Raw genomic sequence first — 57,671 nt, 5'->3', positions numbered from 1 at the left:
GGCGGAGCGCCTCCGCACGTGTACCCGAGGAGGCACTCGCGCACCAGCGGGCACTCCCGGCGGTCGAGACGGCGGTCGGCAGTGCCGTCCCGGTCCGCCGCCTGTCTATCCTTGTTGCCATGACCTCCCAGCCTTCGGAACCCTCTCCGCGCCCCGCCCCCACAGGAGGGCTTCGCGCCTCCCACGACGACCGGGAAGCGGTGGTGGAACAGCTGCGCGACGCGGCGGCCGAGGGCCGCATCGACCTCGACGAGCTGGATTCGCGCCTGGAGCAGGCGCTGAACTCCAAGACCCACGACGAGCTCGCCGCCCTGACCGCCGACCTGCCGAGGCCGGAGTCCGCCGTGGACCTGCCGCCGCTGGAGCTCAACGGCGGCGTGCACGGCGCGTCCCGGGGCCCGGAGCGCTGGGAGGTCCCCGGGCACGTGATCGCGCGCGGAGGCCTGGGAGGCGTGAAGATCGACTTCTCCCGGGCCGAGTGCCGCCTCCGGGAGGTCGTGGTGGAGGCGTACGGGGACGCGGCCGGTGTCACGATCGTGATCCCCGACGGCTGGGTCGCGGAGACCGGCGGAATGAACCCCGGCCTCGGTGGCCTGAAGGACAAGACCACCCCCGACCGGCTTCCGGGAACCCCCCTGATCCGCCTCACCGGGTCCGGCGGCATGGCGGGCGTGGTCGTCCGCCACCCCAACCGCTGGGAACGGCGCAAGCTGCAGGGCTGACCGGGGCCCGTGCCGGGCGACCGGCGCGGGCCCCGGGCCCGCCGGCGGCTCTCGCGCCCGCGTGCCGCCGCCCGGCCCCCTGCCGCCCGCCCTCCCGCCGCGCGGGACCCGGCGGCCCCGGAGGGGCCGGGACCGTTCGACCGCCGCGCGCGGGCGGCCCCCGGCAGGTCCCGGGCCCGCCGACCGGCTGGTATCGTGCCGAACCCGCTGATCCCCCCGGAACCGGGCACGCGATCGGGACGTGCGCGGCGCGGCGGACCACCGAACCACCGGACCGGTGCGGCGGCGGCCCCACCGGGTCGCGCCCCGGCCGTTCCGGTGCGAGAGACGAGGGACGGGGCCGACATGGCGGGCAGCGCGGAGGACCGGGTCGCCCCGGTTCCCGGAGGACACCCGGACCCGGAGGGGGACAGGGCCCCGGGCCTGCTGGGGCAGGCGCTGGCGACCACCGTCCGCCTCCGGCGCCCCCTGTACGGCTCCGCCCTGGCCGTGACGGCCCTGGCCGCCTGCGGCGTGGCCGCGATCGCGGTCCTGGGCTTCGCCCTGACCTGGGACGCCTTCGAGCTCCTGCGGGAGCGCGTGCGGTCCAACCAGGAGGCGGAGGTCCCCCCGTTCTCCGCCACGGGCGACATCGACGTCGCGTTCACGATGAACGGGATGCTCGTGGTGTTCCTGCTGCTCCTGCTCGCGGCCGTGGTCCTCACCCTGTCGTTCACCGCGCACGCCGTGGCCGTGCGGGACGCCCCGCCCGACCGCGCCGCCCCTCCCGCCGGCGGCCTGTGGCGGCGCGCCCGTCCGTACATGCTCCGCGTCCTGGCGGCGCAGCTGGCCGCCGGGCTGGGCGTCGTCGTCTCCGCCTCGGCGGGGGCCTTCCTGTTCGACTCCCTGGCGAGCGGCCTGATCCCCGGCGTCGAGCGGCCGGGCGCCCCCTTCACCGGCTTCGGCGCGGCGGACTGGGCGGTGGGCCTGGGCCTGCCCCTCGCCGCCGGGTGCGTGGGCCCCTACCTGGTGGTCCGCCTCTCCCTGGCCCCCTCCGCCGTGGTGTTCGAGGACGTACGGACCACGGGGGCGCTGCGCCGCTCGTGGCGGCTGACCGGCGGTGCGCAGGCGGGGGCCCTCGGGCTCTGGCTGCTGATCACGGCGGCCGTCGCGATCGTGTTCGTGCTCCTCCTCGTCGCGGCCTCGCCCCTCGCCGCCCCGGCGGGGGAGGCCGTGATGCGGCTCAGCGACGGGAACAGGTTCACCACCGCGACCCTGGTCCACTACCTCCCGGCCGCGATCGCGCTTGTCCTGCTCCCCGTGGCGGCCGTGCCGCCGGTGGGGGCCGCCCTCCCCGTGCTCTACGCGCGACTGCGCGCCCGCGAGGAGGGGCGGCGAGCACCCGGGTCAGGGGTGTGAGGCCGCCCGCGAGGAGGGCCGGGCCCCGGGCCCGGTCCCGCCGCCACCGTCCCGAGGCCCCGGAAGGGGCGTCCGCGACGGCGGCGGGTCCGCCGGATCGCCGGCCGGGGCCGCCGCCGCCTCCGGCCGGGCGCCGGGTCAGCGGAGCGCGGCCGCCCCGGCGGCGAGCCGGGTGACGCGCTCCCAGTCCCCGTCCCGGACCGCGTCCGGCGGGGTGAGCCAGCTCCCGCCCACGCACGCCGCGTTGGGCGCCGCCAGGTAGTCGGCGGCGCTGTCGGCCGTGATCCCGCCCGTCGGGCAGAACACGACGTCGGGGACCGGCCCGGCCACCGCCCGGAGGAACCCCGGGCCCAGGACCGAGGCGGGGAAGGCCTTCTGCGCCAGGAACCCCTCCTCCCTGGCCGCCAGGACCTCGCTCACGGTCGCCACCCCGGGCAGGGCGGCGACCCCGCTCCGGGCGAGGTGCCGCAGCAGTCCCGGCGTGGTGCCCGGGGTGACGAGGAAGTCGGCCCCGGCCTCGACGGCGGCGTCCGCCTGCCGGGGCGTGAGCACCGTCCCGACCCCCACGAGCATGTCGGGCACCCCGCGGGCGACCGCGCGGACGGCGGCGAGGGCCCCGGGGGTGCGCAGGGTGAGTTCGACGATTCCCACACCGCCCGCCAGGAGCGCCTCCGCCAGGGGGACGGCCCGACCGGGGTCCTCGACCGTGACCACGGGGATGACCGGTGAGCGGTCCAGGACGGCGTCCGTTCGCGTCACAGCGCGATCTCCTCGGCCAGCGCGCGGGCGTCCGCGGCGTCGATGATTCCGTACCAGTGGGCCACGAGCCCGGTGAAGAGCCCGTCGGTGACGAGCTCCCCGGGGAAGATCCCCGCCTCCATCAGCCGGGGGACCACGTCCGCCGCACGCCTGCGGTCGGGCAGCAGTCCGGCCAGGACGGCGGCCAGGGGGTCCTCCACGCGGGGGCCGGCCGCGGCGACGTGGTGCATCCAGGCCGCCACCGCCAGGGCGCTCCAGCGGGGCTCCCCTCCCCGGTCCAGCACCGCCCGGACCGTGGGGAGCAGGCGCGGACCGATCTTCTGGGAGCCGTCGGCCGCGACCTTGGCGGTCGTGTGGCCCAGGGCGGGGTTGGCGAACCGGGCCAGGACCGACTCCGCGTAGGCGGGGCCGTCGAGCCCGTCCGGCAGGCGCAGCGAGGGCAGGGCCTCCTCGTGGACGAGCCGGTGCACGGCCTGCGCCGCTGCGGGGTCCGCGGCGCACGCGGCGACGGTGCGGTGCCCGAGGGCGAGCCCCAGGTAGGCGAGCAGCGAGTGGCCGGCGTTGAGGACGCGGAGCTTGGCCTCCTCCCAGGGGCGGACGTCGCCGGTCAGGAGCGCCCCGGCGCGCTCCCACGGGGGCCGGGCCGCCGCGAAGCGGTCCTCGACCACCCACTGGCGGAAGGGCTCGGCGATCACGGCGGCCTCGTCGCGCAGGCCCAGGGCCCCCTCGACCAGGCCGAGGTCCTCCGCCGTGGTCGCCGGGACCATCCGGTCGACCATCGTGTCGGGGAAGGAGACCGACCCCGCCGCCCAGGCGCGCAGCCGCTCCCCCTCGGCCCCGGGCAGGGCGTCGGCGAAGTCCGCGACCAGCGACCCCAGGCGGCCCCCGTTCCCGGACAGGTTGTCGCAGGAGACCACGGAGACGGGGCCCGCGTCGCGGAGCATGCGCAGCTGGAGGCCCCGCGCGATCCGGCCGACCGCGGTGAGCGGGGGAGCGCCCTCCAGGTCCGCGCGCACCGCCGGGTCCCGCACGTCCAGGCGCCCGGTCAGGGGGTCGGCCCGGTAGCCCTTCTCGGTGACGGTGAGGGTCACGACCCGGGTGTCCGGGGCCGCGACGCGCTCCACCACGGCCAGGGGGTCGCGCGGCCCGGCGAGCGTCTCGGTGACGGCGCAGACCACGCGGGCGGCCCCGCTCCCGGGGCCGCGCTCCGTGACGGTGAACAGCCCGTCCTGGGGGGCCATCTGCTCCCACACGCGCGCCGAGCGCCCGGTCACCGCGCTGATCCCCCAGGAGGTGTCCCCGGAGGCCAGCATGGCGTCCTCGGTGTAGACGGCCGTGTGGGCGCGGAAGAAGGCCCCCGCGCCGAGGTGGACCACCCCGGTGCGCAGGGCCCCGCGGTCCAGGGACGGGGAGCGCCCGGAGCGGACGAGCGAGTCCAGGGTCAGTCTGCTCATCGCCGTGCCCCCGTCCGCCCGGCGTGGGCGCGCGCCTGCTCCAGGGTGGGCAGCAGCCCCGTCCCGCCTCGTCCGCCCACGTTGAGGCTGGCGACGGCGGCGGCGAGCCGGGCGGCGTCCGCGAAGCCGTCGCCCAGGACCATGCGTGCGGCCAGGGTCCCCAGGAACGCGTCCCCGGCGCCGGTCTGGTCCAGGACCACGGGCGCCGGGACCGCGTCGACCCAGGTCTCGCCCTCCGCGGTGGCCAGGTGCACGCCGCGCGAGCCGCACGTCACCGCGACGTGCCGGGTCCCCGCCTCCAGGAGGAGCCGGGCGGCCTCCGCGGGGGAGGCGCTCCCCAGCAGGGACGAGGTCTCCCCCGGATGGGAGGGGGTGACGAGGTGGGCGAGGGGCGCGAACTCGGCCAGGACCGCGGCAGCGGCCTCCCGCGTGGTCAGCGCCGGCCGGTGGTTGGGGTCGAACACGAACCTGCGGGCCAGGCGCGCCGCGGCCCGGACGGCCTCGTGCGCGCTCCCGGAGACGGCGCAGGCGATGCCCGAGGCCACGACCGCCCCGGCGGCGGACAGGGCCCGTTCGTCCAGGTCGGCGGGGCACAGCGTCGAGCCGACGCTTCCGCCGCGGGCGTAGGAGAACGCCCGCTCCCCCTCGGGGTCGCTGTGGACCAGGTAGACGCCCTGCTGTCCGGGGCGGAAGCGCAGCAGCGCCGTGGAGACCCCCAGTTCGGCGACGCGGTCGGCGATCGACCGGCCCAGGGGGTCGTCGGTCAGGACCGCGGCCAGGCCGGTCCGGGCCCCGGCCCGGGCGGCCGCCGCGGCGACGTTGAGGGCGTCGCCGGACACCCCGAGGCGGGCGGGGACCCCGTGGGCCACCGGTTCGTCGGTGGCCACCTCCAGGAGGATCTCCCCCAGGACGACGACGTCGAGTCCGTGGGCGCTCACCAGTCGTGCACCGTTCCGTCCAGACGCCGGTTGACCGGCAGGTACCGGGGGTCGTAGGGGTGGCGGGAGGCCGCCTCCTCGTCGAACTCCACGCCGAGGCCCGGCGCCTCGCCCGGGTGCATGTACCCGTCGGAGAAGGTGTAACCGGTGCGGAACACCTCCTCGAAGGGGCCCGTGTGGCCCATGTACTCCTGGATGCCGAAGTTGGGGATGCTCAGGTCGACGTGCAGCGCCGCCGCCATGGCGATCGGCGACAGGTCCCCGGCGCCGTGGGACCCCGACCGCACCCCGTACAGGTCCGCGAGCGAGAACACGCGGCGCAGGTGGGTGATGCCCCCGGTGTGGGAGACCGAGGTGCGGATGTAGTCGATGAGCCGTTCGGTGATCAGCTGCTGGCAGTCCCAGACCGAGTTGAAGACCTCGCCGACCGCGACGGGGGTGGTGGTGTGCTGCCGGATCAGCCGGAAGGCCGACTGGTCCTCCGCGGGCGTCGGGTCCTCCATCCAGAACGGCCGGTAGGGTTCGAGCGCCGCGCCCAGGCGGCCCGCCTCGATCGGGCTGAGCCGGTGGTGGACGTCGTGGAGCACGTGCACGCCGTAGCCGAACTCCTCGCGGACGCGCCGGAGCATCTCCGGTGCGAAGTCGAGGTAGAGCGAGGTCTCCCAGGAGTCCTCCTGGGGCCGGTTGGCGTTGGCGGGCTCGTACACCCGGCCGCCGGCCCCCGCGATGCCGTAGGTCTTGTCCAGGCCGGGCACCGCCGCCTGGACGCGGATCGCCTTGTACCCCAGGTCGAGGTGGCGCTGGAAGTCCTGGGACAGGTCGTCGAGCGAGGAGCCGCTGGCGTGGCCGTAGACCATGACGCCGTCGCGGGCGGCGCCGCCGAGCAGCTGGTAGACGGGCATGCCGGCGGCCTTGCCCTTGATGTCCCACAGGGCCACGTCCACGGCCGCGATCGCGGTCATCGTGACCGGGCCGCGCCGCCAGTAGGCGCCCTTGTAGAGGTACTGCCAGGTGTCCTCGATGCGGCGCGCGTCGCGGCCGACGAGGAGCGGGCACAGGTGGTCGCGCAGGTAGGAGGCGACCGACAGCTCGCGTCCGTTCAGGGTGGCGTCGCCGACGCCGGTCACGCCGTCCTCGGTCTCGATGACCAGGGTGACGTAGTTGCGGCCGGGGGAGGAGACGACGACGCGCGCGTCCGTGATCTTCACAGGTGGTCCTTCCGGGGGTGTGCGGGGTCGGTGGGGGCGGGGTCCGGGCCGAAGCGCAGCATGACCTTGCTGCTTCCCGAGGCGGGGTCGGCGGCGACCCGCATCGCCTCCTCGGCGCGGTCCAGGGGGAAAGTGTGGGTCATCAGCGGGCGGACGTCGAGGCCCCCGGCCATCGCGGTGAGGGCGTCGTCGATCTCGTGGGAGAAGCGGTAGGAGCCCTTCCACGTGATCTCCCTGGTGACGAGGTCGCCCAGGACCGCGGCGGCCTCCATGCCGGGGAGGTTGCCCACCTGGACGACCGTCCCGCCCCGGGCGGTCGAGCGCAGCACGGGGCCGAGCGCCCCCGGCGCCCCGGAGGCCTCGACGACGATTTCGGCGTCCTCGGGGAGCGGCTCGCCCAGCGAGACGTCGCACAGCCCGTCCGCGCCCATGGCCCGGGCGACCGCCAGAGAGGCGGGACTGATGTCGGCCACGGTGACCCGTCCGGCCCCGGCGTGCTTGAGGGCCGCGACCACGAGGCAGCCGATGGGCCCGGCCCCGTTCACGGTGACGTCCCTGCCGGCGACGTCGCCGGCGCGGGACACGGCGTGCAGGGCCACGGCCAGGGGCTCGGCCAGGGCCCCCTCGCGGGTGCCGACCCCCGCGGGGAGGGGGCGCAGCCGGTCGGCGCGCACGGCCCGGAACTCGCTGAAGCCGCCGTCGGTGTGCGGGTGGAACGCGGCCGATCCGAAGTACCGCACCCGCGGGTACAGGTTGGTGCGCCCGGCCAGCCTCTCGGGCATGCGCCCGTCGCCGACGGGTTCGGCCGGGTGCACGGTGACGGGCAGGCCCTCCTCGACGCCGCTCACGCCCGGGCCGACCCGGGCGACGCGTCCGGCGATCTCGTGTCCCAGGACCAGGGGGTCGCGCAGGACGGCGGTGCCGGAGCGCCCGTGGCGCCAGTAGGCGAGGTCGGACCCGCAGATCCCGCCCCATTCGACGGCGACGACCACGTGCCCCTCCGGGGCGACGGGGTCGGGGCGCTCGTCGACCCGCAGGTCTCCGGCCCCGTGGACGGTCACGGCCCTCATACGGCGTCCTCCAGTCGGACCAGGTCGCGTCCGCGCACCTCGGGCATGAGGTACGTCGAGACGAGCGTGATCAGCGAGTAGGCGATGATCATGGCGGCCAGGGGCCACCAGGACCCTGTCACGGCGGTGAGCGTCGCGGCGAGCACCGGGCCGATGGCCGTGGCGAGGACGCCCCCGATCTCCTTGGCCAGGGCCAGCTGGGTGAAGCGGGTGCGCGCCCCGAACAGCTCGGCCATGGTGACGCTCTCCACGGAGAACAGGCCGAGGACCGAGAGGTTGAGCCCGACGACCATCGCGACGGTCACGAGGACGACGTCCCCGGAGTCGATCATCAGCATCATGGGCACGGCGAAGAGCATGCTCGCGACGGTGAGGCAGAAGTAGAGGGGTCGGCGGCCGAAGCGGTCGCCCAGCACGCCGACCAGGGGGACGGTGACGAACCCGAGCAGGGAGCCGTACACGATGGCGGAGGTGCCGACCGAGCCGTCCATCAGCAGGGTGGCGCTGAGGTAGCCGACCAGGAACGTCTGCACGATGCCGGAGTTGCCCGCCTGGCCGAAGCGCAGGCCCAGGGCGATCAGGAAGGCGCGGCCCTTGCGCTGGTGGAGCGCGGCCTCCAGGGTGCCCTTGTCCTTCTGGACGGCGGTGGCCGCGAGTTCCTCGCGGGACATGGCCACGCCGTCGACAATGTCCTCGCGCTGCTCGAAGACGGGGCTCTCCTTGACGGAGTGGCGGATCCACAGGGCCAGGAGCAGGAGGAGGGAGCTGGCCAGGAACGGGATGCGCCAGCCCCAGGCCAGCAGTTCGGCCTCGGAGAGGGCGAACACCAGGACGGCCCAGATCGCCGAGGCTGCCAGGGTGCCGGAGTTGGTCCCCAGGCACACCAGGGAGGCGATGAACCCCCGCCGCCGCGCGGGCGCGTACTCCGCGAGCATCACCGTGGCGCCCGCGATCTCGGCGCCCGCGCCGAAGCCCTGCGCCAGCCGCAGGCACACGAGCATGATCGGGGCCAGGAGCCCCACCTGCTGGTAGGTCGGCAGGGCGCCGATCAGCGTGGTGGAGACGCCCATGAGCGCGACGGTGATGAACAGGACCTTCTTCGGCCCGAGGCGGTCGCCCATCCGGCCGAAGTAGACCGCTCCGGCGAGGCGGGCGACGTACCCGACGCCGTAGGTTCCCATCGCCGCGATCAGGCCGATCGCCGGGTTGAGGTCGGGGAAGAAGATCTGGTTGAAGACCAGGGCGGCGGCCAGGGAGTAGAGCTGGAAGTCCATGAACTCCATGGCTGTTCCGAGCCATCCGGAGACCGAGGCCTTCGTGAGGTCCCGTGTGCTGCGTTCGCCCCGTCCCACGGGGGTGGGAGGCGCCTGTTCGGTCATGGGAGGTTCCTTCGTCGGGCGGCTTCGATCTGCGGTGACATCGCCGGGAAACCGGGTGTGAACGTCGTGGCAACTGGCATACAAGCACTGGTATACCAGTGGCGTCAATGGCGGTAGACTTCCGGACATGGCTGACGACACCCGATCCGGGGGACCCCTGCTGTCCGCGCGGGACCGCACCTTGGACACCCTCCGTCGCGCGGTCATCACCCTGGAGCTCAAGCCCGGGGCACCGCTGTCGGAGAACGAGCTCGCCGCCGAGCTCGCGGTGAGCCGCACGCCCGTGCGCGAGAGCCTCATCCTCCTGCGGGAGGAGGGGCTGGTGGAGGTGTACCCGCAGGTCGGGAGCTTCGTCTCGCTCGTGGACCCCGAACGCGTCGCCCAGGCGCAGTTCATCCGGGAGGCGGTCGAGTGCACCTCCCTCGCCCAGGCACGGCCCCCCTTCTCGCCCGAGCACGTCGACGACCTGAGGGCCAACCTCCGGGCGCAGCACGACGCGGAGGCCGCCGGGGACCACGACCGGTTCTTCGAGCTGGACGAGGAGTTCCACCGGGCCCTCCTGGCCCTGGCCGGGCACGAGAGCGCCTGGGGGACGGTGAACGCGGCCAAGGCCCACCTGGACCGCGCGCGCAGGCTGAGCCTGATCGACACCCGGCCGATGGGGCAGCTCGCCGAGCAGCACACGCAGGTGGTGGACGCGATCGAGGCGGGCGACCTCGACGACGCGGTCCGGGCGCTCCGCTCGCACCTGCGCGCCGTCTTCGAGGACGTCGAGCGCATCCGGGCGGTCTCGCCCGAGTACTTCTCGGACGGGCGCCCCCGGCGCCCGGTCCGGCGGACCGTGTCCTCGCTGAGGTAGGGGCGCTCCCGCGCCGGTCGGGGCACGGGTCCGGACGGCTCTCCCGCGCCGGGGTGGGACGCGGGGCCCCGCACCGGGAGGCCCGCGGGCCCGGGCCGCGCTCCCGCGCCGGTCGGTGGACGCGAACCGTCCCCGGGCCGCGCGACCGCACGGCACCCCGTCCGGCACGGAACGGACCGTGCCCGCGCACCGGTCCGCAGGGGTCCCGGGCCCCGGGAACGGGTACGCGGAAGGGGCGGGCACCGGAGCCGGTGACCGGTCGCGGGCCCGGCGGACGCGGGCAGTAGGTTGGCGGTGACGAGGCGGGGCCGCGTGTGAGCGGCGGTCGACGGGAGCGGTCCATGGAACTGGCGAGGGTGCACCCCGAACTGCGGCAGGCGGTGAAGCGGGTACCCGTCCTGCCCCTGCACCGGCCCCGGCTGCGCAACCTGCTCAGGGCGGCCCAGCGAGGTCTGGGCCGCGACGCGGTCGTCGACGGCGTCCGGTTCCGGGACCTGTCCGAGGACGGCGTCGACGTGCGGGTCTACGAGCCGGAGGCCGGCGCGTCCGGCGCCGGGCTGCTGTGGATCCACGGCGGGGGGCTGGTCATCGGCCGGCCCTCGCAGGACGACCGGTTCTGCTCCACCGCCGCGCGCGACACGGGCGTCGTCGTGGTCTCGGTCGACTACCGGCTCGCGCCGGAGCACCCCTTCCCGGCCGCGGCCGACGACTGCGTCGCCGCCTGGGACTGGTTCCAGCGCTCGTGCGAACGGTTCGGGGTGGACGCGGACCGGATCGTCGTCGGCGGGCAGAGCGCGGGCGGCGGGCTCGCCGCGTGCCTGGTGCAGAGGCTCCACGACCGCGGCGGGGCGCAGCCCCGCGCGCAGCTGCTCGGCTGCCCGATGCTCGACGACCGGACCGCGGCCCGGACCGAGCTGGACGGCGAGCGGCACTGGGTCTGGAACAACCGCCTGAACCGGTTCGGCTGGCGCGCCTACCTGGGCGGGGAGCCCGGGGGCGAGACCGAGCCCTACGCCGTGGCCGCCCGGCGCGACGACCTCCGGGGCCTGCCCCCGGCGTGGATCGGCGTGGGCGACATCGACCTGTTCTTCGAGGAGGCCACCGGCTACGCGCGGCGGCTGCGCGAGGCGGGGGTGGACTGCGAGTTCGAGGTCGCCCCCGGCGCGCCCCACGGCTTCGAGGCCTGGGCCCCCGACGCCCCTGTGTCCGAGGACTTCTCCCGCCGGAGCAGGGGGTGGCTCGCCCGGGTGGTCTCGGCCGGGGAGGCGTAGCGCTCTCCGGCGGCGCGGGCCCGGAGCGCGGGACCCGCGGTCGGCGGCGCCGGAGCCGCCGACGGGCGGTCCGGGCCTCCTGCCGGTCCCCGTCGAAGCCGGGGACCCCGGGGCCGCCGGACCGATCCGGCGGCCTCCCGTGTTGCGGACGGATTCCGTCCGCGACCCCTCGTAGCGTGCGAGGCGGACCGCGACCCCGCGGTGCACGAGCACGAGGAGACACCTGATGCGCATCGCCGTGACCACCCCCACCGGCACCGTGGGCCGCCACGTCGTCAACGGCCTCGTCCGGGCCGGGGCGCGCCCGCTGCTGCTCATGCGCGACCCGGCCCGCCTCGACCCGGCCCTCGCCGGCCTGGTGGACCCGGTCGCCGTGGACCAGGGCGACGAGGCCGCGGTCGTGGCCGCGACCGCGGGCGTCGACACCCTGTTCTGGGTCGATCCGCCCACGCACACGGACGACCCGGTCGCCGCGTACGCCCGCTTCGGCTCCCACGCCGCGCGCGCCGTCAAGGCCAACGGGATCCGCCGCGTCGTCTTCCTGAGCAGTGTGGGCGCGGAGCGCCGCTCGGGCGCGGGGGAGATCGACGGGCTGGCCCGCACCGAGCAGCTGCTGGACGGGACCGACGCGGACGTGACGCACCTGAGGTGCGGATTCTTCTTCAGCAACCTGCTGATGGAGCTGGACTCCATCCGCTCCGGCGCCATCCGGGTCGTGCTGCCGGTGGACCACCCGATGCCGTGGGTCGCGCCGCGCGACATCGCCGAGGTGGCCGTGGGCCGCCTCCTCAACCCCGGGTGGACCGGCCGGGTCGTCCAGGCCGTGCACGGCCCCGCCGACCTGTCCTGGGAGCAGGCCGCGGCGGTCGTCACCGACGTCACCGGCCGTCCCGTGCGGGCGGAGCGCATCGCCGACGAGCGGATGCGCGACACCCTCGCGGGGGCGGGCCTGGGCCCCGGCCTGGTCGAGGCGGTGATGGGCATGTCCACCGGGCTGCGCGACGGCTTCAGGCCGGAGCAGTCGCGCACCGCGGCGACCACGACGCCGACCACCCTGGCCGCGTGGTGCCAGGACGAGCTGCGACCCCTTCTCTGAGGGGCCGTCTCCCGGGCGCTCCCCGGAGGACGCGTGGCCGCCCCCCGTGCCGGGGCCGCGACGGGGCCGCCCGGAGGACGGCGGGGGCGCGCCCGGGGGCGGCGCGTGCCCGCCCGCCCCGCCCCGGGCCGCCCGCCGACGCGGGCGGTCCGGGACGGGCGGACGCTACCCCTGCGTGGTGCCGCACCAGTCGGCGATGAACAGGGCGATGCTCTTGGTGATCCGCCGGACGGACTCCACCTCCACGCGCTCGTCGAACCCGTGGATGGCCTCGGAGACGGGGCCGTAGACGAGGGTGGGGATGTCGCCGTAGAGCGTGAAGACGCGGCCGTCCAGGTAGCCGGGGGTCGTGAAGCTCCGGAGCTCGGACCCGAACACCCGCTCGTGGGACCGGGCGAGCACGGCCTCGGCCTCACCGCCCTCCTCCAGGACGTAGCCCTCGGCGTAGAACCCGGTCCGGGTGGCCACGGCGGAGACCGGGTGGCCCTGGGCGTCGGACGTGACGGACTCCAGCGCGCCGGTCAGCTCCTCCCACGCCTGGTCGGCGGTGACGCCCGGGTAGAGGGCGGCCCGCACCTCGATCTCGCACCAGGCGGGCACGCTGGACGGCCAGTCGCCGCCCCTGATCGTGCCCAGGTTGAAGTTGATCGGGTGGTCGAGGTCCTCGAAGTGGCGGTGGGAGCCCCGTTCGGCGTTCCACCGCTCCTCCACACGGCGCAGCTCGCCCATCACGTGGTGGGCGGCGTCGATGGCGTTGAAACCGGAGCTCATCTCGCGCGGGTGCGTGGGGACGCCCGCCACGCGGACCGTGAACCAGATGACCCCCGTGTTCGCGCGGACGAGCATGTCCTCCTCGGGCTCGGGGATGACGACGGCGTCCGCCGTGTACCCGCGCATGAGCGCGGACAGCGACCCGTTGCCCGTGCACTCCTCCTCGACCACCGACTGGAAGTGGATGGGAGCGGCGGGGGAGAGGCCCGCGGCGCGGACCGCGTCGAACGCGAACAGGTTGGCGACCAGGCCCGCCTTCATGTCCCCGCTGCCCCGGCCGTGGAGCCAGCCGTCGATGACGGGTGCGTCCCACGGGGAGCGCGACCACGCCTCCTCCGGGCCCTCGGGGACGACGTCCACGTGCCCGTTGAGGATGAGGGACCGCCCCGTGTGCTCGGTCGGCCGGTAGGTGCCGACCACGTTCGTCACGCCCTCGTAGGAGACCGTGCTCGGCCCGTAGCCCACGTGCTCGGAGAGCTGTGCGGCGTCCAGCTCCCACCGGTCCATCGTGAGGCCGCGCCGCTCCATCTCGGCGTACAGCAGGTCCTGGGCGGAGCCCTCGCGGGTGCGCAGGGACGGGTGGCGGACCAGTTCGGCCGTCAGCTCCAGCTGGGCGTCGAAGGCCGCGTCGACCGCGTCGCAGATCCTGCGGGCATCGTCGGCGTGCATGGGGTGGTTCCTCTCGTTCGGGGCGGTGCGGTTCAGGAGACGATGGACTTGTCGGTGATGCGCAGGCGCTCCCCGTAGGCGCCGCCGACCGCCGAGAGGAGCGCGATCACGACGAGGATGAGCGCGGCGGACCAGGAGGCGTTTCCGGAGGCGGCGAGGAAGGCGGTGGCGATCAGGGGCAGGAACCCGGTCAGCGCCCCCGCGAGGTTGTAGCCCAGGGAGACCCCGCTGTAGCGCAGGTGCGGCGGGAACAGGTCGGTGAGCAGGGCGCCGGTGACGGCGTAGGCGATGGTCACCAGGGCGATGCCGGCCGTGACCGCGAGGACGATGGCCAGGGGGTCCCGTGTGTCGATGAGCCAGAACAGAGGGAAGGCCGCGGCGGCGGTCGCCAGCGAGCCCGCCACGGTCATGCGGCCCGGCCCGAAGCGCTCGGCCAGGCGCCCGGCGAACACGGTGACGACGATCTGGAGGACGGCGGCGACCAGGGTGGCGTTGACCATGACGCTCCGGTCGACGCCCAGGGTGTTGGTGCCGTAGCTGACCACGAACGTGGTGATCATGTAGAACCCGCCGACGCCCAGCAGGGCCGCGGCGACGGCGACCAGCAGACGGCCGCCCGCCTGGCGGAAGACGTCCAGGGCGGGGATCCTGGAGCGCTCCTCCTGCTCGACGAGGTCCTGGAAGATGGGCGACTCCTCGACCTTGAGGCGGATGTACAGGGCGATGCCCAGGAGCGGGAACGCGGCGAGGAACGGCAGGCGCCACCCCCAGGCGTCGAAGGACTCGCCGGGCAGCATCAGGACGAGGGCGAACGCGCCGGAGGAGACGAGCGTGCCCACGGGGGAGCCGACCTGCACCAGGGCGGCGAACCGGCCGCGGGTCTCGATCGGGGCGTGCTCGACGGCGATGGTCACGGCGCCGCCCCACTCCCCGCCGACGGCCAGCCCCTGGAGGAGCCGCAGCACGGTGAGCATGACGGGCGCCGCCAGGCCGATGGAGCCGAAGTCGGGCAGCAGGCCGATCAGCCCGGTGGCGCAGCCGATCATGACGATCGTCGTGAGCAGGGCCGGCCGCCTGCCGAAGCGGTCGCCCATGTACCCGAAGAGCAGGGCGCCCAGGGGGCGTGCGGCGAACCCGACCCCGAAGGTGGCGAACGCGGCGAGCGTGGCCGCCGTGCTGTCCAGCTCCGTGAAGAAGAGCCGGTTGAACACCAGGGCGGCGGCGGTGCCGAAGAGGAAGTAGTCGTACCACTCCAGCGCGGTGCCGACGAACGCCGCCCAGGCGATGCGTGAGGCGTCCGCTCCGGAGACGGTCCCGGTTCCGCCGGGGGGCTGTGCTGGGGAGTCCATTGGGGGCCTTTCGTTCGGCGGTGCTCTGCTCGGCACCCCTCGTCGGTTCACCGGATGTGCCGTCTCCCAACGGGAGCGGGCGCATGGGGAGCGGGGGCGGCGTGGCGCCGCCCCCGCTGGTAGTCCATGATCAGGGGGATCGGGTGACCTGGACAATGGTCATCCCCAACCGCCTCGCGCGTTCGACTGTGTGAACACACAACGAGGAGGATCCCCGTGTCCTGGTCCGAAGAAGGCTCCCCCGGGGCCGTGGCCCTGCGCGCGTGCCTGCGCGAGGTCGACGCCCTCGCCCGCGCCTACCTCCTGGAGGTGCGCGGGGTGACCGGGTACCCGGAGGCGGCGATCGCCGACGAGGAGCTGCTGGCCACCGCGCGCGAGTCCCTGGAGTACCTCCTGCGGCTGGTGGCCGGGCTGCCCGTGACCTCGGACCGGCGCTCCCTGTCCCGGGAGGTGGGCCGGCGCCGCGCCCGCCAGGGCATCCCGCTGGAGTCCCTGCTGCGCGCGGTGCGGATGGACTTCCGGTTCATCTGGAACGCGTTGCGCGAGCACGTGTCCGACGAGGACCTGGTGGCGTTCGGCGACGGGGTGCTCCCGATCTGGGACGCGGTGGAGCTCCACCTCACCGACGTCCACTCCGGGTACCTCGCGGAGCTGACCGCGATGCGCAGGCAGGCCGAGCATGAGAGGGTCTTCCTGCTGCGCAGCCTGTTCGAGGCGGAGCGGCAGGACCCCCACCTGGTCCGGCAGGTCGCACGGGCCCTGGACGCGGACGCCCGCGACCTGTTCGCCGTCGCGGTCGCCGCGCCCGGCCGCGAGGCCGAGCTGAGGGCCGCCGCCGCCCGCGCGGGGGCGGACGACATGCTCGTGGACCTGGACAGCGAGGTCCTGGCCCTCCTGCGGTGCCCCGACCCGGGCGGCGCGCCCCCCGAGTGGCTGCTCGGCCTGCCCGTGGGGCTCGCGCCCACCGCCCGCGGCGTCGCCGAGATCCCCCGGATGCGCCGCGTCGCCGCCAGGCTCGCCAGGGCGGTGCGACCGGGCGACGGGCGCGCCCTGCTGGTGCGCTCCGACTGGCCCGCCGTCGTCGTCCGCGAGCTCGGCGACGTGGCGGAGGTCCTGGCGGAGGAGGTCCTCGCCCCGCTCGACGGGCTCGCGGAGAGGGAGCGGGCGGCCCTGGTCGAGACGGCCCTGGCGGTGCTGGAGCGGGGGTCGGTCAGCGAGGCGGCGCACGCGCTGTACTGCCACCGCAACACGGTCCTGAACCGCCTGCGCCGGTTCGAGGAGCTGACCGGCAGGAACCCCGCGCGTCCGGGCGACGGCGCGCTCGTCCTGCTGTCCCTGGAGGCGGCGCGCGGACGCGGGGCCGCCGCGGACCCGCCCCCCTGAGACCCGGCACGGGGCCGGCCGGCCCCGTCAGGGCCGGACGGGCAGGTGCTCCGGTGCGAACAGGACCAGGGCGCGCGCCGCCTCGCGGGGGACCGTGAGGTCCAGTCCCGTCACCTCGCGGAAGGCCTGGAGCCTGTTCACCACCGTGTTGCGGTGGCAGTACAGCGACGCCGCGGTGTCCTTGACCGAGCCCGTGGCCGTGTAGTGGGAGAGCGTCTCCATGAGCCTGGCCCTGGGCTCGGGCGCCAGCCGGGCCAGGCGCGCCGCGGCGCCGCCCCCGAACCCCGGCAGCACGCGGCGCACCTGGTCGCCCGCCACCGCGAACCACACGTCGTCCTCCCGGACCAGGCCGTCGCGCTCACCGGCGTAGCGGGACAGGACCCTGGCCGCCCCGACGGCGGCGGGGACCGCGGCCAGCCCGGCCGCGTCGGCGACCAGGCCGCCCGCCACCCCCTCCAGGGAGGCCGCCCACCCGGGTCCGCCGACCTCCCGCACCAGTGCGATCCCGTCGTCGAACTCCCAGCTCAGATGGCGTACCCGCTCGCGCTCCCGGGTGATGCGGCCCTGCGCCCCGCCCCGGACGGCGGAGGGCGCGGCCACGAAGGCGACCTCGAACCGGCCGTGCTCGGGCAGGCCGAGCACGGCCGCCACCTCCGAGGCGACCTCCGCCGACCGCTCCCCGGAGTTGAGCAGGCGGGAGAAGGCCTGCGCGGTCACGGCGCGCGAGTCCCGCTCCAGGACGGCCCGCTCCTCCAGGAAGGCGGCCTGCACGTCGCTGATGTACTCCTCCACCGTCGTCAGGATCTCCTCGGCGTGCAGCACCAGGACCTCCGACGACCCGGGGCCGCCCGCCCGCACCAGCCCCGCCCAGATCACGCGGAAGTCGAGCCGGACCGCCTCCAGCAGCTTCTCCCTGGGGACCCCCTGGCGTGCCCGGCGCACGCCGAGCCGCTCCGGCAGGCCGCGCAGGCGGGCGGGCAGCGGGGCGCCCGCGATCCGGCGGATCAGCATGTCGAGGGTGTCGGAGGCGGTCCTGCGCAGGTCGTCCTCGGGGACCGCGCCGCCGGTGTAGCCGCCGAGGTCCCCCAGACGCCGCAGGAAGTCGTCCACGAGGTTCTCGCGGTCCCCGGCGAGGAGTTCGAGCATCCGCGCCCATGTCGGGGGGCCGGGCGCGGGACCGGGTTCGGTGGTCATCGGGGCCCTTCCGAAAACGTCATCTGGGCGATACATGGGAGAAACGCCAGGGGTCGGCGCCGGAGGGGGCGTGCCGGGAGTTCGCAAACCCACCTCCACCTGGTCCTATTCTGCTCAGTCGGCGGATTTTCCCGCAAGCGGACCGTGATCCCCTGTGCATTCGCACAGTCTGGCGGGGAAATCGTGTGTGAATGCCGATTGAGCTCCGACCTGCGGCGCACCGAGTATGAGCCGAGACACACCGCGCTGTTTCCCCAGCTCAACCGGAGACCTCCATGACCCCAGCCCCCACACCCCCCGTCGGCGCCGACCCCGCGGCGGCGGGCCGGGACCGCCTCGCCCCCGCGAAGATGAAGAGGATCGCGACCGCCAGCGTCATCGGCACCACCGTCGAGTGGTACGACCTCTTCCTGTTCGGCACCGCCTCCGCCCTCGTCTTCAACCAGGTCTTCTTCCCCGACCTCGACGGCGCGGTCGGCACCATCCTCGCCTTCCTGACCTTCGCGTCCGCCTACGTGGCGCGCACGGTCGGCGCGGTCCTCTTCGGCCACTTCGGCGACCGCCTCGGCCGCAAGTCGATGCTGCTCGTCTCCCTCATCACGATGGGCGCCGCCACCGTCGCGATCGGCCTGGTCCCCGACTACCGGGCCATCGGCGTCGCCGCCCCGCTGCTCCTGCTCACCCTCCGCCTCGTCCAGGGACTGGCGCTGGGCGGCGAGTGGGGCGGCGCGGTCCTGATGACGGTGGAGCACGCGCCCCCGCACAAGCGGGGCTGGTTCGGCTCGCTCGTACAGGTCGGCGTCCCGGCGGGAACCCTCGTCGCCAACCTCGCCTTCCTCGGCGTCCTGGCCGCCGTCGACCACGACGCCCTGCTGACGTGGGGCTGGCGCGTGCCGTTCCTGCTGTCCGCCCTCCTCGTCGGCGTCGGCATCTACATCCGGCTCAACATCGAGGAGACCCCCAGCTTCCAGCAGGTCAAGGACCAGGGGGCCAAGGCCAGGCTCCCGTTCGCCCACCTGATGCGCCACTACTGGAGGCAGGTCCTCCTGGGCGGCGTGGCCACCCTGTCCACCGGCTCGACCTTCACGCTCCTGGTCACCTCCGGCGTCAACTACGGCACCGCCGAACTGGGGCACTCCGAGGACCTCATGCTGTGGGCGGTCCTGGCGGCCTGCACCCTGGCCTTCGTGGCCATCCCCGCCTTCGGCCGGCTCTCCGACCGCGTGGGGCGCAAGCCCGTGATCCTGGCCGGCGTGGCGGCCGAGGCCCTGCTGGCGTTCCCGTTCTTCTGGATGCTCGACACCGGCTCGACCGCGCTCGTCTTCGCCGCCTACGCCCTGATGATGGTCGCCTTCTCCGCCAACTACGGCCCGATCGCCACCTTCCTCGCGGAGCAGTTCGGCTCCCGGATCCGCTACTCCGGCCTGTCCGTGGCGTACATGCTCTCCGGCCTCCTCGGCTCCGCGATCACGCCCGCCGTCACCGTCGGGTTGCTCTCGCTCACCGGGCAGAGCTCGTCGATCGCCTGGTACATCCTCGGCGCCTCCCTGCTCTCCCTCGTGGCGCTCCTGCTCCTGAGGTCCGTCGCCGGCGGGGACTTCGACGCCGCCGACGCCACCGGGTCGGACGGGGCCGCGGAGACGGAGGCGCGGGCGTGACCCCCCGCAGACTCGGCGCGGTCGACGGACTCGCCGCACCCGTGGGCGCGTTCTCCCACGCGGTCGTCGCCAACGGCTTCGTGTACACCTCCGGGCAGCTGCCCGCCGACGAGCACGGCACGACCCCGGACACGTTCGAGGAGCAGCTCACGCGCACCCTCGACAACCTCCGCACCGTCCTGGAGGCGGCCGGCAGCTCCCTCGGACACGTCGTCAAGGTCAACGGCTACCTCACCGACCCCGGCCACCTGGAGACCTACAACCGGGTCTACCGGGCGGCGTTCGGCGACGCGCTCCCCGCGCGCACGACCGTGTGCGTGTCCCTGTGGGGCGTCGCGCTGGAGATCGACTGCGTCGCGGTCCTCGCCGACCGCCCCGGCGGGGGGACCGGTGCCGCCGATGCCTGACACCGGACCCGGCGCCGCCGCACTCCTCCGGGAGCTGGCCGGCGTGGAGCTGCCCACCCTCGGCCACGTCCTGGAGGAGGGGTTCTGCGACCCCGCCGTGCGCACCCTCACCCCGGGCGCCCCGCGCATGGGCGGTGAGGCGCTCACCGTCCACCTCGCCGAACCCGACGCCCTCGCGGTCAACCGCGCCCTCGTCCGGCTGCCCAGGGGCGGCGTCCTCGTCGTCGGGGTCGACGGCGGGGCGCACGCGCCCATCGGCGCCGTCACCGCCGCCGCGGTCGCCGCCCGAGGCGGCGCGGGGATCGTCGTGGACGGCCCCGTCACCGACCTCGCGGCGCTCAGGGACAGCGGCCTCCCCGTCTACGCGCGGGGCTCCACCTGCCGCACCACCAAGCGCCTGGGCACCGCCGCCGAAGCGGTGGGCGCCCCCGTCACCGTCGGCGGGGTGCGCGTGCGGACCGGCGACCTCGTCCTGGGCGACGAGAACGGGCTCCTCGTCCTCGACCCGCGCACCTTCGACAGGTCCCTGGTCGCGGACGCCCTGCGCTCCGACCGGGCCGAGCCCGGCCTCGTCGCCCGCATCCGCGCGGGGGAACCCCTCACCGGCCTCCTCGCGCTCTGACCCGACCCACCGGGGGCCGACGGCCTCCCCGCGCCCCGACCCGCCCCACCAGGAAGAAGGCACCGCCCATCATGTCCACCACCGACCCCGCACCGCCCGCCCGCCCGCGCTCGGCGGGCCACCTCGTCGTCGCCCAGCTCGAACGCGAGGGCGTGCGGCGCGTGTACGGGGTGCCGGGGGAGTCCTACCTCGACGTGCTCGACGGCCTGCACGACTCCTCCATCACCACCGTGGTCACCCGCCACGAGGGCGGCGCCGGGTTCATGGCCCTGGCCGAGGGCCGGCTCACCGGCCTCCCGGGCGTCGCCATGGTCACCCGCGGGCCGGGCGCGGCGAACGCGTTCATCGCCGTGCACACCGCCCACCAGGACGCCACGCCGCTCGTGCTGTTCGTCGGGCTGATCCCCGTCGCCGACCGGGGGCGGGAGGCGTTCCAGGAGTTCGACCCCGCCGCGTGGTTCGGCAGCACCGCCAAGGCCGTGGTCACCCTGGACGACCCGGCCGCGGCGGCCCGGGTGGTCTCCGACGCCGTGCGCCTCGCGCGGTCGGGCCGCCCCGGGCCGGTCGTGGTCGGCCTGCCCGAGGACGTGATCCGGCTCCCCGCCGGGGCGGCGGACACGGTGGAGCCCCGCGCGCTGCCGTCCGGCCGTCCGGACGCCGACGCGCTCGCCCGGGCCCTCGCCCGCGTCGACCGGGCCGAGCGGCCCGTCGTCGTCGTGGGCGGCGAGAACTGGACCGACGCGGACGGCGCGGCGCTGGCCGCCTGGGCCGCCGCCCGCGACATCCCGGTGCTCGCCGACTTCCGCGCCTACGACGCCGTGCCCCACCGGCTGGACGGCGCCGACAGCCCCTACGCGGGCTCGCTCGGCTACGGCCGGTCCGACGCCGCGGCCGCACTCCTCGACGACGCCGACCTCGCCCTCTTCGTCGGCGCCTGCCGCACCGACGTGCTCAGCGACGGCTACACCCGGGGCGGCCGGGCCGAGACCGTCGTCGTCCTCCCCGGCGAGCCCCTCGGACACAGCGGGCGCCTGGACCAGCACCTCGTCGCGGACCCCGCCGGGTTCGTCGCCGCCCTGGCCGAGGCCGGGGGCGCACCGGTCCGGCACGACCCCGGGCGCCTGGCCGGGGCCCGGGACGCCCACACCGCCTTCTCCACCCCGGTGGCGGCGGCCGACGACGGGGGCTTCGTGGACCTCACCGCCGCCATGGGCGTGCTGCGCGAGGAGCTCGACGACGACGCCGTCATCACCTACGGCGCGGGCAACCACGCGGTCTGGCCCGCCCGGTACCTGGAGCACCGGTCCGCCCGCTCCCTCCTGGCGCCCCGCAACGGCGCGATGGGGATGGGCGTCCCGGCCGCCGTCGCCGCCTCCCTCGTGCGGCCCGGACGCCAGGTGGTCTCCGTCGCCGGGGACGGGTGCTTCCTCATGAACGGCCAGGAGATCGCCACCGCGATCGGCTACGGAGCGGTGTTCACGGCGATCGTCGTCGACAACGGCGTCTTCGCGACCATCCGCGAGCACCAGGAGCGGCACTACCCGGGACGGCCCTCCGGCACCCACCTCACCAACCCCGACTTCGCCGCACTGGCACGCTCCTACGGCGGGTACGGGGAGACCGTGACCGCCACCGCCGACTTCCGGGGCGCCCTGCGCCGGGCGCTGGAGAGCGGACTCCCCGCGGTCCTGCACGTCAGACAGGACCCCGCGGTCCGCGCCCCCGGCGCCTCCTGACCCGGGGCCGGCGCCCCGGCCCGACACCACCCACCCGTGCCCGACGAGCAGAGGAACGAGGCCATGACCTCCAACCCGCCCCGACCGCCGCGCGACCCCGCGGCCGACGACGCCCGCTTCCTGCGGGACTTCGAGACCATGAGCTCCTTCGGCGCCACCCCCTCGGGCGGCGTCGACCGCCAGGCGGCGAGCGAGGCCGACAACGCCCAGCGCCGCTGGTTCGCGGGCCTGCTGGAGGAGAACGGGCTGCGCGTGGTCTACGACCGCGTCGGCAACCAGTTCGGCCTCCTGGAGCGCGTGCCCGGGGCGCCCTACGTCGTGGTCGGGTCCCACATGGACTCGCAGCCCACCGCCGGGCGCTACGACGGCGCCTACGGGGTCCTGGCCGCGGCACACGCCGTCTTCCGGATCGCCGCCGAGGACGGCGCGGAAGCGCCCCCCGTCCACAACCTGGCCGTGGTGAACTGGTTCAACGAGGAGGGCTCCCGGTTCACGCCGTCCATGATGGGCAGCGCCGTCTACACCGGCAAGCTGCCGCTGGAGACCGCCCTCGCCGCGAGCGACAGCTCGGGCACCACGGTCGCCGAGGCCCTGGCCCCCACCGGGTTCCTCGGTGACGGCGACGGGCCGGAGGCCGTCCTGTGCGCCGAGATCCACATCGAGCAGGGGCGCCTCCTGGAGAACTCCGGCACCACCATCGGCCTGGTCGGCGCCAGCTGGGCGGCGAGCAAGTACGAGATCACCGTCCACGGCGAACAGGCCCACTCCGGAGCCACCGCCATGGAGGACCGCCGTGACGCGCTCGTGGGCGCGTCCATGCTCGTCGTCGCCGCGCGCGAGCTCGCCGACCGGTTCCCCGGCGTCCTGCACACCGCCGTCGGCCGCCTCGACGTGTACCCCAACTCCCCGGTCGTGGTGCCCTCCCGCGCCACGCTCCTGCTCGACCTGCGCTCACCCGACGAGGCCGTCCTCGCCGAGGCCGACGAGCTCCTGCTCGCCGAGGTCGCCCGCGTGGAGGAGGCCGCGAACGTCACCGTCGAGCGCACGCTCTCGCACTCCTGGGGGGTCAACCCCTACCAGCCCGAGGGCGTCGAACTGGCCCGTGCCAGCGCCGAACGGCTCGGCCTGAGCAGCGGTGAGATCATGACCGTCGCCGGGCACGACTCGATCAACATGAAGGAGCGCGTGCCCACCGTGATGCTCTTCGTGCCCTCGGCGGGCGGGGTCTCCCACAACGAGGGCGAGTACACCGAGGACGCCGACCTCCTCGCCGGACTGGAGGTGCTCACCGACGTGACCCGCCGCCTGGGCGCCGGAGAGCTGGAGAACGCCGCACCCCACGTTCCCGGAAGGAACCGAGCATGACCGAGTACGCCGTCACCGACCCCGCCACGGGACGCCTCGTCAGGAGGTTCCCGACCGCCACGGACGCGGAGGTCGACGCCGCCGTCGAAGCCGCGGGGACGGCCTTTCGCACCTGGCGCCTCCGCCCCGTCGCGGAGCGCGCCGCCCACCTGGCCGCGGCGGCGGAGCGCTACCGGGCCGACCGCGAGCGCCTCGCCGGGATCATCACCCGGGAGATGGGCAAGACCACGGCGGAGGCGCTCGGGGAGGTCGACCTGTGCGCCCGGATCTACGACTACTACGCGCGCAACGCCGCCGCGTTCACCGCCGACCGGGTCCTGGACGTGTCCCACGGGACCGCGACCGTGCGCACCGAGCCCATCGGCGCGCTCCTCGGGATCATGCCGTGGAACTACCCCCACTACCAGGTGGCGAGGTTCGCGGCGCCCAACATCGCGCTCGGCAACACCGTCCTGCTCAAGCACGCGCCCAGCTGCCCGGAGTCGGCCGGGGCCGTCGCCGGACTGCTCGCCGACGCGGGCCTCCCCGAGGGCGTCTACACCAACCTGTACGCGACCGAGGCGCAGTGCGTCCGGATCATCGAGCACCCGGCGGTCCAGGGGGTCTCGCTCACCGGCTCGGAGCGGGCGGGACGCGCCGTCGGCGAGGTCGCCGGGCGCGCGATGAAGAAGACCGTGCTGGAGCTGGGGGGATCCGACCCGTTCATCGTCCTGCCCGACGCCGACCTGGGGCGCGCGGTCCGCGCCGCCGTGGCCGGGCGGATGGGCAACGCGGGCCAGGCGTGCACGGCGTCCAAGCGGTTCATCGTGCTGGACGAGGTGTACGACGCGTTCGTGGAGGGGTTCGTGGACGCGGTCGCGCGCCTGCGGGTCGGCGACCCCACCGAGGAGGGGGTGGACCTGGGGCCGCTGTCCTCGGAGGCCGCGGCCGTGCACGTCGCCGGCCAGGTGGCGGACGCGGTCGCCCACGGCGCCACCGTCCTCACCGGCGGGGGGCGGCCCGACCGCCCGGGCGCGTTCGTCGAGCCCACGGTGCTCACCGGGGTCGCCCCCGGCACCCGCGCCTACCGGGAGGAGATCTTCGGCCCGGTGGCCGTGGTCCACCGGGTCGCCACCGTCGACGAGGCCGTGGAGCTGGCCAACGACACACCCTACGGCCTGGGCAGCGTCGTGTTCGGGGAGGACGAGGAGGCGGCCCTGGCCGTGGCCGACCGGCTCGACGTGGGCATGGTGTCGGTCAACGCGCCGTCGCGGACCCAGGCCGACCTGCCGTTCGGCGGGGTGAAGGCGTCCGGGGTGGGGCGGGAGCTGGGCGAGTACGGCATGGCCGAGTTCGTCAACCGCAAGCTCCTCCGCACGCGCTGAGCGCGCCGGGCCCGCCCGGGGCCGGTCGCCCGTCCCGTGCGCCCCTCCGCGTGCGGCCCTGTGCGGGTCCGCCGGGGGGACGCGGGGTCGCGGCTCCTCAGCCCCCGGACTCCCACCGCACCTCGCCGTCGGCGTCCCGGCCCGGGGCCGGGGCCATGCCCAGCCGTAGCGCCACCCCGGCCGAGGCTCCGTGGCGGGGGTGGACCGACGCCCCGAACCGGCGGACTCCGCGGGCGGACAGCCAGTCGCGCATCCCGAGGGCCGCCTCGGCGGCCAGGCCCCGCCCCTGGTGGGGGACGCCGACCGCCCACGCCAGGTCCGCGGCCGGGCCCGGCGCCCCGAGCACCACGGTGGCCTGCACGAACCCTGCGGGGCCGCTCCCGTCGCGGGGGCACAGGACCCAGTTGAACCACGACTCCTCCCCGTCGGGGGACCGCCCGGCCGACTGGAGCTCGTAGCGGCGACGGAGGCCGTCCGCGGTCGGCGGTTCCCCGCCGGTGAACGCGTACAGCGCCGGATCGGCCAGCACGGGGAGCATCGGGCCCGCGTGGCCCGGCGTGAGGGGTTCCAGCACCATCCGCGCGGTCGTGATGTCCTCCGGCGCGGGCGGGGCCCACGGTGCGGGGGCGCGCCCTCCGGAGCCGGGCCCCTCCGACGGGCGGGGCGGGTCCTCCGCCGGTCGCGCGTCCGCCATGTCCGACCTCCTGTCCGCGGCCCCTCCGGGGCGGCCGGCGGGCCCCGGCCGTGACGGAGCCTCCCCCGCCGGGGCCGTCCGCGTCAACCGGGTTCCGTGGCCGTCGGGGGCGGCCACGGCCGGATAAAAGAAATCTACGACGTAAACCTCCGGCTCGTGTCGGACGCCAACCGAGGGGAAGAACGGGGGAGGACCGGGGGCGGAACGTGCCGGGCGGGAACCGGCCCCGGGCGCCCCGGAACCCACGGCCCCGGACGGAACCGTGAAGCGAGGGGCGGGCGGGCCTCAGGGGACGGGAGCGGTCAGGGAGGTCGGGGGTCGTGGTGGTGCGGCTCCGGGCGGGCCTCAGGGGACGGGACGGCCGCCCGCCCCTCACGGGCTCAGGCCGCCCAGGACGGCGCGGGCGATCGCGTCGTTCTGCCGGAAGAACCCGGCGTTGGTCCGTGGACGGGAGAACCCGCCCGTCCCCACACCGCCGGCGACCAGCGCGCCCGCGCCGAACCGGGCCGGGTGCGGCGTCCCGTCGGCGCCGCGCAGCCGCTGGTCGGCCGGGTCGGCGTCGACGAGCCCGGTGCCGGGCCGCTCACGGATCTCCCCGCGCTCGATCAGGGCCAGCAGCAGCGGGTCGGTCGTCCGGGTCAGCGAGGGTTCGGGCAGTCTGGCCTCCAGGAGCGCGGAGGCCCCGACCGTCGCGTCCGTGCTGGAGGACCTGGCCAGGAAACGGCCCTCGGGGGTGTCCACCTCCATGTCGGCGCCGACGAACCGCAGGACCCCGGCCCGGGCCAGCGCCAGGAGCTCCTCCAGGCGGGGGCCGGGCGGCCCGCTGGCCAGGTAGCTGAAGAACCCGGTGAACCGGGGCAGGTCCCGCGCCGCGGACTCCTGGGAGATCCGTCCGGAGCCGATCGCCTCGGAGACCACCGTGAACACCGACAGCAGGGCGAAGAAGACCGCCAGGTCCATGCTGTACCCCTGGTCGCGCCGCCGTTGGAGGTCGGCGCCGATGTAGCCGTCCAGCCACGCGCCGAGCGCGTCGTGGTCGGCGAACCGGAGTCCCGCCAGCGGCCGGTCGATCCGCCCGACGTCGAACCGGTCCCCGTCCTCGCGCACCGCCTCGGCGACCAGTTCCTTGAGCTGGGCCCCCGACCAGTCCAGGGAGTCCAGCCGCCGGACGAACTCCGCCGCGTCGACGTCCAGCCGCTCGGGGTGCGACAGCGCCAGCTCCCGGTAGTGGGCGTGGGTTAGCTCCCGCACGACGAGCGGCCACACGTCCTCCCGGAGGTCGAGGGGGCCGGGGCCGAGCGCGTCCAGAGCCCGCGCGCTCACGTGCCTCGGCAGTGCGGGGCGTGCCCCGGGCAGGTGGTAGTGGATCTTGGAGTGGTAGGGCACCCCGCGCCGCGATCCGGCGTGGAGGACGGGCTCGGAGCCGGAGGGGGAGTAGCGCAGGGTCCCGTCCGGGTCCCTGCGGAAGACGCCGCCCCTCCCGGAGGTCAGCAGCACGACGGTGTCCACGAACGCCAGCCCCATGCCGCGCACCAGAGCGGGCTCGCCGGGCGGGACCGCGTCGAGGGAGATGTCGGCGGTCGAGGCGGTCGGTATGTGGACGAGGCCGTGCGCGGCGGCGTGCCGGGCGAGCTTGCGCTCCTCCTCGGTGGGGCCGGTGCCGGAGGAGCCCTGGGCCAGGACGACGGCGTCCGCGTCCAGGGTGTTCCCGGGGACCGGCGGGAGGCCCGTGCCGGCGGTGCGGTCCGGGGCCGGACGCGGCGGGCGGTCGAGGAACAGGCGCTGGCGCCCGTCGGGCAGGTCGCGCAGGTCCACCGCCCGTGCGGCCACGGAGCGGACGGCCACACGTCCCTGGGCCCGCTCGGCCACGTGGTGGAAGACCCAGGACAGGTACCGGCTCTGGAACCTGCGGGTGGCGAACCAGCCGGGATGGACCCGGCGGGCCTCGGCGAGGTCGGCCGCGTCGGCCGTGAACCCGGGCGGCCGGTGCAGGCGTCCCGAGGCGAGGTCCCCGGCCCACTCGGTCAGGGTGGGTCCGGGGACGACGGGCCCGGAGCACGCCACCGACGCGTCGGTGAACATCGTGCAGTCGTTCGCCGTGGTGTTCATCCACAGCCAGGGCGACTGCGCGCGCCGCCAGATCCGGCCGCCGCCGGGCGGGTGGGGATCCACGAGGTACACCTCGAGTGCTCTGTCGGGGAGGAGTTCGCGGACGTTGGCGGTGATCCGTTCGAGGAGGGAGGTGGCCCTGGGGCCCGCGCCGACGAGCGCGATGCGGAGCGGACGCCGGGGGAGCGCTGTGGTGGTCACCCCCCGAGGCTAATGCATACTAAATAGGTAGTAAATATCGGAAATCTGGGGATCGCTCGCGGCCCGGGAGCGGAACCGCGAAGCGAGGGGCGGGTGGGGCTCAGGGGACGGGAGCGCTCGGGGAGGTCGGGGGTCGTGGCGGTGCGGCTCCGGGCGGGCGGGCCTCAGGGGGCGGACGCCGCCTCGACCCGGCGCAGCGCCTCCCGCCAGGGCGCGGGCACCGCTCCCGAGCAGACCACCTCGCGCGCCCCCAGGAACCCGGCCAGGCCCGCGACCGCGCCCGCGACACCCTCCGCGGCGTCCGCGACCTCCTCGGCGGAGGCCGCGTCCGGGGACGGAGCGGCCCCGGCGTCCGGGCCCCCCGCCCGGACCCCGGCCGCGCCCGGCTCGGCGTACACGTTCTCCAGGTCCAGGACGCCGCGCCGCCGGTCGAACCTCGGCGCGATCCTGCCCACCAGCCGGTCGCCGTGCAGGACCGGCAGGACGTAGTAGCCGAACTCCCTGCGCGCCTTGGGCACGTACATCTCGGTGCGGAAGCGGAAGCCCCACAGCAGCTCGGTCCGCTCGCGGTCGCAGAGCAGGTTGTCGAACGGGGACAGCAGCACGGTCCTGGGGCCCCACGCCTGCCCGCCCACGGTCTCCAGCAGCGGAAGGACGTCCGCGTGCACGAACCACGGCTCGTCCGGGTCGGTGCCCTCGACCCGGGCCCGCACCGCCCGGCCGTCCGCCGCCAGCCGTTCGAGCGCGTCCGGCAGCGCGTCGTACCGGTCGCGGACGAAGTGGTTCGCGACGTCCCTCGCGCGTCCGGCGCCCAGGGCCCGCAGGGCGTGCTCGGCCGAGAGCGACACGATCTCCGCGTCCGGCAGCTCGGTCCGGTCGGTGCGCTCGGGCAGGCACCGTTCGGCCAGGTCCCACAGGCGCTTGCCGCCCTCCCGGCCCGCCACCATCACCCGTCCCTGGGTCCACAGCAGGTCGAGCATGCGCTCGACGTTGCGCCCCTTCGTCCATCCGCCCGACTCCCAGGGCAGGGCGGAGCGGTCCTCGAACCCGCCGACGGGCAGGGGTCCCTTGTCCTCCAGCCGCCGGAGGACGTGCTCGCGCAGTTCCGCGTTGGCCTCGACCCAGGCTGCCAGCCGCCGTCCGTAGGCGGAGACGCCCCTCGGGTAGCGGCGCATCAGCCCCTGGTGCAGCGCGTAGTCCTCGGTCAGCACGATCGACGCCGCGTGGGCCCAGTACTCGAACAGCCAGCGCTCGTCCCACAGGAGGGCGTCGAGGTCGGCCCCGTCGAACCGGCCCACCCTGCTCCACAGGACCAGCAGGTGGCTCCGGGCGACCACCGCGACGGGGTCCAGCTGGAGGCAGCGCAGCGCGCGCAGGACCTCGCGCAGCCCGTCGGCGTCGGCGGAGGGCCGGGGGCCGGCCAGTCTCTGGCGGGTGATCGCGAGGCGGCGGACGGTGCGGCGGTCCAGGTCGAGGGGGCGCACGGGGACTCCTGGGGACAGGGGGCGGAGGGCGGGACGGGCGCCTCGTGAGGCGTCGCGTCCCCGCCAGTGAAGCGCGCGCCGACGACGTTCCGCGGTGCGGGAGGACGGGGCCGGCGCGCAGCACGGGCTCCGGCAGGCGGAGGGCGCGGTTCCCGCCGCACCGGTCCGGGCGACCGCGTCAGAGCCGGGTGGGGAGCGGCCCGCCGTTCCACTCGACGGCGTCGGACAGCGCCGTCGTGAGGTCCATGGCGGTGCCGGTGAGGTCGGCGTGGGCGCGGTGCAGGTTCAAGGCGATGCGCTCGGCGTCGTCCCAGTCGCGGAACTCGCCCAGGTCGCAGGCGAGGGCGGTCTCCAGAGGGGTGCTCCCCCGGGCCACCCCGGCGCGGGCGGTCTCCAGCACGAACCGGTAGTAGCGCTCGTGGGCGCCCAGCACCGCGTCGAGCTCGGCGGCGCCGAACAGCGGCCCGTGCCCGGGGACCACGTGGTCGGGCGCGAAGGCGTGCAGCCACTCCAGGGAGCGCAGCGCGCCCTCCACCGAGCCCATGAACACGAGAGGGGTGAGGCCGTGGAACACCAGGTCGCCGGTGTACAGCACCCGCTCCTCCGGCAGCCAGGCCACGACGTCGCCGGGGGTGTGCGCGGTGTACCCGGGGTGGAGCAGGTCCACGCGCCGCCGACCGGTGTACACGGTCAGCTCCCGGTCCAGCACGACCGACGGGGCGCGTCGGCTGACCCCGCCCCAGTCGGGGGCGGGGGACCAGAACGGCGGGCAGGCGTCGAAGATCGGGTCGTGGAGCAGGGCCTCGCGCATGGCGGCCTGTCCGATGAGCGCGGTGGAGTCGGGCAGCAGGCTGTTGCCGTAGGTGTGGTCCCCGTGCTGGTGGGTGTTGACCGCCCACCGCACGGGGGCGTCGCCGGCGGCCCGCGCTAGGGCGCCGAGGAAGCGGCGGGTGCGGGCCTCGGTGGCGCAGGTGTCGACCACCAGGAGGCCGTCCTCGCCGGCGACCGCGCCCGCGTTGTTCACCCACCAGGTGCCGTCGGGCTGGACCCACGCGTACACGCCCTCGACGATCTCGGTCAGGGTCGCGGCCTCGGGGCCGGCCGGTGCGTTCGAGCCCATGGCGGCGGTCTCCTCACGGATCGTGCGTGCGGTCGGGGAGCAGGTTACCGCCGGCGGGTGAGGGGCCGGTGACGGGGAGTCCGGTCCCGGACGCGGCCGGTTCCGGGGCGCACGGCGGGCCCGCCTCCGACGATCTCGTACCTATGGTGGGGTCGGGCGCCGAAACCGTCTGTGGGTACGAGGTCACCGGGGAAGGGAGGGGCCTCACGTCCTAGCCCGGCCCCGGCCCGGGATGGGGCCGCACCACGTGCCCGGCGGCCTCCAGGCCCGCCGTCGCGGCGGCCACGAAGACCGCCACGCTCGCGTGGCGCCGCCGGGGCGGCCACACCACCGACGTGCGCCAGGCCAGCGGGTCCCCCTCCAGGGGCGACCACACCAGGCCCTCGGGGAGCCCGCCCAACGGCTTCTCGTTGAAGTGCACGCCCCTCCCGGCCATGACCAGGCCGTTGACGAACAGCGGGTTGCGGGCGTGCCGGATCGCCCCGGGGCGGAACCCCTCGGAGCTGCACGCGGACATGATCTGGTCGTAGAGCATCGGCGCCATCGCCCGGGGGAAGACCACCAGCGGCATCCCGTTGAGGTCGCGCAGCCGCACCGGCCCGCCCCCCGCCAGCGGGTGCTCGGCGGGCAGCAGGACCCCCAGGGGCCGGTGGGCCACCGGCCCCGACTCCAGGCCCGTGGTGTCGGAGGGGTGGCGCACCACCCCGACGTCCAGGTCGCCCTCGCGCAGCGCCCGCAGCTGCTCGTCCGTGGTGAGCTCGTGCAGGTCCACCAGCACGTCGGGGGCGTGGCGGGCCAGCTCCGCGACCAGGGTGCGCAGCGTGGCGGGCATGGTGTCCGGCGGGATCCCCGCACGCAGGATCCCGCTCTCCCCGGGGCGGATGCGGCGCATCGCCTCCAGGGCCGACTCGGTGCTCTCCAGCACCGGACGGGCGTGTTCCAGCAGCAGGGCCCCGGCCTCGGTCAGCCGGACCTGGTTGCGGCCGCGGTCGAACAGCCGCACGCCCAGTTCGCGCTCCAGGTCGCGGATGCGCTGGGACAGCGGCGGCTGGGCCATGTGCAGCCGGGCGGCGGCCCGGCCGAAGTGCAGCTCCTCGGCGAGCACCGTGAAGTAGCGCAGGTGGCGCAGTTCCATGCGGGGACCCTACCGGTCATATCACTGCGATATCGCGGGAGGTCCCAACTGGTGTTGGACGCCGGCGGCGGTGAGCTGTTGTGATGTCGTTCATAGGGCGGAGGGCCCGGGTTCGCCCGGGGGACACCGGGGAGAGCCGGCTCCGCCCGATCCTCCGGCGTGCGCGAGCCCGTCCGCCGCACCCCTGCTTGTGAACTCGTGAAAGGCATCGCCATGTCACCGAACGACGACCTCGTCCTGGCGCACCGCGAACCCCTCGCCGAGGGCCACGCCACCGTCATCACCCTCAACCGCCCCGACAAGCTCAACGCGTGGACCGGCGCCATGCGCGCCCGCCTGGTCGGGCTGTTCGAGGAGGCGGGCGCCGACGCCGACTGCCGCGCCGTCGTGCTGACCGGATCCGGCAACGCCTTCTGCGCGGGCCAGGACCTGGCCGAGACCCGGGACATCGACCCGGCCGACCACGCCGCCGCCGAGGCCTGGATCGACGACTTCGACCTGCTCTACAGGGCCCTGCGCGGCATCGACAAGCCCACCATCGCGGCGGTCAACGGCGTCGCCGCCGGCTCCGGGTTCCAGTTCGCGCTCCTCGCGGACCTGCGCGTCGGCCACCCCGGGGTGCGCATGGGCCAGCCCGAGGTCCGCTCCGGCATCCCCAGCGTCACCGGCATCTGGGCCATGTGGGACATCCTCGGCAAGGCCCGCACCATCGAGTTCACCCTCACCGGCGACCTGGTCGACGGGGACGAGGCCCACCGTCTCGGCCTGCTCACCCGGCTCGTCCCCGGCCGGGACGAGGTGCTTCCCGCGGCCCTCGCCCTCGCGGACTCCCTCGCGTCCCTGCCCCCCGGCGCCGTCGCCCTCACCAAGGCCCGCCTGCGCGAGATCGACGACGAGGCGCTGACCGACTCCATCACCGCGGCCAAGAGGGTCCACGCCCAGGCCTACGCCAGCGGCGAGCCCCAGCGGGAGATGGAGCGGTTCCTGGCCAAGCGCCGCTGAACCGCAGCTCCACCACCGACGCCACCGCAGGAAACAGGGGAGACCACCCGATGACCACCACCGGAACCGAGGACGGCACGCACTCCGGAGCCGGGGCCGCCGCCCCGGACCCCGCCGCCCCGGACCCCGCCGCCCCGGACCCCGCCCGGCAACCTGCCGCGGCCGCGCCCACCCCGGAGGCGCTCGCGGAGGGGGACCGCCTCTACCGGCTCCTGTGCGAGGAGCAGGGCTGGGAGGTGCCCGAGCGCTACAACATGGCGGTCGACGTCGCCGACCACCACCCCGGCGACCGCGTCGCCCTCGTCTTCGAGGACCACACCGGCCACCGGGAGGAGGTCACCTGGGACCGGGTCCGCGACCGGGCGGCCCGCGTCGCCGCCCACCTGCACGCCCTGGGCGTGCGCAAGGGCGACCGGGTGGCCGTGCTGCTGCCCCAGCGGCCCGACACCCCCGCCACCTACCTGGGCGTCCTGCGCACCGGGGCGGTCCTGGTCACCATGTCCCCGCTGTGGGCGGACGACCCCATCGCCTACCGGCTCGCCGACTCCGGCAGCACCGTCCTCGTCACCGAGAACGCCTCCCTGGGGCGGGCGGCCGACGCGGTCGCGGCGATCGCCTCCCTCGGCGGCGAGGTGGCCGGCGACGCCCGGCCCCCGGCCGACGTGCGGATCGTCGACGTGGACGACCCCGCGATCGCCGCGTGCGAGCCCCGGTACGAGGCGGCCGACACCGCCGCAGACGACCCCGCCCTCATCTTCTACACCTCCGGTACCACGGGCCCCGCCAAGGGCATCGTGCACGCCCACCGCACCCTCCTCGGGCACAACGAGTTCCGGTACTGCCACGACCTGCGCCCCGGCGACGTGTTCTACGGCGCGGGCGACTGGGCGTGGTCCATGGCCAAGCTCATGGGTCCGCTGCGGGCCGGGGCCACCCACCTGGTCCACCGCCCCCGGGCGGGCTTCGACCCCGAGGGCCTTCTCGCCGCCATGTCCCGCAACCGGGTCACCACCGCCCTGGTCAACCCCACCCTGCTGCGCAAACTCCGCGCCGAGGTCCCCGACGCCGGGCGGCGCCACCCCCAGGCCCTGCGCGTGGTGTGCTGCTCCAACGAGCCCCTCACCACCGACCTCATCGCCTGGTTCCGCGAGCAGTTCGGGGTGACCCCGCTCGACTACTACGGCTCCACCGAGTCCTACCCGCTGCTGGGCAACCTGCCCGGCGTGCCGGTCAAGCCCGGTTCGGTGGGGCGCCCGCTCCCCGGGTGGGAGGTCGCGCTGCTGGACGCCGACGGCAACGAGGTGCCCGAGGGCGAGCCGGGGGAGATCTGCCTCCGCGCGCGCAGCAACCCCCAGTTCCCCCTCGGCTACTGGAGGAGGCCCGACGCCTCCGCCGAGAGCTTCGGCGGCGACTGGTACCGCACCAAGGACCAGGCCACCCGCGACGCCGACGGCTACTACTGGTTCCTGGGCCGCACCGACGACGTCATCAAGACCTCCGGGTACCGCGTGGGCCCCTACGAGGTCGAGGCCGCCCTGCGCGAGCACCCGGCGGTCGCCGACGCGGGCGTGGTCGGCCTGCCCGACCCGCTGCGCGGACAGGTCGTCAAGGCGTGGATCGAGCTCGCCGACGGGTACCGCCCCGGCGACGACCTCGCCGACGAGGTCCGCGCCTTCGCCCGCGAACACTACTCGCGCTTCGCCTACCCGCGCCTGATCGCCTTCACGGAACGCCTTCCCCGTTCCGCGACCGGCAAGGTCCAGCGCGCCGAGCTGCGACGACGCGACACGGTCTGAGAGACCGGTGCGGCGGCGCCCCCGCCGCCGCACCCGGCCGCGCCAGGCCACCCCGGCGGGCCGCCCCGTCTCTTGTCCCCCCTAACATCGATCCCGGGCCAGGCCCGGGCAGTGAGAAAGAGGAGTTCGGGTACGGTGCTGAACGATCAGGAAGCCCCCGCGACGCCACCCCGAGACATGGGCCGCGTCCGCCGCCGCGTCACCGTGGCCACCGCCATCGGCAACTTCGTGGAGTGGTTCGACTCCGGCGCCTACGCCGTCATGTCGGCCACCATCGCGGTGCTGTTCTTCCCCAACTACGACCCCGCCGCCGCGCTGCTGGCGACCTGGGCCATCTTCGCGGCGGGGTTCGTCGCGCGGCCGGTCGGCGCCCTCTTCTTCGGCCACTACGGCGACCGCATCGGCCGCAACCGGGCCCTCGCGCTGAGCGTGCTGTGCATGAGCGGCGCCACCCTCGGGATCGGCCTGCTGCCCACCTACGCGGCGATCGGCCTCGGCGCCCCGCTGCTGCTCCTGCTCATGCGCACGGTCCAGGGCTTCTCCACCGGCGGCGAGTACACGGGCGCCTCCTCCTTCATCATGGAGTACGCCCCCGAGGGCCGCCGCGCCCGGTACGCCAGCGCCGTCCCCATCACCGTCGGCGTGGCCGCGGTGGTCGGCTCCGGCGTGGGCGTGCTGCTCACCGGCACCCTCAGCGAGGAGGCCCTGATGTCGTGGGGCTGGCGGATCCCGTTCCTGATCGCGGGCCCGCTCGGCGCCATCGGCCTGTACCTGCGCTCCCGCCTGGACGACACCCCGGTCTTCCGCGAGATGGCCGAGCAGGAGAACACCACGAAGAGCCCGCTGCGGCAGGCCTTCCGGGTCTCCGGGCGCCAGATGTTCACGCTGTTCGGCTACAGCATCACGAACGCGGTCGGCTACTACTTCATGAGCTCCTACATGATCAGCTACATGTCGGAGTCGCTGGACTACACCAAGACCCAGGCGCTCACGACCAGCGTCGTCGCGATGCTCGCGTACACGGCGGCGTGTCCGCTGATGGCCGCGGCCAGCGACCGCTTCGGCAGACGGCCCATGCTGATGGTCGCCTGCGGGGGGTTCGTCCTGCTCACGTACCCCGCGTTCCAGCTGATGGCCACGGGACTGACGGGGGCGCTGGTGGGGACCTCGGCCCTGGCCGTGCTCGTCGCCGTGATCGGCACGTCCAACGTGCCGATGATGGTGGAGATGTTCCCCGCGCAGCTGCGGGCCAGCGGCTCGGCGGTCGGCTACACCGCCGCGTACGTGCTGTTCGGCGGCACCGCGCCGTTCGTGGCGACCTGGCTGGTCAGCAGCACCGGCAGCGCTCTCACACCGGCGTTCTACCTGGTCGGGGTGGCCGCGATCAGCCTCCTGGTGGTGCTGACCCTGGTGCGGGAGACCAAGGACCTCTCGCTCACCCGCACCACGCTGCGCTGACGGGAGCGCCGCCCGGTCGGCGGCGCCGGCCCGCGAGGGCCCGTGCCGCCGACCGCCCTCCTCAGCCCCGGGCGAGGCGGCGCAGCGCGGCCCGGGCCGGCGGCCCCCAGGTGTCGTGGCCGCCGGGGCGTCCGCGGACGCCGGCCTCGCCGACGAGCACGCCGCCGAGGGCGCACAGCACCGCCCAGCCCCGGGCACGGCGCAAGGTCGCGGGGTCCGGGGCCGGGCGGTAGGCCCGCAGGAAGCGTTCGAGTCCGCCGTCCGGCAGCAGGATCCAGGCGGCGGCCAGGTCGCAGGCCGGATCGCCCGCGCACAGGTCGCCGAAGTCGATCACCCCGCACAACGCGCCGTCGCGGGTCAGGACGTTGGCCGGGTGCAGGTCGCCGTGCAACCACAGCGCCGGCCCCTGCCAGCGGGGCGCGGCGACCGCGTCCTCCCAGACCGCGCGCACCGCCTCCGGGTCCTCGACCAGCCCCTGGTCCGCGGCCGAGGCGAACTGTTCGGCGAACTGCTCCGCGTGGCCGGCCAGGGGACGCCGGCTCTTGCGGTTCACGGGGGCGTCCTCGGGCGCGGGCCGGTGCAGGGCCGTCAGGAAGGCCGCCAGGTCCTCGGCCGCACGGGCGGCGTCCGTGACCGGGGCGCGGTCCGCGGGCGTGCCCGGCACCCAGGTGGTCACGATCCAGGGGCGCTGGAACCGTGCACCGGGCATGCCCAGGCGCAACGGGACCGGGACCGGCAGCGGAAGGCCCGGCGCCAGGGAGGGCAGCCAGGCGAGCTCCCCCCGCACCAGGGCCTCGGCGGACCGCGGCGTCCAGGGCAGCCGCACGGCGAGGTCGTCCCCGAGCCGCCACATCTGGTTGCCCGCGCCCCGCGTTCCCGAGTGCAGGGGGCGGTCGGCCAGGTCGGGATGCTGTTCGCGCAAAAGGTCCCGGACGAACTCCGCGGTGAGGCCGAGAGGGGGGTGCGTCATGGCCAGAAATGTAGCCCACGGGCCCGGCCCGCGCGCGGGCGGTGCGGAGCAGACGCGCAGGGGCACGGACGCCCGCCGTCCCCGACCTGGTGGGCGTGGTCGGCGCGGTGCGGCGGCGCCCCGACCCGGCGGGCCGCCCGGGGGCGGGCGGCGTCACACCCGGGGGGACGCGCCCGTCGGGGCGGACCCGGGGCCGTGCCCGTCCCAGGGCCGTGCCGGATAGGTGACGACGCGGTCGGTGCGCACGACGGCCCCCGGGGTGAGCCGGGCGGCGTCCACGCGGTGGCCGCCCATGATGTGGAAGACCTCGTGGCCGTGGGCGAGGAGGTGGTCGGCGATGATGCGCCGGTGGCACCGCCACCACACCGCCTCCGCGCACATCACGGCGGTGCGGTGGGCCGCGCCCGCCGCACGCAACCGGGCGAGCCCCGCCCCGAACTCGGCCGAGAGTCCGTGGTCGGCGTAGTTGTGGAAGCCGCGGTTGCGCCAGAGCCCGTTGACCTCGGGGGGCACGTCCCGGGCGAGCGGACGCCGGCCGCCGAGCTCCGCGAGGCGCTCGTAGCGTACGCCGAGAGCGCCCAGGGCCGTGGAGAGCGCCTCCTCGCCGAACTGCGGGTTGCGGCGGGAGCCCGGGAGCCTGCGCACGTCGACCACCGCCTCCACGGCGGCCTCCTCCAGCAGGGCGGCGAACTCCTCGAACGTGCGGTCGGAGTGGCCCACCGTGAGGAACGGCACCATCGCGGCTAGCCGCCGCCGGACGTCCGGGTCAGGGTCCCGTCCTTGTGCGCCGCCGTGCGGCCGGTCCTGTCGCTCTCGATCTCGTACTGCGGATCGTCCTCGGACGCGCGGCGCGTACGGCCCCGGAACGTGAAGTCGCCGGTGTGGACCCTGGTGATCGTGCCGGACACCCGTCCGGCCTCGGAGTTCCAGCTCACATGGTCGCCGACGTCGAAACGGCGTGTCATCGCGCCTCCTCCGGTCGCTGCGGGACGGACCCCCGCCATACCCCGGACGGTCCCGGGGTATGCGGACGGGGCGCGCCGCGGGGCCCGCCGCCGGCGGGGACGCCTCGCCCCCCGGTCCGGGGGCGGGTCCCGTCGTCCGCCGTGGGTTCCCGGGAACGCGGGCGGTCCGGGGCGGTCGCGCGGAGGCCGCCCCGGGGGCGTCAGCGGGCCGGGATGTCCTCGGGCAGCAGGGTGGTGAAGTCCTCCATGGTGGCGTTCTGGACGCCGTTGACCAGGCGGCCCGCCTGCCTGGTGATCATCCGCTCCAGCACCTGGCGCGCGTAGCGGGCGTTGCCGAAGTTCACGTCGCGGACCACCCCCGAGAAGTGCTCGTGCAGGGCGGCCGTCGTCGCCTCGCCGCAGGTGTACCCCGAGCCCTTCGCCATGCGCTGGACGATGGTGACCAGCTCGTCGTCGCTGTAGTCGGGGAACTCCACCTGGTGGTTGAACCGGGAGGCCAGGCCGGGGTTGGAGTCGAGGAAGCGCTGCATCTCGTTGGTGTACCCGGCGACGATCACCACCGCCTCGTCGCGGTGGTCCTCCATGAGCTTGACCAGGGTGTCGATGGCCTCCTGGCCGAAGTCGTTGCCCGATCCGCGCGGCGCCAGCGAGTAGGCCTCGTCGACGAACAGCACGCCGCCCTTGGCCCGCTCGAACACCTCGGCGGTCAGCTGGGCGGTGTGACCGACGTAGCGCCCCACCAGGTCCGAGCGCGCGGCCTCCACCACGTGGTCGCCGCGCAGCACCCCGAGGGCGTGCAGGAGCTTGCCGTACAGGCGGGCGACGGTCGTCTTACCGGTACCGGGGGGACCGGCGAACACCAGGTGGTGGCTCATCGGCGCCACCTGGAGCCCCATGGCGCGCCGCTGCTGCGACATCAGCAGCAGGTTGGCCAGGTCGTTGACGGTCTCCTTGACGCTCGCCAGGCCGACCATGGCGTCGAGTTCCTCGCGCAGGGCCGCGATCCCGTCCGCCGTGCCGCCGACCTGCTCCTCCTCGGCCGCCGCCCCGAGGTCCTCGGGCAGCAGGAGGGTGAGCGAGTCCGGGCTGTCGGGGATGGTGCCGCCCAGCCGGAACGCCTGGCGGTCGATCATCTCCTCGAAGAGCTTGCGGGCCTCGCGGCCGTTGCCGAACGCCGGGCCCTTGGGCACCCGCTCGAAGTGGGCGAGCAGGGCCGCCTCGGTCTCCTCCGCCATCCGGTAGCTGTGGGAGGCGCACATGTTGCGCACGATCTCCGTCAGCTCCTCGGGCGCGTAGTTGGTGAACTCGATGGTCCGGCTGAACCGGGAGGCCAGACCGGGGTTGGTGTCGAGGAAGCTCTCCATCTGCTCGGTGTAGCCGGCGACGATCACCACGACCTCGTCGCGGTGGTCCTCCATGAGCTTGACCAGGGTGTCGATGGCCTCACGGCCGAAGTCGGGGCCGCCGCCGCTCCCGCCCTCGCTGCCGCTCGCCAGCGTGTAGGCCTCGTCGACGAACAGCACGCCGCCCTTGGCCCGCTCGAACACCTCGGTGGTCTTGATCGCCGTGCCGCCCACGTACTGCGACACCAGGTCGGCGCGGGCCACCTCCACCACGTGCCCGTAGCGCAGCACGTCCAGTTCGGCCAGGATCTGCCCGTACAGCCGCGCCACCGTGGTCTTGCCCGTACCGGGGGCGCCGCCGAAGACCAGGTGGCGGCTCATGGGTGGTGTGGGAAGACCCATCTCGGCCCTGCGCTGGGCCATCTGGTTGCGGGTGACGAGCGTCTTGACCTCGTGCTTGACCCCGGCCAGGCCCACCAGAGCGTCCAGCTCCTTGAGGGGGCCGACCTCCTCGGAGTCCTCGTCCTCCTGCACGGGGGCGGGGGCCTCCGGCATCGGGACGGGCGCGCCCGCCAGGTCGCCGAACGCGTCCGGCGCCCCGTTGCCGCGGCTGAGCAGCTCCTCCGTGCGCATGCTCTGGCTGGCGACGGTCTGGCGCAGACCGGAGCGGCCGTTGTCCCGCACCGAGCAGTCCTCCACCACCACGTCCTCGGCGGAGTGCACGAGGATGCCGTCGGCGCCGTTGCCGAACACCTCGCACCGGCGCAGCGTGGCGGTCGCCTTCGCCGCCACCAGCACGCCGTTGCGGCGGCCGTTGTACACCCGGGTGCGCAGCACCGTCGCCCGGCCGCCGGCCCGCACCGCGATGCCGTCGCCCGTGCACTCCGACACGTCGCAGTCGCGCACGTCGACGGAGCCGTCCGCGCCCACCGAGATCCCGGCGTCGCGGCTCCCGGAGACCTGCACACCGGTCAGCAGGGGCGCCCCGCCCTCCTCCACGGACACGGCGCTCTTGCCGGTGCGGTCCAGCGTCACGTCCTCCAGGCGTCCGCGCCCGCCCTTGCCGAACACCACGCCCTGGCCCCGGGTGTTGTTGATCGCGGTCCCGCGCATGAAGGGGGCGCACTCCTCGACCACCACGCCGGGGCCGGCGGTCCCGCTGACCAGGCCGCGGTCGAACTCCACGACGCTGTCGCCGCGCAGGCTCAGTCCCTGCCCGCCGCGCACGACCAGGCCGAGGAAGGCGGTGGAGGACCGCTCCACGGCCTGCACGGCGTCGCCGCCCGACTCCTCCACCTCGCAGTCGTTGAAGGTGCCGCGCGCCCGCCCCGACAGGTGGATCGCCACGTTCTTGGCGCGCACCACGCGCACCCGCGCCACCTGCGGGTCCGCGCCGTTGTGCACGACGACGCCGCGCCCGCCCACGTCCTCGAACACGCAGTCCTCCACGACCGGGCGGGAACGGCTGGACACGACCAGCCCGTCGCCCTCGGTGTCGTGCACACGTGTGCCCAGCAGCGAGGCGGCGGAGCCCTCCTCCAGCGCCACCGCGGGCTTCTTGGTCCCCGAGATCTCACAGTCCCGGATCGTGCCCCCGGACTGGCCGCTGGCGAACACGCCGTTGCCCCCGGCGTCGCGCAGCACGCAGGAGCGGATCGTGGGACGCGCCTGCTCGCCGATGACCACGGCGCTGGTGTCGACCTCCTCGACCACGCAGTCCTCGATGACGCTCGGCCCGGAGGAGGTGATCACCACCCCCGCGCCCGCCGAGCACGTGACGCGGCTGTCGCGCATGGCGAGCGCGCCGTCGCCGCGCACCGACACCGCGGTCCAGGAGGCCCCCTCCACCTCGCAGTCGGCCATCTCCAGCTGCCCGAGGGGGATGTCCACCGCGGGGTAGTCGGCGTGGCGGCCGCGCAGGACCAGACCGGACAGTTTGACCGCCTCGGCGCCCGAGACCACGGCGCAGCCGGAGCCGGTGGTGATCTCGACGCTGCCCAGGCCGTCGCGGGCCATCAGGGTGACCACGTCGCGCAGGACGAGGCTCTCCTCGTAGCGGCCGGGGGCGATGGTGATGAGGGCACCGCTGGCGGCGGCCTCGACCGCCTCGGTGATCGTCGCGTGCCCGTCCTGGGCGCCGGCGTCGACGGTGAGGAGCTGCCTGGTCATCGGTGTCTTCCTAGATCGGGGGAGGGGCGGTGGGGGGGGGGGGGGGGGGCCCCCCCCCCCGGGGGGGGGGGGGGCGCGCCCCCCCCCCCCCCCGGCGGGCCCCCGGCCCGGGGGGGGGGGGGGGGGGGGGGGGGGGGGCGGGGCCCGCCCCGCCGGGGGCTGGTCAGGAGCAGGACGCCCGCACGGCCGAGGCGGCCACGTGCGAGCTGGCGTGCTCCTGGTCCGCGAGGGCGTCGGCCCCCGCGTTGGTGAGCTTGACGGTGAACTCCTCCGTGGGAGAGGTGAACCCGGTCACCTGGACCCAGCCGCCCCGGATCCCCGCCTGGTCGATCCCGAAGACCGCCACGGGCGACCCCTCGGCCGAGGGGCCGGAGAAGAGCTGGTAGCGGGCCTCCCCGGGGGAGATCCACAGCGGGCTCTCGTCGTCGGGCACATGGACGTAGAGCTCGCACGCGACCCCTGCCTCCCCGGGGGTGAACGTCCAGGTGGCGTACTGGCCGTTGCCCTGCTCCGGGTCGCCCGAGACGGGAAGCGCCTCGTAGCCGCCGTCGCAGCCCTCCTGAGCGTACCCGCCGGGCCGGGTGGCCCAGCTGGCGGTGCCCTCGGCGCTGTCCCAGCGTCCCTCGTTCGCGTAGGAGGAACCGGGGGAGTCCTGGCAGCCGGGCCCCGCGACGGCGAGGAAGGGCTCCGGTTCCGAACCCCCCGTCATCGCGACGGAGTTCTCCAGGACGGAGCCGCCGCCCTCCGAGGGCGGCGGGTCGGCGACCGGGGCGTCGGCGGACGCCGACCCGCCGTCCGCGGTGTCGCCGCTTCCGGCGGCCCCGCCCTCCCGGGCGGTGTCGCCGGAAGCGGTGGTGTCGGCGAGGGGGGCGTTCATCTGCTCCGTGGCGGGGCCGTTCCCGGTGTCCCCGGTGCCGGTGTCGCCGTTCGCGGCGCCTTCTCCGGCCGCCCCTTCGGTCTCACCCTCCCCGGAGGTCCCGGCGCCCTCGTCGCCTCCGGCCGCCGTGTCCTCTCCGGCCGCGGCCTCCTCCCCGGAGGAGGGGGCGGCCGCCGTGGCTCCGTCCTCGGTGCCCGACTCCCCGGCGGCCGCGGTGTCCCCGGCCCCCGGCTGCCCGGCGGCGGCCGTCTCCCCCGGACCGTTCCCGACCTCGGCGGCGGGCGCGTCCGGGTTCTCCTGTGCGGCCGGGGCGGCCTCCACGGGGTTCTCCCCGCCGGTGGCACCGGCGCCCGGGTCGGGCATCGTCGGGGTCGCGGCCCCGTCCCCGCTCACCTCGGGGACGTAACCGGTCTCCTGGGGCGCGGCGCCCTGTTGGGGCACGGTCGCGGCGCCCGTGTCCGCCGGAGCGGCGACGGCCCCGGACTCGCCGCCGCCCGAGGCGCCCGCCTCGGCGGTGCCCGAGGACGGGCCGCCGGCGCCGCCGGCGTCCGAGGCGAGCGGCGTCGCCTCCAGGGTCACCCCGGGCACCCCCGCCGTCATGGCGAAGGGGGCGGCGACCAGGAGCAGGCCCGCAATGGCGGCGCCCGCCAGGGCGGGCTTGCCCGGACGGTCCAGGGCCACCTCCGGGGCCTGGGGGGCGGCCGGTTCGTGCAGGGCACCGGTGATCCGGGGGCCGGGAACGGCCTCGGCCGTCCCCGCTCCCTCGGCGGCCCCGTGCGGGGGAGCGGGCGCGATGTGTGCCGCGGAGCCCGGGGCCCCGCCGGAGACCGTGCCGTCGGCTCCACCGGAGAGCGCCGTCCGGAACTCGGACGCCGGTGTGGGACGGCCCTCCGCCGCGCCGCGCGCCTGCGCACTCTCAGACATCGGAACTCCTTCTCGGGGGGCCCGGGCGGCCGCGGGAACGGCCGCCCGGGGAGGTGGGGGTGGGAGCGGGGGTCACCGGCGTCCTCCGGGCCCGCCCGGGGTGTTGACGTCCGGGACGCGGTTCACATTGTCCTCTTCCGAGCGGTTGAAGGTCTCCTTGGTGCCGCCGAGGATGGCGCTCGTGTCCTCCGCCGCGATGACCACGAAGCCCATGTACTCCTCGATGGAGGTCCTGAGCAGCCCCAGGGACTTGTCCATGTCGTTGGCGAACTTGTCGCCCTTGCCCCAGATCGTGGGGTCCTCCAGGGCGGCCAGCGAGCTGTTCAGCCACTGCTGGGTGTCACGGGCGTACTCGGCCGCGTCGTTGACGCTCCAGCTGTTCCTGGCCATGCCGTCGAGGTCGGCGAAGAAGCCGTCGTCGCGGTCCGTCATATCCGTCTCCTCTTCTCGGTTCTCAGCCGCGGGTGCGGTGCGGGGCGCCTACTGTCGCGGGTCGTCGGAGGGGATACCCAGGCGGTCGAGCAGCTTGAGCGGGTCGAGTTCGCCGTTCATGATCTCCTGGGCGCCCGCCACGTCCGGCATGAAGGGGCTGTAGGCCTCCGTGACACGCTCGGCCATCTGACTCCGCGCCTTGTTGACCACCTCGGTGATGGCGGCGGCCAGCTCGGTGGGGGCCATGTCCCGGTAGGCCTGGGTGTGGAACTTCAGCTCAACCAGTTCCCCCGTCGCGTCCACCTTCGCGCCCACGAGTCTGTTCTTCGCCACGACCTCTTCGGTTGCCGCCTCCAGGTTTGCGCTTGCGTCCGCCAGTCGGCCCATCGTCTTGTGAAGCTGTGCCAGTTCCTCTTCCATCTGGCGTTGCATCTGTGAACTCATGCCGGGATGCTCCCTTCTTGTTCTGGCCGGGGACGGGGCGTCCCAGTGCGGATCTCTGCGCGTCGGCCGTGGTGCCCCAGACCTTCTCGTCCTCGGAGAGCCAGGTGGAACGCTGCCGGTCGCGGTTGTTGTCACCGCCACCGCCACCCATGCCGCCGCCCATCATGGGGGGCATCATCGGCATGCCGCCCATGCCGCCCATGCCGCCCATGCCGGCGGCGCCGGCCCCCGCGCCACCGGCGCCGGGCTGGCCGTTCAGCCCTCCCGCGCCGCCGAGCCCGCCGAGGCCGCCCGGGTTGCCCTGGCCGCCGGAGGCCCCGTTGGGGCCGCCCGCCGTGTACTGCGTGCCGTCGGGGTTGGCGAACAGCGAGGAGCGGTCGGAGCTGTCCGACGAGCCCGGGCCGTCGCTGGAGTAGGGGCTGGGTTCGAGACCGCCGTAGTTGAGGCCGATGTCGTCGGGCGACAGCGGCGGCGGCAGGATGTCCGGGATCGGTCCTTCCGGGATGCCGCCGCTGTCCGTGATCGGCTCCCCGGTCTCGGGGTCGATCGGGTAGGGCTGGCCGGTGAGGGGGTCGATGACGTAGGGCTCGCCGGTGACCGGGTTGATCGGTACGTCCGCCCCGGTCCCGGGGCCGTTGAGCCCCAGGTCCGCCGGCGGCGGTGGCGGCTGCAGCACGTAGTCGTCGCCGTTGGAGGTGCCGGGGCCGTTGAGCCCGAGGTCGGGCGGGGGAGCGGGCACGTTGAAGTCGTAGTCGGTCGGCAGCCCGGTCGACGGGTCGATGCCGACGGGTTGTCCGGTGACGGTGTCGATGGGCAGGACCTGCCCGGTCTCGGAGTCGTAGTTGATGGGCAGGCCGGTGTCGGGGTTGTACGGCAGGCCGGTTCCGGGGTCGACGGGGAAGGGCTCGCCGGTCTCGGGGTTGAGCGGGAGCCCTGTCGCCGGGTCGAACTCCAGGGAGCTGCCGGTCTCCCCGATGGGGAGCGGCTGTCCGGTGACGGGGTCGACGGGCAGCGGTTCCCCGGTGATGGGGTCGACGGGCAGGACCTGCCCGGTCTGGGGGACGAAGTTGATGGGCAGGCCGGTGTCGGGGTTGAAGGGCCGACCGGTCTCGGGGTCGATGGGGTAGGGCTCGCCGGTCTCGGGGTTGAGCGGGAGCCCTGTCGCCGGGTCGAACTCCAGGGAGCTGCCGGTCTCCCCGATGGGGAGCGGTTCTCCGGTGACGGGGTCGATGGGCAGGACCTGCCCGGTCTGGGGATCGAAGTTGATGGGCAGGCCGGTGTCGGGGTTGAAGGGCAGGCCGCTCTCGGGGTCGATGGGGTAGGGCTCGCCGGTCTCGGGGTTGAGCGGGAGCCCTGTCGCCGGATCGCGCTCCAGGGAGCCGTTGTAGCCCGCCGGGCCGCCGCGGCCGCTTCCCGGGCCGTTGAGTCCGAGGTTCGGGGGCGGTGGCGGTGGGATGAAGGGCCCGTTCATGCCGGGGTCGTTGCCGCCGCCCTGGCCGGGGCCGTTGAGGCCGAGGTCGTTCGGTGGCGGCGGGGGCGGAGGCATGAGGGAACCGTTGTCGCCCCCCTGGCCGAAACCGGGGCCGTTGAGTCCGAGGTTCGGAGGAGGCGGGGGCAGCGTGACGGGTCCGCCGTTGCCGGGACCGCCGATCCCCTCGGGTCCGCCGTTGCCGGGGCCGTTGAGGCCGAGGTCCGGTGTGAACGGCGGCGGGCCGCCGAGACCCTCGGGGCCGCCCTGGCCGGGGCCGTTGAGGCCGAGGTCGTTCGGTGGCGGCGGGGGCGGGGGCAGGATCTCGTTGTTCCCGGGGCCGTCGCCGCCGGTTCCGGGGCCGTTGTACGGGAGCTGCGGGGGAGGCGGCGGCGGTGGCGGCGGGGGAGGCGGCGGGCCCGGAATGTCCTCCTCGTCCCAGTCGCCGAAGGGGTTGTCGATCTCCCAGTCGTCGAACGGGTTGTCGATCTCCCAGTCACCGAACGGGTTCTCGGGGCCGCCTCCGCCACCGGGACCGGGGCCGGGGCCGGGACCCGTCGGCGTCTCCGTCGGGAGCGAGGTGGGAACCTCGATGCGCGGCAGGACGTCGTTGACGCTCTTGTAGTAGAGCGCCATGTTGTCGCGCAGGTCGTTGACGGTCTCGTAGACCCCCTTGTAGTGATCCCGGAACCTCTGGTACAGCGTGTTGTTGATGTTGTCCTGGGTGGCCTGGTCACCGGGGATCCCCATCACCGGCTCCCCGCCGGGCGGCCCGTTGTTGATCAGGACCTGGAACTGGTCCCGCTCCGGGTTGAACGTCTCCGTCCCCGCGGAGGTGTGGAAGTACCAGGTGTCGAGGACGCCCTGGACGGTGCCGCCCGTGCCTTCGAGGGCTTCGCGTACCGCCTTGGCGAGCCCGCTGGTACCGGGCTTCAGGCTCTCCCTGAGATCCCCCAGCTGCTTCGTGTAGTCGGGGATCTTGTCGTAGACCACGGTCATCCGGTACGCCAGGTCCTTGAGGCGGTACTGGTACGCCGCCGCGGCCGAGCCCTGCATGGGCCCGTCGGGGGTGTCGATCTCCTTCCAGAGCTTGTTCAGGCTGCCGCCCCCCTCCCCGTCGATGTAGGGGGCCAGCTTGTCGCGCAGGTTGTTCAGGTCGTCGATGGTGTTCTGCAGCCGCCTGAGGTCCCAGCTGGTGGACACCAGCTTGTTCGCCTCGTAGTCGGCGACGTGGGCCAGGTTGCTCAGCTGCTGGCGGAACGTGTCCTGCGGGGGTGTTGCGGTGTGGTCCTTGCCCTCCTGGTCGTCGCTCTTGGTCTTCTCACCCCACAGGTGCCTCTGCATCGTGTAGCCCGCGTAGTCGATGCCGTAGGTCTCGTAGGAGTAGCCGTAACCGCTGGGCGTCGACATGTAGGCCGTGTAGTAGTCCCGGTAGCTCCACCAGCGGTCCATCTCGTGGCCGCCGTAATTCCACGAGAAACCGGTGAAGGGGTTGGTGTTCTCGTGGAAGTGGTAGCGCCCGTCGGCGACCCAGGGGTCCTTGGTGACCGTGTCGATGCCGACCATCGGCGGATAGGAGCCCCCTTCGTCGCTGTCGGCGAAGATGTTCATGAGCTCGTGCAGCGGCTGGTCCGGAAGGTCTTCCAGTTCTCTTTCCGGCGGCATGTTCCCCTCCTTCTATGGATCGCGCCTCGGGGCTAGGCCTCGCTACTGTCCTCGTCCGTGTCCTGGTTGTTTCCGCCGCCACCGCCGCCACCGCCGCCACCGCCGCCACCGCCGCCGCCACCACCCGAACCGCTCTGGCTCGGGTACATCAGGTTGAAGATCTCCTGGGCGGTGAGGCTCTGCTCGTCCTCGAGGTCGGCGAAGACGATGAGGTTCTCCGAGAGCCTGTCCTCGATCTGGATCAGCTCCGTCTGCAAGCCGTCGAGGAACTGGTAGATGCTGTTCAGCGAGGAGTCGATCTTCGAGCCGAGGGTTCCGGCCTCCGTGAGGATGGAGGGGTTCCCGAGTCTCTGGTAACTGCCTTCGCCTCCGTACACGGAGAAGTCGGTGACCAGATAGGCGATCTCGTCCTGGAGGGGGGACACGATCTGGGAGCGGAAGTCCTTGATCCGTTGGAGGTCGATCTTGGTGCCCTTGTCACCGTTGTCGCCTCTGGTGTCATTGGTCCCGCCGGTGTCTCCTTCTCCCTCTCCCTCGCCCTCGCCTTCTCCCTCTTCTTCGTCCTCGCCTTCGCCTTCTCCTTCGCCCTCGCCTTCGCCTTCTCCTTCGCCCTCGCCTTCGCCTTCTCCCTCTTCTTCGTCCTCCTCCTCTTCCTCCTCTTCCTCCTCTTCGTCCTCGTCCTCCTCCTCGTCTTCGTCCTGGGACTCTTCGTCGTCGGGGTTTTCCTCTTCGTCCCCGGGCTGTTCTTCCTCTTCCTCTTCCTCTTCCTCGTCCCCGGCGCTGTTCCCGCTGCCCTCGCCTTCGGTGTCCTCCTCGGGCCTTTCGGTGGTGACGACGGTGGGCTCGGTGATGTGCGCCGGTTCCGTCGGCACCGTTCCCTGGCCCGACTCCAGGTCTTCCCCCTCACCGGGGTCACCGGGTGTCTCGGTCCCCGGCTCCGGCCCCGGCTCCAGGCGGCTCACATTCTCGCCGGGGGTGTCCTCCGGCTCGCCTGGGGTGTCGCCCGTCTCCATGACGGGGGGTTCGGTCACCTGGACCGGCTCCAGGGGCACAGGCTCCTCTCCGGGGCCGTCGCCTGCCTCCTGTTCGTCACCGGAGGAGTCCTGCTCCCCGCCGGGGCGCTCTGACGTGACCGGAGGCGTGGTGCCGCCAACGGGAACGCCGGGGGATCCGCTGCCCGGGTCGGTCGCACCGGGGCGGTTGCTCCCCACGTGCTCGGGGGTTTCGTCTCGCTCCGGTCCGTCGCCGCCGGGCCGGTCCTCGCCTCCCGGCCGGTCGTGACCGGGGACCTCCTGCTCGCCGGGTCCGTCGCCGCCAGGGCGGTCGTTGCCGGGGGAGTCCTCGCCGCCGGGGCGGTCCTCGCCTTCTTCGTCTCGCCCGGGCCGGTCGCCGCCGGGGCGGTCTTCCCCCTCGTCGTCTCGCCCGGGCCCGTCCCCGCCCGGCCGGTCGGAGTCGTCACTGCTCTCGTCGCCGCCGGGACGGTCCCCGCCGGGGGTCTCCTCCCCGCCGGGACGGTCCTCCCCGCCGGGACGGTCCTCCCCCTCTTCGCCCTCTTCGTCCTCGTCCTTCTCGGAGATGGTGATCAGGCCGGTCTCGGGGTCGACCTCCACCCTCCCGTCACCGGGGTCGAAGGTCACCTCGCCGGTCTCGGGGTCGAGGGTGAGCTTCAGGTCGCCGACCTCGATCGTGGTCGGCAGCGACTCCCCGTCCTCGCCCGTGCGGGAGGTCTCGATCTCGACGGTGCCCTCGGCCGGGTCGATGGTCAGGCCCAGGTTCCCGGTCTCGACCGTGAGCGGCGCCGCCTCGGGGTCGAGGGGCACGTTCCGGTCGCCGGGCTCGATGCTGATCGTGTTGGTGTCCGGGTCCAGGACGAACTTCAGCTCGCCCGCCTCGACGGTGGTGACGGCCGTCTCGGGGTCCAGGGTCACGACCGGAGCCCCGGGGATCTCGGAGTCGTTCTCACCGAAGGCGGGGTCGTCGGCGTCGGCGGAGATGGGCTCCACACCGGTGATCGGTTCCCCGGCCGGGTCCCGTTCCGACTCGTACAGCTCCCCCCGCTCCACCTCGGAGCGGGTCTCCAGGGGGACGCCGCTGAGGGGGGCGACGGCTTCCTGAAGCGGCTCCGCGGGCAGCTGCGGGGTCATCGCCTCGAAGGACTGGGACTCCATCGGAGCCAGCGCCTCCGTCGCCTCCGCCCGCTGGAAGGGCTCCGCGAGAACGGTGGGCTCAGGGGCGGTCGTCTCCCCCTCGGGGACGGGTTCCGCGTTGGCGGGCACCCCGACGGAGGCGATCGTCGGTTCGAGGGGGAGGGCCGGGGCCCCCTGCATCACCGGTGTGAACTGGCTCTCCGCGTGGAGCGTGTCGCCGGAGACGTCCCCCGCGGGGGCGGACACGGCGACGACGTGCTCGGTGTCCTGACCGGGGAACACGTGCGGGGAGGCGGTGTCCCCTGCCCGCTGCGCGCCGAGCAGCACCACGCCGTCGTCGCCGATGTTCACCCTGGAGTCGCCGGGGTCGAGCACGGCCTCCTGGGTGGAGGTGTCCACCTCGACAGAGGAGCCGGCGTGCCTCAGCAGAAGCAGACCGCTGGTCAGGTCCACGCTGATCGGGGCGGATTCCGACCGGTTCGTGGTGGTGTTCTGTTCCTGGAGGAGGGTGGCCTCCTCGGCCTCGGTCGGGTCCGGCTCCTCTCCGGAGAGGGCAGCACGGAAGTCGAAGAGGGGGGGCTCCACGTCAGGACCTCCTCACCGCCCACAGGGCGGTCGTTCGTCGGGTTGTCGGGGGTGGGGGATGGGGGTGGGGCGGGCGCCCGAGGGGAGTGGTGGGCCGCCCGCCCCGGGGAGGGAAGTGGACTACAGGAGCGCTTGCCAGTTCATGGCCTCGCGCCCGTCGGTGGAGGAGTAGTTGTTGCGGATCTCGTTCAGGGCGGTCTCGGCCTTGTTCAGCAGAACCTGCATGTCGGCGACGTTGGCTCGCCAGGACGCGACCTTGCGGTCGTACTCCGTGGCCATGGCGCCGTCCAGCTCCGCCTTGACCGTCTGCATCTGGGCGTCGAGCCCTTCGATCTGGTTCTGCACGGCTTGCGTCTGGGTGCGCAGCTCGTTGGTGGCCTCGTCGACGTAGGCGTAGCTGACGTCGAAACCGTTGATGGTCATGGTCTCGCCTTCCGGAGGGGGACTCGTGCGTGTGGGAGCGGTTGGCCGGCCTCAGCCGGGCTGGTTCGGGTTGAGCTCGTTCATCCACTGCGAACCGGTGATGACGGCCGCGTCCTCCGTGGCGTGCATGGCGTGGACGGTGCCGCCGAAGGTGCCGATCATCCGGTTCATGTCGTTGGTGATGAGCCGCAGCTCCTCCAACCAGCCGACGACCGCCTCGCTGTACTTGTTGGAGGCCGCGCCCTGCCAGGACATGCGCAGCTTGTCACGCGTGTTGTCCACGTTGGTGTAGATGGTGTTGCACTGGCTGTGGGCCTCGGTCATCGCCTCCTGGGCGATGCGCTCGGCCTCGTCTGTAGTCCTTGTCCTCTGGTTCACGGGCTCTCCTCGGGTCGTTCCATCAGGGGCATCCGGCGTCCTCGACCATCGACGAGGACGCCAGGGGGAGGGCGGCCGCCTCCGGGTCGAGTACCGGACCGGAGGGCAGCAGCCTCAGGAGGGAGGTCGGGACGGGAACGGCCTGGGCCGTCTCGTACCCGAGAGCGGTCAGGGCGGTCTCGTCGACCACCGGGTACTTGGCCGCGCTGTCGGTGACGAGGTAGTGGGTGGTGGCGGCACCGCCGCCGCCCACGGTCTGGGCGGCGGCGACCGTGCCCCGGCCGGAGGCGATGCCCACCAGGTCGGGGGTCGGGCAACCAGGGGCGATCCCGGGCCGCTCCTGCACCGGCCACGCCTCGACCCCGGCGGGGTCGTCCATGGTCAAGGACAGGGAGCCGTCGGCGGCCAGCCGCAGGCACGGCACTCCCGCACCGAGCCCCACCAGCTCCGGCGGGGCGCCGGGGTGGCGCTCCTCGCGCGGGGCCGGGCCGTCGGAGAGCCGGGTGTGCGCCTCGCCCGCGGGCAGGGGCAGGGCCTCGGCGGGGGCGTCGGGGTAGGCGGCGCCGGAGATGTCCGGGTCGGCCAGCACCAGCAGTGCCTGCGTCACGGAGAGCGGCACCAGGCCGTCCCGGGTGAGCAGGTAGTGCTGGTCCCCCTGGCCGGGGGTGGACACCGCGAACACCTGCCCGACGAGCCGGGGCTCGCCCGCCAGTTCGCCCCCGTCGTCTCCGGCGCCCGGGACGTCGATCGCGGTCAGGTCCGGGCCGGTGGGCACGGTGTTGAGGAACGCCGAGGTGACGGGCAGGGCGCTGCTCGTCCCGTAGCCGAGGGCCTGGACGGCGCCGGCCTCCTCGTCCAGGCGCAGGCGGGTGCCGTTCCACAGCAGCTGCGGGATCCCGTCCGGCCCGGCGACCAGGACCGCCTGCTCGGCGGAGGGCGGGGCGGGCGCCGGGGCGTCGCCGACCACCAGGGCGGTGCGGCCCTGCTCGGCCTCCTCGCCCTCGGGCGGCAGCGCGCACACCCGCCAGACCGCGTCCTCCAGACCCGCTTCGGTGGGGAGGGAGTCGGGCGCGGCGGCGATGCCGACGGGGCCGCCCACGGGAACGCCCTCCAGGGACCTGGCCGAGACCAGGCTCACGGCGGCGTCGGCGCCCTGGACCAGGCGGGCGGAGGCGCCGTTGGCGACGGGGCGCAGCACCCCGGCCGAGTACATGTAGGAGGCCCCGGTGTCGCGGTCCACGATCAGCCGTCCCTCCTGGCGCCAGCTGGTCGCGCCTCCGGGGAAGATGAGGCCGAACACGAGGAAGCCGATGCACAGCACCACGCCGATGGCGACGCCGATGTAGGTGCCGGTACGGGTGCGGCGCATGGGGGCGTCGACCGCGTCGGGGTCGCCCTCCAGCATGGCCGTGCCCAGTCGGCCCACGGTGAAGTTGTGGGCCATCACCCTGTCGCGACGTGACTGCATGTCAGCCGCCGATTCCGCGCAGGAGCGAGAACACGCCGAAGATCGCCAGGACCAGGGGCACGATGGCCACGGTCAGCAGCGACTGGATGATCTCGGCGGCCCGGCCCCAGTGGGGCAGCGGCCGTGTGCCCGGCAGGTTCCACGACACCACGGCCAGGATCGCGGAGACCGCGAACAGGCCCACCATGGCGAGGGTGCGGGGCAGGGGGTCGGCCGTCCACACCACGACCAGGACCAGCGCGGTGAGCCCGATCCAGGGCGGCGCGACCACGAAGGACCGCTGCCATGCGCCGGCCAGGCCGCGTGACTGGAGCAGCATCACCAGCGACACGATCACGCACAGCGTGATCGCCACCCACCCGGGGGAGGCGCCGAGCACGACCAGGCAGACCGTCAGGACGGCGCCGGTGGAGGCGTACAGGGCGGTCTGGAACCGGTCGGCCAGCGCGGTGCGGTCCAGGACCCCGCGCGCGGGGAAGGGGTCGATGCCCTCCTGGAGCTGGTCGGGGTTGGAGGGCAGCGGCGGCAGCTTCAGGCCGGAGAGGCGGAAGGCCAGCTGGGGGGCGAACGTGCCCAGCAGCAGGGCGATGAGAGCCACCAGCGCCGCCACGGCCGGGATCGTGGCGCCGGGGATGAACATCAGGGACAGCGCGCCCAGCGCGCACAGCACCTCGGCGGTGAACAGGCCGGCGAAGAAGGGCACGGAGCCCGCCACGGCCGCCAGGCCGAGCACGCTGGCCCCGGCGGCGGTCACCGCCCCCGTCAGGACCCGTGCCCCGATCAGCGCGGTGCCGGGGTCGCCCGAGGGCACCGACGCGCCGGCCACCGCCATGTACAGGGTGGCCGCCGCGGCCAGGCCGGTGGCGGCGGCCAGGTCTCCCATGGCGCGGGAGGCCGCCCAGGCCGACAGCAGCATGAGGAGGGACGAGCAGGCGGCCGAGACCGCGGTCAGGAGGCCGGGGCCGCCGCTGACCAGGACGGCCAGTCCCGTGAACAGCACGACCAGGCCGAGCGCCTGGAGCAGGACGCGCGTGGCCTCGGGGCGCCACCGGTCGGCGCGCTCGCCCATGCCGGTCGCGACGCCGTCGGTCAGGTCGTCGAAGTGCACCGGCGGCAGCTGGTCGCGGCGGGGGCGCAGGTAGAGGGTCTCGCCGTGGCAGAGTCCCAGGGAGCGGAGGGTCTCGTCCTCCTCCAGGGGCTCGTCGCCCAGCTGCTGGAGGACCCAGCCGTCGTGCTCCAGTCCGCTCTCGTCCAGGTCCTCGCCGTTGTCACCCTCGGCGTAGAGCACGAGTGTGGGCAGGATCTCGGAGAGGGGGACCTCGGTGGGCGCCGCGATCTCGAAGGAGCGCTCGGGGGCGCGGATCAGCAGTCGGCACAGGTCCGGGGAGGCGACATCGTTCATCCGGTGGGGCCCATCATGAGGCGGGGTCGTGACAGGGGCGAAGTGACGGTAACACTCCGACGACCCTTTTTGGAGGTGTGTTGTTTTAAATTTTGGTGTCTGTCACTTTAGTTGGCAACGGTAGTGTTCTGCTTCCGGCGTCCGATTCCGGACGCCGGTTACGGCCCCGTTCCGGGCCGCTCCCCGTCGTTCCCTGCAAGGGAGGACCCCGTCCTGTGAGTACGATCCTCGTCCGCCGCCCCCCGCGGCGCCCCGGGCCGGACCTGCCCTCGGGCGAGGTCAGTCTCCAGGAACCACCGGAGCTGCCCGAACCGCAGGCCAACACCTCCTCGGTGTTCACCTACCTGCCGATGGCCATGACCTCGTTGGCGATGATGATGATGATCATCCGCCCCGGGAGCATGATGGGCGGAGGCGGGGGCAACAGCATCATGCCCTATCTGGCGGGCGGGATGATGCTCGTGGGGGCCGTGGTCATGCTCGGCGGCCAGTACCTGCGCACCCTGCTGGAGCGCCGCCGCCAGCTCAACGACGACCGCCGCGACTACTTGCGCTACCTCAAGCAGATGCGCACCCGCCTGCGGGGGGTCGTCACCGAGCAGCGCGACGCGATGCTCTGGCGGGCGCCCCACCCCGACGCCCTGTGGTCGATCGTGCGCACCTCCCGGCTGTGGGAGCGCAGGGGGACCGACGACGACTTCGCCGAGGCGCGCATGGCCGTCGGCGAGCAGGCGCTGTCCATGACCATCTCCCCGGTCTCCTCCAAGCCGGTGGAGGACCTCGAACCCCTCAGCGCCCACGCGCTGCGCCGCTTCATCCGCGCCTACGGCACCGTCGAGGACCAGCCGGTCCAGATCTACCTGCGCGGGTACTCCCGCATCACCATGCGCGGCGACCTGGACGCCAGCCGGGGCCTCGTCCGCGCCCTGATCGGCCAGCTCACCGTCTTCCACGCCCACGACGAGCTGCGCGTGGCCGTGTGCGCCTCCGAGGAGAACCTGGCCCTGTGGTCGTGGACCAAGTGGCTGCCCCACAGCCAGCACCCCACCGCCCGAGACGGCGCGGGCCAGGCCCGGCTGCTGTGCACGGACGCGATGGACCTCGAACAGCTCGTCCCGGACCTGGCCGACCGTCCCCGCTTCGACCCCACCGCGGTCCCCAGCCGCGAGGAGCCCTTCACCGTCGTCGTCGTGGACGGCGGGCGCATCCCCCCGGGGTCGCGCATGCTGGGCGGCGGCTACCGCAACGCCGTCGTCGTCGACGTCGCCGACCCGATGCCCCCCGAGGACGACCCCTACACCCTGGCCCTGCGGGTGGAGCCCGAGCGCCTGGTGATGCTCTCCCGCGACCACAGCGGCCGCGACGTCGAGGAGGTGCTGGGCCGTCCGGACTCCCTGAGCCTGTCCCGCGCGACCTCCCTGGGCCGCCTGCTCTCGCCCTACCGGATCGGCATGGTCGTCGAGGTCACCGAGCCCCTCACCACCGACTTCGAGCTGACCACGCTCCTGGGCATCCCCGACCTGCACCGGCACGACACCGAGCGCATGTGGAGCGAGCTGCACGAGAAGGACCGGCTGCGCGTGCCCATCGGCATGAACTCCGACGGCGCGCCGCTGGAACTGGACCTCAAGGAGTCCGCGCTGGGCGGCATGGGCCCGCACGGCATGCTCATCGGCGCCACCGGCTCGGGCAAGAGCGAGCTGCTGCGCACCCTGGTGCTCGGCCTCGCCCTGACCCACTCCTCCGAGACCCTCAACTTCGTGCTCGTCGACTTCAAGGGCGGCGCCACCTTCATCGGCCTCGACCAGCTCCAGCACACCTCCGCGCTCATCACCAACCTCGCCGACGAGGCCATCCTGGTCGAGCGCATGCAGGACGCCCTGCACGGCGAGCTGGTCCGCCGCCAGGAGCAGCTGCGCGCCGCGGGCAACTTCAGCTCCGCCCTGGAGTACGAGAGGGCCCGCGAGACCAACCCCGGCATGGAGCCGATGCCCACGCTGTTCGTGGTCGTCGACGAGTTCAGCGAGCTGCTGGCCGCCCACCGCGACTTCATGGACCTGTTCGTCATGATCGGCCGCCTGGGCCGCAGCCTCGGCGTCCACCTGCTGCTGGCCTCCCAGCGCCTGGACGAGGGCCGCATGCACCAGCTGGAGGGCCACCTGTCCTACCGGATCGCGCTGCGCACCTTCTCCGCCATCGAGAGCCGGGGGGTGCTCGGCGTCCCCGACGCCCACCAGCTCCCCTCGGCCCCCGGCAACGGCTACCTCAAGACCGACACCGAGACCCTCACCCGCTTCAAGGCCGCCTACGTCTCCGGGCCCTACCGCGTGAAGCGCCGCGCCGCCCGCAGGAACACGGTCGGCGGCGAGGTGGTGCTCTTCACCGACACCCCCGTGGACACGACCGCTCCCGAACCCGAGGAGCCCGAGGTCCAGGTGGAGGAGAGCAGCGAGTCCCTCCTCGCGACCGCGCTGGAGCGGATGGACGACCTCGGCCCCGCGGCACGCGAGGTGTGGCTGCCCCCGCTGGAGGTGCCGCCGCTCGTGGACGAGCTGCTCGCCATGGTCGGCACCCGCCTGCCCGAGGGCGGCCTGGCCTGGAGGAAGGAGACGGTCCTGCGCGTGCCGCTGGGGATCATCGACCGCCCCTTCGAGCACAGGCGCCTGCCCCTGGTGGCGGACCTGTCCGGGGCCGGCGGACACGTCGGCATCGCGGGCGGCCCCCAGAGCGGCAAGAGCACCATGCTGGCCACGCTCATCCTCACCCTGGCGGTGTGCAACACCCCCGCCCAGGTCCAGTTCTACGGGATCGACTGCGGCGGCGGCGTGCTGACCGCGCTCAAGGACCTGCCGCACGTGGGCAGCGTCGTCACGCGCACCGACGAGCGGCGCATCACCCGCACCATCATGGAGATGAACGAGATCCTCACCAAGCGTGAGACGTTCTTCGCCGAGAACGGCATCGACTCCATGGGCACCTACCGCAGGCGCCGCGCCGCCGGGGAGTTCGCCGACCAGCCCCACGGCGACGTCTTCTTCGTCATCGACGGCTGGGGCACCATCCGCCAGGACTACGCGGACCTGGTCGGCCCCATCGTCCAGCTCGTGCAGCGCGGCCTCAACTACGGGGTGCACGTCGTGGTCGCCTCCCCCCGCTGGGCCGACTTCCACACCGCCGTCCGCGACCTCATGGGCACCCGCTTCGAGCTGCGCATGGGCGACCCCGTGGACTCCATGGTCCACATGCGCGCCGCGCAGACCGTGCCCCGCGTGCCCGGCCGCGGCATCACCGACACCAAGCACCACCTGCTCACCGGCCTGCCCCGCGCCGACGGCGACGCCGACTCGGTCACGCTGTCCGAGGGCATGGGCGAGCTCGTCGAGCGCGTGCGCGCGGCCTGGGACGGGCCCTCCGCCCCGGCGGTGCGCACCCTGCCCCCGATCCTGCACGCCCGTGAGCTGCCCGCCTCCGAGCTCACCGAGATGGGCGGCCTCAAGGTGCCCATGGGGCTGGAGAGCCGCCGTATGCAGCCGTTCTGGCACGACTTCGGCGTCACACCGCACCTGCTCGTGGTCGGCGACACCGAGACGGGCAAGACCACGCTGCTGCGCCACATCACCAACGCGATCCGCAGCCACTACGGCCCCACCACCGCCCGGGTCGTGCTCGCAGACCAGCGCCGCCAGCTCTACGACGCCGTGCCCACGGACATGCAGCTCGGCTACGCGGTCTCGGGCGACAACGTCAAGGAGATGATGGCCGCCGCCGCGCAGGCCATGAAGGCGCGGCTGCCCGGGCCCGACGTCACCCCCGACCGCATCCGCAAGCGCGACTGGTGGACCGGTCCCGAGCTGTTCGTCCTCATCGACGACTTCGAGATGGTCTCCGGAAGCGGCCCCAGCCCGCTGACCCCGCTCCTGCCGATGCTCAGCCAGGGCGCGGAGATCGGCCTGCACGTGGTTCTCGTGCACGCCGCGGGCGGTTTCAGCCGGGCCTCCGGCGACCCCGTCATCCGGTCGCTCATCGACTCCAACACGCCCAGCATCATGCTGTCCGCCCCACCCTCGGAGGGCATGCTGTTCGGCAACATCCGGGCGCGGACGATGGCTCCCGGCCGCGCCCTGTGGATCTCGCGCCGCGACCCGGTGGAGGTGCAGCTGGCCATCGCCGAGGGCGCCGAGGACTGAGCCCCCGCGAGGGGCGGGGCGGGGGGCCCGGGGGGGGGGCCGGGGGGGGGGGCCCCCCGGCCCCCCCCCGGGCGCCCCCCCCGGGGGGGGGGCCCCCCCGGCCCCGGGGGCCCCGGGCCGCGGGGCCCCCCCAGGGCCCCCCCCCCCCGGGGT

At 74.5% G+C, this 57,671-nt stretch carries 43 protein-coding genes; 16 read left to right on the top strand and 27 right to left on the bottom strand.

Going from position 1 to position 57,671, the window contains the following annotated elements; genetic code table 11:
- Window positions 1-119 precede the first annotated feature (119 nt).
- Both ACIRPH_RS02075 and ACIRPH_RS02070 read left to right on the top strand, forming a co-directional pair.
- A complete protein-coding gene (locus ACIRPH_RS02075; RefSeq protein ID WP_402908212.1) occupies window positions 120-722 on the top strand; it encodes a DUF1707 domain-containing protein in 603 nt (200 codons plus the stop codon).
- Between the two features lie 345 nt (window positions 723-1,067).
- Window positions 1,068-2,120 (top strand): hypothetical protein, encoded by a 1,053-nt coding sequence (locus tag ACIRPH_RS02070; RefSeq protein ID WP_402908210.1) that lies wholly within the window; start codon window positions 1,068-1,070, stop codon window positions 2,118-2,120.
- Between the two features lie 138 nt (window positions 2,121-2,258).
- Here ACIRPH_RS02070 and ACIRPH_RS02065 read toward each other — a convergent pair whose 3' ends face one another.
- The 6 genes from ACIRPH_RS02065 to ACIRPH_RS02040 are packed head-to-tail and all read right to left on the bottom strand — an operon-like array spanning window position 2,259 to window position 8,928.
- Window positions 2,259-2,879, bottom strand: a complete 621-nt coding sequence (locus tag ACIRPH_RS02065; protein ID WP_402908208.1) for a bifunctional 4-hydroxy-2-oxoglutarate aldolase/2-dehydro-3-deoxy-phosphogluconate aldolase — start codon at window positions 2,877-2,879, stop codon at window positions 2,259-2,261.
- Complete coding sequence (locus ACIRPH_RS02060; RefSeq protein ID WP_402908206.1) at window positions 2,876-4,333, bottom strand: mannitol dehydrogenase family protein; 1,458 nt, start codon at window positions 4,331-4,333, stop codon at window positions 2,876-2,878. Before ACIRPH_RS02060 ends, ACIRPH_RS02065 begins: the two co-directional genes overlap by 4 nt.
- The gene (locus ACIRPH_RS02055; protein ID WP_402908204.1) at window positions 4,330-5,271 is read right to left on the bottom strand and encodes a PfkB family carbohydrate kinase; all 942 of its coding nucleotides are present in this window, start codon (window positions 5,269-5,271) and stop codon (window positions 4,330-4,332) included. Before ACIRPH_RS02055 ends, ACIRPH_RS02060 begins: the two co-directional genes overlap by 4 nt.
- Window positions 5,268-6,479 carry a D-mannonate dehydratase ManD gene (gene manD / locus ACIRPH_RS02050; protein ID WP_402908202.1) on the bottom strand — a complete coding sequence of 404 codons (1,212 nt, stop codon included), beginning with the start codon at window positions 6,477-6,479 and terminating at the stop codon, window positions 5,268-5,270. Before manD ends, ACIRPH_RS02055 begins: the two co-directional genes overlap by 4 nt.
- Window positions 6,476-7,549 carry an L-idonate 5-dehydrogenase gene (locus ACIRPH_RS02045; RefSeq protein WP_402908200.1) on the bottom strand — a complete coding sequence of 358 codons (1,074 nt, stop codon included), beginning with the start codon at window positions 7,547-7,549 and terminating at the stop codon, window positions 6,476-6,478. The genes manD and ACIRPH_RS02045 overlap by 4 nt, the downstream gene beginning before the upstream one ends.
- Window positions 7,546-8,928 carry an MFS transporter gene (locus tag ACIRPH_RS02040; RefSeq protein WP_402908198.1) on the bottom strand — a complete coding sequence of 461 codons (1,383 nt, stop codon included), beginning with the start codon at window positions 8,926-8,928 and terminating at the stop codon, window positions 7,546-7,548. The genes ACIRPH_RS02045 and ACIRPH_RS02040 overlap by 4 nt, the downstream gene beginning before the upstream one ends.
- A gap of 127 nt (window positions 8,929-9,055) precedes the next feature.
- On the opposite strand from ACIRPH_RS02040, the gene ACIRPH_RS02035 reads away from it, so the two are divergent.
- The 3 genes from ACIRPH_RS02035 to ACIRPH_RS02025 all read left to right on the top strand — a co-directional run bounded on the left by ACIRPH_RS02035 (window position 9,056) and on the right by ACIRPH_RS02025 (window position 12,154).
- On the top strand, window positions 9,056-9,787 hold the full coding sequence (locus ACIRPH_RS02035; protein WP_402908196.1) for a GntR family transcriptional regulator: 732 nt from the start codon (window positions 9,056-9,058) through the stop codon (window positions 9,785-9,787).
- Between the two features lie 341 nt (window positions 9,788-10,128).
- The gene (locus tag ACIRPH_RS02030) at window positions 10,129-11,058 is read left to right on the top strand and encodes an alpha/beta hydrolase (RefSeq protein ID WP_402908194.1); all 930 of its coding nucleotides are present in this window, start codon (window positions 10,129-10,131) and stop codon (window positions 11,056-11,058) included.
- Window positions 11,059-11,284: 226 nt separating this feature from the next.
- Window positions 11,285-12,154 carry an NAD(P)H-binding protein gene (locus ACIRPH_RS02025; protein ID WP_402908192.1) on the top strand — a complete coding sequence of 290 codons (870 nt, stop codon included), beginning with the start codon at window positions 11,285-11,287 and terminating at the stop codon, window positions 12,152-12,154.
- 165 nt (window positions 12,155-12,319) lie between these two features.
- Here ACIRPH_RS02025 and ACIRPH_RS02020 read toward each other — a convergent pair whose 3' ends face one another.
- Entirely contained in the window at window positions 12,320-13,594 is a 1,275-nt protein-coding gene (locus tag ACIRPH_RS02020; protein WP_402908190.1) for an ArgE/DapE family deacylase, read from the bottom strand.
- Between the two features lie 32 nt (window positions 13,595-13,626).
- On the bottom strand, window positions 13,627-14,943 hold the full coding sequence (locus tag ACIRPH_RS02015) for an MFS transporter (RefSeq protein WP_402908188.1): 1,317 nt from the start codon (window positions 14,941-14,943) through the stop codon (window positions 13,627-13,629).
- 216 nt (window positions 14,944-15,159) lie between these two features.
- On the opposite strand from ACIRPH_RS02015, the gene ACIRPH_RS02010 reads away from it, so the two are divergent.
- On the top strand, window positions 15,160-16,326 hold the full coding sequence (locus ACIRPH_RS02010; protein WP_402908187.1) for a helix-turn-helix domain-containing protein: 1,167 nt from the start codon (window positions 15,160-15,162) through the stop codon (window positions 16,324-16,326).
- 27 nt (window positions 16,327-16,353) lie between these two features.
- Here the strand turns inward: ACIRPH_RS02010 and ACIRPH_RS02005 are convergent, their stop codons facing one another.
- The gene (locus ACIRPH_RS02005; RefSeq protein ID WP_402908185.1) at window positions 16,354-17,520 is read right to left on the bottom strand and encodes a helix-turn-helix domain-containing protein; all 1,167 of its coding nucleotides are present in this window, start codon (window positions 17,518-17,520) and stop codon (window positions 16,354-16,356) included.
- A gap of 275 nt (window positions 17,521-17,795) precedes the next feature.
- On the opposite strand from ACIRPH_RS02005, the gene ACIRPH_RS02000 reads away from it, so the two are divergent.
- The 6 genes from ACIRPH_RS02000 to ACIRPH_RS01975 all read left to right on the top strand — a co-directional run bounded on the left by ACIRPH_RS02000 (window position 17,796) and on the right by ACIRPH_RS01975 (window position 24,672).
- Window positions 17,796-19,178 carry an MFS transporter gene (locus ACIRPH_RS02000; protein ID WP_402908183.1) on the top strand — a complete coding sequence of 461 codons (1,383 nt, stop codon included), beginning with the start codon at window positions 17,796-17,798 and terminating at the stop codon, window positions 19,176-19,178.
- A complete protein-coding gene (locus ACIRPH_RS01995; protein WP_402908181.1) occupies window positions 19,175-19,585 on the top strand; it encodes a RidA family protein in 411 nt (136 codons plus the stop codon). Before ACIRPH_RS02000 ends, ACIRPH_RS01995 begins: the two co-directional genes overlap by 4 nt.
- Complete coding sequence (locus tag ACIRPH_RS01990; protein WP_402908179.1) at window positions 19,578-20,207, top strand: RraA family protein; 630 nt, start codon at window positions 19,578-19,580, stop codon at window positions 20,205-20,207. The genes ACIRPH_RS01995 and ACIRPH_RS01990 overlap by 8 nt, the downstream gene beginning before the upstream one ends.
- 71 nt (window positions 20,208-20,278) lie before the next feature.
- Window positions 20,279-21,943, top strand: coding sequence for a thiamine pyrophosphate-dependent enzyme (locus ACIRPH_RS01985; protein ID WP_402908177.1), 1,665 nt, complete (start codon window positions 20,279-20,281; stop codon window positions 21,941-21,943).
- Window positions 21,944-22,006: 63 nt separating this feature from the next.
- Window positions 22,007-23,308, top strand: coding sequence for a M20 family metallo-hydrolase (locus ACIRPH_RS01980; protein WP_402909461.1), 1,302 nt, complete (start codon window positions 22,007-22,009; stop codon window positions 23,306-23,308).
- Window positions 23,305-24,672 carry an NAD-dependent succinate-semialdehyde dehydrogenase gene (locus ACIRPH_RS01975; protein ID WP_402908175.1) on the top strand — a complete coding sequence of 456 codons (1,368 nt, stop codon included), beginning with the start codon at window positions 23,305-23,307 and terminating at the stop codon, window positions 24,670-24,672. Before ACIRPH_RS01980 ends, ACIRPH_RS01975 begins: the two co-directional genes overlap by 4 nt.
- A 97-nt stretch (window positions 24,673-24,769) precedes the next feature.
- Here ACIRPH_RS01975 and ACIRPH_RS01970 read toward each other — a convergent pair whose 3' ends face one another.
- The 5 genes from ACIRPH_RS01970 to ACIRPH_RS01950 form a co-directional block, all read right to left on the bottom strand.
- Entirely contained in the window at window positions 24,770-25,366 is a 597-nt protein-coding gene (locus ACIRPH_RS01970; protein ID WP_402908173.1) for a GNAT family N-acetyltransferase, read from the bottom strand.
- A gap of 372 nt (window positions 25,367-25,738) precedes the next feature.
- Window positions 25,739-27,676: an FAD/NAD(P)-binding protein gene (locus ACIRPH_RS01965; protein ID WP_402908171.1), complete on the bottom strand. Its 1,938-nt coding sequence runs from the start codon at window positions 27,674-27,676 to the stop codon at window positions 25,739-25,741.
- 164 nt (window positions 27,677-27,840) lie between these two features.
- Entirely contained in the window at window positions 27,841-29,160 is a 1,320-nt protein-coding gene (locus ACIRPH_RS01960) for a winged helix-turn-helix domain-containing protein (protein WP_402908169.1), read from the bottom strand.
- A gap of 178 nt (window positions 29,161-29,338) precedes the next feature.
- Window positions 29,339-30,280, bottom strand: coding sequence for an MBL fold metallo-hydrolase (locus ACIRPH_RS01955; RefSeq protein WP_402908167.1), 942 nt, complete (start codon window positions 30,278-30,280; stop codon window positions 29,339-29,341).
- Between the two features lie 211 nt (window positions 30,281-30,491).
- Window positions 30,492-31,415, bottom strand: a complete 924-nt coding sequence (locus tag ACIRPH_RS01950; protein ID WP_402908165.1) for a LysR substrate-binding domain-containing protein — start codon at window positions 31,413-31,415, stop codon at window positions 30,492-30,494.
- A gap of 213 nt (window positions 31,416-31,628) precedes the next feature.
- Between ACIRPH_RS01950 and ACIRPH_RS01945 the strand changes: the two genes are divergently transcribed.
- The 3 genes from ACIRPH_RS01945 (at window position 31,629) to ACIRPH_RS01935 (ending at window position 35,671) form a co-directional block, all read left to right on the top strand.
- Entirely contained in the window at window positions 31,629-32,417 is a 789-nt protein-coding gene (locus tag ACIRPH_RS01945; protein ID WP_402908163.1) for an enoyl-CoA hydratase/isomerase family protein, read from the top strand.
- A 50-nt stretch (window positions 32,418-32,467) separates the two neighbouring features.
- Window positions 32,468-34,213 carry an acyl-CoA synthetase gene (locus tag ACIRPH_RS01940; protein ID WP_402908161.1) on the top strand — a complete coding sequence of 582 codons (1,746 nt, stop codon included), beginning with the start codon at window positions 32,468-32,470 and terminating at the stop codon, window positions 34,211-34,213.
- A gap of 135 nt (window positions 34,214-34,348) precedes the next feature.
- Window positions 34,349-35,671, top strand: coding sequence for an MFS transporter (locus tag ACIRPH_RS01935; protein WP_402908159.1), 1,323 nt, complete (start codon window positions 34,349-34,351; stop codon window positions 35,669-35,671).
- Window positions 35,672-35,732: 61 nt separating this feature from the next.
- On the opposite strand, the gene ACIRPH_RS01930 is transcribed toward ACIRPH_RS01935, so the two are convergent.
- The 13 genes from ACIRPH_RS01930 to eccD all read right to left on the bottom strand — a co-directional run bounded on the left by ACIRPH_RS01930 (window position 35,733) and on the right by eccD (window position 53,331).
- Window positions 35,733-36,641, bottom strand: coding sequence for an aminoglycoside phosphotransferase family protein (locus tag ACIRPH_RS01930; protein WP_402908157.1), 909 nt, complete (start codon window positions 36,639-36,641; stop codon window positions 35,733-35,735).
- A gap of 153 nt (window positions 36,642-36,794) precedes the next feature.
- Window positions 36,795-37,379 (bottom strand): DUF488 family protein, encoded by a 585-nt coding sequence (locus ACIRPH_RS01925; RefSeq protein WP_402908155.1) that lies wholly within the window; start codon window positions 37,377-37,379, stop codon window positions 36,795-36,797.
- Window positions 37,380-37,384: 5 nt separating this feature from the next.
- Window positions 37,385-37,606 carry a DUF2945 domain-containing protein gene (locus ACIRPH_RS01920; protein ID WP_402908153.1) on the bottom strand — a complete coding sequence of 74 codons (222 nt, stop codon included), beginning with the start codon at window positions 37,604-37,606 and terminating at the stop codon, window positions 37,385-37,387.
- A 200-nt stretch (window positions 37,607-37,806) separates the two neighbouring features.
- Complete coding sequence (locus ACIRPH_RS01915) at window positions 37,807-41,118, bottom strand: right-handed parallel beta-helix repeat-containing protein (protein ID WP_402908151.1); 3,312 nt, start codon at window positions 41,116-41,118, stop codon at window positions 37,807-37,809.
- Window positions 41,119-41,281: 163 nt separating this feature from the next.
- Window positions 41,282-42,919 (bottom strand): hypothetical protein, encoded by a 1,638-nt coding sequence (locus ACIRPH_RS01910; protein ID WP_402908149.1) that lies wholly within the window; start codon window positions 42,917-42,919, stop codon window positions 41,282-41,284.
- 72 nt (window positions 42,920-42,991) lie between these two features.
- Complete coding sequence (locus ACIRPH_RS01905; RefSeq protein WP_402908147.1) at window positions 42,992-43,351, bottom strand: hypothetical protein; 360 nt, start codon at window positions 43,349-43,351, stop codon at window positions 42,992-42,994.
- Between the two features lie 48 nt (window positions 43,352-43,399).
- The gene (locus ACIRPH_RS01900; RefSeq protein WP_402908145.1) at window positions 43,400-43,738 is read right to left on the bottom strand and encodes a YbaB/EbfC family nucleoid-associated protein; all 339 of its coding nucleotides are present in this window, start codon (window positions 43,736-43,738) and stop codon (window positions 43,400-43,402) included.
- Window positions 43,629-46,928: a hypothetical protein gene (locus ACIRPH_RS01895; RefSeq protein ID WP_402908143.1), complete on the bottom strand. Its 3,300-nt coding sequence runs from the start codon at window positions 46,926-46,928 to the stop codon at window positions 43,629-43,631. The genes ACIRPH_RS01900 and ACIRPH_RS01895 overlap by 110 nt, the downstream gene beginning before the upstream one ends.
- 32 nt (window positions 46,929-46,960) lie before the next feature.
- Window positions 46,961-49,660, bottom strand: a complete 2,700-nt coding sequence (locus tag ACIRPH_RS01890; RefSeq protein WP_402908141.1) for an AAA family ATPase — start codon at window positions 49,658-49,660, stop codon at window positions 46,961-46,963.
- 120 nt (window positions 49,661-49,780) lie between these two features.
- Entirely contained in the window at window positions 49,781-50,083 is a 303-nt protein-coding gene (locus ACIRPH_RS01885) for a WXG100 family type VII secretion target (protein ID WP_402908139.1), read from the bottom strand.
- 51 nt (window positions 50,084-50,134) lie between these two features.
- Window positions 50,135-50,461, bottom strand: coding sequence for a hypothetical protein (locus ACIRPH_RS01880; RefSeq protein WP_402908137.1), 327 nt, complete (start codon window positions 50,459-50,461; stop codon window positions 50,135-50,137).
- A 22-nt stretch (window positions 50,462-50,483) separates the two neighbouring features.
- Window positions 50,484-51,929, bottom strand: coding sequence for a type VII secretion protein EccB (eccB, locus tag ACIRPH_RS01875; protein WP_402908135.1), 1,446 nt, complete (start codon window positions 51,927-51,929; stop codon window positions 50,484-50,486).
- 1 nt (window position 51,930) lies between these two features.
- The gene (gene eccD / locus ACIRPH_RS01870; RefSeq protein WP_402908133.1) at window positions 51,931-53,331 is read right to left on the bottom strand and encodes a type VII secretion integral membrane protein EccD; all 1,401 of its coding nucleotides are present in this window, start codon (window positions 53,329-53,331) and stop codon (window positions 51,931-51,933) included.
- Between the two features lie 215 nt (window positions 53,332-53,546).
- Here eccD and eccCa point away from each other — a divergent pair, with 215 nt between their 5' ends.
- Entirely contained in the window at window positions 53,547-57,518 is a 3,972-nt protein-coding gene (eccCa, locus tag ACIRPH_RS01865; RefSeq protein WP_402908131.1) for a type VII secretion protein EccCa, read from the top strand.
- Window positions 57,519-57,671 lie beyond the last annotated feature (153 nt).

It is taken from the genome of Nocardiopsis sp. NPDC101807 (assembly GCF_044766605.1).
In the GTDB taxonomy this organism is placed as follows: Bacteria; Actinomycetota; Actinomycetes; order Streptosporangiales; family Streptosporangiaceae; genus Nocardiopsis; species Nocardiopsis tropica.
This window is presented reverse-complemented; position numbering and strand designations above follow the sequence as displayed.

Coding starts and splice junctions, on each gene's coding strand:
- ACIRPH_RS02075 (WP_402908212.1), top strand. CDS start 120: ATGACCTCCCAGCCTTCGGAACCCTCTCCGCGCCCCGCCCCCACAGGA.
- ACIRPH_RS02070 (WP_402908210.1), top strand. CDS start 1,068: ATGGCGGGCAGCGCGGAGGACCGGGTCGCCCCGGTTCCCGGAGGACAC.
- ACIRPH_RS02060 (WP_402908206.1), bottom strand. CDS start 4,333: ATGAGCAGACTGACCCTGGACTCGCTCGTCCGCTCCGGGCGCTCCCCG.
- ACIRPH_RS02045 (WP_402908200.1), bottom strand. CDS start 7,549: ATGAGGGCCGTGACCGTCCACGGGGCCGGAGACCTGCGGGTCGACGAG.
- ACIRPH_RS02040 (WP_402908198.1), bottom strand. CDS start 8,928: ATGACCGAACAGGCGCCTCCCACCCCCGTGGGACGGGGCGAACGCAGC.
- ACIRPH_RS02035 (WP_402908196.1), top strand. CDS start 9,056: ATGGCTGACGACACCCGATCCGGGGGACCCCTGCTGTCCGCGCGGGAC.
- ACIRPH_RS02030 (WP_402908194.1), top strand. CDS start 10,129: ATGGAACTGGCGAGGGTGCACCCCGAACTGCGGCAGGCGGTGAAGCGG.
- ACIRPH_RS02025 (WP_402908192.1), top strand. CDS start 11,285: ATGCGCATCGCCGTGACCACCCCCACCGGCACCGTGGGCCGCCACGTC.
- ACIRPH_RS02020 (WP_402908190.1), bottom strand. CDS start 13,594: ATGCACGCCGACGATGCCCGCAGGATCTGCGACGCGGTCGACGCGGCC.
- ACIRPH_RS02015 (WP_402908188.1), bottom strand. CDS start 14,943: ATGGACTCCCCAGCACAGCCCCCCGGCGGAACCGGGACCGTCTCCGGA.
- ACIRPH_RS02005 (WP_402908185.1), bottom strand. CDS start 17,520: ATGACCACCGAACCCGGTCCCGCGCCCGGCCCCCCGACATGGGCGCGG.
- ACIRPH_RS02000 (WP_402908183.1), top strand. CDS start 17,796: ATGACCCCAGCCCCCACACCCCCCGTCGGCGCCGACCCCGCGGCGGCG.
- ACIRPH_RS01990 (WP_402908179.1), top strand. CDS start 19,578: ATGCCTGACACCGGACCCGGCGCCGCCGCACTCCTCCGGGAGCTGGCC.
- ACIRPH_RS01985 (WP_402908177.1), top strand. CDS start 20,279: ATGTCCACCACCGACCCCGCACCGCCCGCCCGCCCGCGCTCGGCGGGC.
- ACIRPH_RS01980 (WP_402909461.1), top strand. CDS start 22,007: ATGACCTCCAACCCGCCCCGACCGCCGCGCGACCCCGCGGCCGACGAC.
- ACIRPH_RS01975 (WP_402908175.1), top strand. CDS start 23,305: ATGACCGAGTACGCCGTCACCGACCCCGCCACGGGACGCCTCGTCAGG.
- ACIRPH_RS01970 (WP_402908173.1), bottom strand. CDS start 25,366: ATGGCGGACGCGCGACCGGCGGAGGACCCGCCCCGCCCGTCGGAGGGG.
- ACIRPH_RS01955 (WP_402908167.1), bottom strand. CDS start 30,280: ATGGGCTCGAACGCACCGGCCGGCCCCGAGGCCGCGACCCTGACCGAG.
- ACIRPH_RS01950 (WP_402908165.1), bottom strand. CDS start 31,415: ATGGAACTGCGCCACCTGCGCTACTTCACGGTGCTCGCCGAGGAGCTG.
- ACIRPH_RS01945 (WP_402908163.1), top strand. CDS start 31,629: ATGTCACCGAACGACGACCTCGTCCTGGCGCACCGCGAACCCCTCGCC.
- ACIRPH_RS01940 (WP_402908161.1), top strand. CDS start 32,468: ATGACCACCACCGGAACCGAGGACGGCACGCACTCCGGAGCCGGGGCC.
- ACIRPH_RS01930 (WP_402908157.1), bottom strand. CDS start 36,641: ATGACGCACCCCCCTCTCGGCCTCACCGCGGAGTTCGTCCGGGACCTT.
- ACIRPH_RS01925 (WP_402908155.1), bottom strand. CDS start 37,379: ATGGTGCCGTTCCTCACGGTGGGCCACTCCGACCGCACGTTCGAGGAG.
- ACIRPH_RS01920 (WP_402908153.1), bottom strand. CDS start 37,606: ATGACACGCCGTTTCGACGTCGGCGACCATGTGAGCTGGAACTCCGAG.
- ACIRPH_RS01915 (WP_402908151.1), bottom strand. CDS start 41,118: ATGACCAGGCAGCTCCTCACCGTCGACGCCGGCGCCCAGGACGGGCAC.
- ACIRPH_RS01910 (WP_402908149.1), bottom strand. CDS start 42,919: ATGTCTGAGAGTGCGCAGGCGCGCGGCGCGGCGGAGGGCCGTCCCACA.
- ACIRPH_RS01905 (WP_402908147.1), bottom strand. CDS start 43,351: ATGACGGACCGCGACGACGGCTTCTTCGCCGACCTCGACGGCATGGCC.
- ACIRPH_RS01900 (WP_402908145.1), bottom strand. CDS start 43,738: ATGGGCCGACTGGCGGACGCAAGCGCAAACCTGGAGGCGGCAACCGAA.
- ACIRPH_RS01895 (WP_402908143.1), bottom strand. CDS start 46,928: ATGCCGCCGGAAAGAGAACTGGAAGACCTTCCGGACCAGCCGCTGCAC.
- ACIRPH_RS01885 (WP_402908139.1), bottom strand. CDS start 50,083: ATGACCATCAACGGTTTCGACGTCAGCTACGCCTACGTCGACGAGGCC.
- eccB (WP_402908135.1), bottom strand. CDS start 51,929: ATGCAGTCACGTCGCGACAGGGTGATGGCCCACAACTTCACCGTGGGC.
- eccD (WP_402908133.1), bottom strand. CDS start 53,331: ATGAACGATGTCGCCTCCCCGGACCTGTGCCGACTGCTGATCCGCGCC.